Source organism: Streptomyces sp. NPDC048565 (assembly GCF_040650935.1).
In the GTDB taxonomy this organism is placed as follows: domain Bacteria; phylum Actinomycetota; class Actinomycetes; order Streptomycetales; family Streptomycetaceae; genus Streptomyces.
Genome location: NZ_JBEZIH010000002.1, coordinates 56,434 through 114,104, shown reverse-complemented (window position 1 = coordinate 114,104; position 57,671 = coordinate 56,434). Strand labels below are relative to the sequence as shown.

The window sequence follows — 57,671 nt, the reverse complement described above, 5'->3', positions numbered from 1 at the left end:
CCAGCAGGGGCCCGAGGAGCAGCACGGGGTAGAGCTTGGCTGCGGTCGCGAGGCCGATGAGAAGGCCGAAGGCGAGATTCCTGCCGCGCGACCACATGAGCATCGCCGCGGCTGTCAGGGCGACGGCGAGCAGGTCCCAGTTGATCGTCGCCGTGAGCGCGGCGGCAGGCGCGAGCGCGACCAGCAGCCCGTCCCAGGGACGCCGCCGGTGCGTACGGGCGACGCACACCACGAGGATCACGGCGCAGACCATCAGCATGCCCGCGTTGACCATCCAGTACATCTGCTCGCGCTGCTGCGCGGGGTCCGAGGACGGGGTCAGCGTCAGCCAGGACGCGACCTGCATGAAGAGGCCGGTCAGGACGGGGTACTCGAGGTACGACATGTCGCCGCTCAGCCGGTCGACGTACGGCACGAGGCCGTCGGCGAAGCCGCGCCCGATGTAGAGATGCGGGATATCGGAGTAGCACGCGTGCGCGTACTGCGAACTGGTGCCGCGGAACCACGCCCAGTCGTAGCAGGGGATCTTCTGCACCATGCCGAGTGCGAACATCCCGATGGCCACGAGCGCGATGACACGCACCGGCGTGAGCGGTCCCGTTCCGAACCGCGCCCAGCGGCCCACCGGCCCGCCGATCAGCTCGCTGCCCGCCGCGGCGATCTCGTCCTGCCGTGTGGGCGGTACGACGGACGGCTCCTTGTGCACGTTCGTGTCTTCTGCGCTTGGCATGCCGCACATCCTGCCGTACGGCGCTGTGTGCGGGCGTGGACCAGGGCCGGGACACACGGGAGGGCCGTCGGACACCTGCCAGGTGCCGACGGCCCTCCTGAAGCGCGCTGCCGCCGCTCCTGCTGCTGTCAGCCGCCGCCCCAGATTCCGCCGCGGCCGTTCTCCTCGCCCTCGGTCGTCCCGTCGGTCGTCCCGTCGGTCGTCCCGCTGTCCGTCCCGCCGTCCGCTCCCGCGTCCGCACCGCCGTCGGAGGACCCGTCCGTGGTTCCTTCGTCGTCGTTGCCGCTGGTGGTCCCGCCGTCCTGGTTGTTCTTGCACTCCCAGTCGATCGGCGAGCACGTCTCCTCCGGAGGGGGCGACGTGGTCGTCTCACTGGGGGACGGCTTCTCGGGCTCCTTGCTGGACTCCGAAGGCGAAGGCGACGGGCTGCTCGGCGACGGGCTCGGGCTGGACGCGCCACCGCCGTAGAGCGTGTCGCCGATCGGTTCCGGCTTCGGGAAGTTGACGACCTTCGTGCCCTTCACCGCGTCGGTCATGTAGTCGTGCCAGATCTGCGCGGGGAACGAGGCACCGTGGATGGATGTGTTACCACCCGTCCCGTACATCTCCAGGAACTCGCGGTCCTTCGTCTTCTCGTCGTCATCCATCCGGAACATGCTGACGGCCGTCGAGACCTGCGGGGTGTAGCCGACGAACCACGCCGACTTGTTACCGTCCGTGGTACCCGTCTTACCGGCCACATCACGTCCCGGGATCTGCGCGGGACTACCGGTCCCGTTGTCGACGACGTTCTTCAGCACATCGGTGACGTTGTCCGCGACAGCGCTGGGGAACGCGGTCTTGCTCACCGTGTCGTGCCGGTAGATGACCTCGCCCTTGTGCTTGACCTCGGAGACCGAGAAAGGCTCCTGCTGCTTGCCGCTGGTGGCGAAGGTGGAGTACGCGCCGGCCATCCTGATGGCACTCGGCGATGACGTCCCGATGGAGAACGAGGGGACGGTCGAGTTCGCCATGTAGTCGTCGTCGCGCAGCCCCGCTGCGACGGCGGCCTCCTTCACCTTGTCGGTGCCGACGTCCATGCCGAGCTGGACGTACGGGGAGTTCGCGGACTCCTGCATAGCGTACCGGAGGGTGACGTCTCCGTAGTTGTGGTCTCCGTCGTTGGGCTGGAGCCACTCCTTGCCTTCCTCGTTCTGCCAGACCGTGCCGTCGTACTTGTTGATCTTCAGCTCGTTGTCACCGTTGTAGATGCTCTTCGGTGAGACGGGCGTGCGCTCCGAATCACTCTGCTCCGCCGGGCCTTCGGGGTCTCGCTTCCCGTACTCCATGGCTGCGGCCAGCACGAACGGCTTGAACGTCGAACCGACCTGTGCACCGGTCGCGTCGGCGTTGTTGGTGTAGTGCTTCGTCGCGTCCTGCCCGCCGTACGTGGCGAGGATGGCGCCCGTCTTGGTGTCCACCGATGCGCCGCCGAACTGGACGTGCGTGTCCTTGTCGGGACGCGCCTTGATGTCGATCTCGGCCTTGTACACCTTGTTGACGGACTTCTCGAGCTGGTTGACCTTCTTCCTGTCGAAGGTCGTGTGGATCTCGTAGCCGCCCCGGGCCAGTTCCTTCTCGGTGATGCCGCTCTTGTTGTTCGCGAGGAAGTTCTTCGTGGCGAGGTCGACCAGGTATCCGGTCTGGCCCCCCAGCTCGGTGCCCTTCTTCGGCTGGTCCGGCATGGGGAACTCTTTGAACGTCGCGCGCTTGGCCGCGCTCAGCCGGCCGTCCTTGACCTCCTCGTCGAGGATCCAGCCCCAGCGCTTCGTCGCCCGGGCCTTGTTCGCCTCCGGCGTGGCCGTGGAGATGACGTCCTGGGCACCCGCGGGGTCGTAGAAGCTCGCACCCTTGAGCAGCGTCGCCAGGAAGGCGCACTCGCTCTCGTCCAGCTCATCGGCGTCCTTGCCGTAGTACGCACGTGCCGCGGCCTGAAGGCCCGACGCGCCCCGGCCGTAGTAGGAGACGTTGAGGTACCCCGCCATGACGTCTTCCTTCGACACCTGCTCACCGACCTTGAGCGTGATGAAGAGTTCCTTGACCTTCCGGGTCACGGTCTGGTCCTGGGTCAGCATGGAGTTCTTCACGTACTGCTGGGTGATCGTCGATCCGCCCTGGGTGTCACCACCCTTCGCCATGTTGTAGAAGGCGCGGGCGATACCCATCGGGTCGATGCCCTGGTCACTCTCGAACGACTTGTTCTCGGCCGAGATGACGGCGTTCCGCATCGCTTTGGGGATCTGGGCGTAATCGAGCTCCTGACGGTTGGCCCCACCGCCCGTGGCGACCATCTGTGTGTCGTCGGCCCAGTAGTAGACGTTGTTCTGTGCGGTGGCGTCGATGTTGGGTTTCGGAGGCACCACCAGCGCGTACGCGATGCTGGCCGCACCCATCATCAGACCCAGGAAGCCCAGACACAGACCGGAGACCAGCTTCCACGACGGAACCCAGCGGCGGAACCCGTACTTGCCGGCCCGTGGGTAGTCGATGAAGCGCTTCTTGGCCGAGACCTCGCGGCCCCGGCCACGGCCTTCACCGGCTCCTCTTCGCCTGCCTCCACCGCCACCGCGCTGCGCGGATCGACGGGCCTCGGCGCGGCCGCCGTACGAGGCGTCCTCGTCGTGCGCACCGGAAGGTGATGCTGTTGTGGCTCTGCGTGATGCGTCGGAACGGCGGCCGGCAGGCTGTTGGGCGTCTCGTCTGGCGGCTGCGCGACCCCCACCTTGCGGTTGCGACGCTTTGCGACGGTGCTCGCTCATCGAACGACTACTCCTCGGGCAGGCGAGAGCGCCTGGAAGCGGCAGTTGAGATCCGGTCCCCCCGAATTACGGACAAGCCCTGCGGAAGGCTCATCCGCAGTACATCCGACAGTCCGCGATAACTGACGCACGGCGGCGTCTCACGGTTCCCGGTGGTCTGCATGCCGCACAGACTACGCACGGTCAAAAACCTCCGGAGACCGAACTTCACCCCAAATTACGCAAGTCACTCCCTATGAATCCGGGATGTGACGCCGCTCACGGACCTCCCCCTTGTCGAACATCGCGAGTCGATCTATCGTGCTGATGTATCGAGTCGATACATCAGCACGGCATAAGGTGGGTCCAGCGACCCGCGGAAGCACCGGACGGAGGAGGAGGCGAAGGTGAGCAGACGCTCCGGCATCCTCGAATTCGCCGTACTCGGTCTGCTCCGCGAGTCCCCCATGCACGGATATGAGCTGCGCAAGCGGCTCAACACGTCGCTGGGGATCTTCCGCGCCTTCAGCTACGGCACGCTCTACCCCTGCCTCAAGACGCTGGTCGCCAGCGGCTGGTTGATCGAGGAGCCGGGGAGCGCTCCGGCCCTGCCGCCCGCCACGGGCCGTGGGGTCGCCCCCGCGTCGTCCCTGTCCGGGCGCCGAGCCAAGATCGTCTACCGGCTGACGGCAGAAGGTAAGGAGCACTTCGAGGAGCTGCTCTCGCACACCGGTCCGGACTCCTGGGAGGACGAGCACTTCGCTGCTCGTTTCGCCTTCTTCGGGCAGACGGAACGCGAAGTGCGGATGCGCGTGCTCGAAGGACGCCGCAGCAGGCTTGAGGAGCGCCTCGAGAAGATGCGCTCCTCTCTCGCCCGCACCCGCGAGCGGCTCGACGACTACACGCTCGAGCTGCAGCGACACGGCATGGAGTCCGTGGAGCGCGAGGTGCGCTGGCTGAACGAGCTCATCGAGAGCGAGCGGTCGGGACGGGATCAGCGACGATCCTCGCCCGAGGGCCCCACTCAGCACGACACATCAGGAGAGACGGGCGGCCTGCCCCGGCACCGGGACGACACCCGGCCGGATCCGTCCGACGACACCAAGTGATATCCCCGGGGACCCGCAAGGCGTGGTCGGGGAACACCGAGAACACACAGGGAGCAATCGGCATGGGTTCGGTTCGCGTAGCCATCGTTGGCGTGGGCAACTGCGCCGCCTCGCTGGTGCAGGGCGTCGAGTACTACAAGGACGCCGATCCGGCCGGCAAGGTGCCCGGCCTGATGCACGTCCAGTTCGGCGAGTACCACGTGAGTGACGTCGAGTTCGTCGCCGCGTTCGACGTCGACGCGAAGAAGGTCGGCCTCGACCTCGCGGACGCCATCGGCGCCAGCGAGAACAACACCATCAAGATCGCCGACGTGCAGAACACCGGTGTGACCGTCCAGCGCGGCCACACCCACGACGGTCTGGGCAAGTACTACCGCGAGACGATCGAGGAGTCGGCGGACGCCCCCGTCGACATCGTCCAGATCCTCAAGGACAAGCAGGTCGACGTCCTCGTCTGCTACCTGCCCGTCGGCTCCGAAGTGGCTGCGAAGTTCTACGCGCAGTGCGCCATCGACGCCAAGGTCGCTTTCGTCAACGCTCTCCCGGTGTTCATCGCCGGCACCAAGGAGTGGGCCGACAAGTTCACCGAGGCCGGTGTCCCGATCGTCGGCGACGACATCAAGTCCCAGGTGGGCGCCACCATTACGCACCGCGTGATGGCGAAGCTCTTCGAGGACCGGGGTGTCATCCTGGACCGCACGATGCAGCTGAACGTCGGCGGCAACATGGACTTCAAGAACATGCTCGAGCGTGAGCGCCTGGAGTCCAAGAAGATCTCGAAGACGCAGGCCGTCACCTCGCAGATCCGTGACCGCGAACTCGGTGCGGACAACGTCCACATCGGCCCCTCGGACTACGTGGCCTGGCTGGACGACCGCAAGTGGGCGTACGTGCGCCTCGAGGGCCGTGCCTTCGGTGACGTCCCGCTGAACCTGGAGTACAAGCTCGAGGTCTGGGACTCCCCGAACTCCGCCGGTGTCATCATCGACGCCGTGCGTGCCGCGAAGATCGCCAAGGACCGTGGCATCGGTGGCCCGATCCTCTCGGCCTCCTCGTACTTCATGAAGTCCCCGCCGGTCCAGTACTTCGACGACGAGGCCCGCGAGAACGTCGAGAAGTTCATCAACGGCGACGTCGAGCGCTGACCCGCGGGTCACTGCTTCACCGTTGCTTCTCCATGTCGGGGGGTCCCCGGGCAATCCGCCCGGAGACCCCCCACATGTGTGACCCTTGCACTCATGCCAGTCGTGCGTGATCTGGGCGCCCTCCTGCGCCTTCGGAACTTCCGTCGCCTGCTCGCCGTACGACTTCTCTCCCAGTCGGCCGACGGCGTCTACCAGGTCGCGCTCGCCACCTACGTCGTCTTCTCGCCGGAGAACCAGGCGACGCCAGGAGCCATCGCCTCCGCCATGGCTGTGCTGCTGCTCCCGTACTCGTTGATCGGCCCCTTCGCAGGAGTCCTGCTCGACCGCTGGCCCCGCCGCCAGGTCTTCCTCTACGGCAACCTGTTGCGCGCCGCGCTGGCCTGCTGCACGGCCCTGCTGCTCCTGAGCTCCGTTCCGGACTGGCTCTTCTACGTCTCGGCCCTCTGCGTCACCGCCGTGAACCGTTTCGTGCTGGCCGGGCTGTCCGCCGCACTGCCTCGCGTCGTCGAGACGGATCAGCTCGTCCTCGCCAACTCCCTCTCCCCGACGGCCGGAACGCTTGCCGCCACCGCCGGCGGAGGCCTCGCCCTGGCCATCCGGCTACTGACGGACGGATCCGACGCCACCGTGGTCCTGCTGGGCGCGGTGCTCTACCTGCTGTCGGCCCTCGTTGCCATCACCCTGCCTCGCACACTTCTCGGCCCGGATCCGAATCTGCACCATGTGCCGTTGCGGGAGGCCTTCACCACGACCGCCCGCGGCCTGGTCGCGGGGTTGCGCCATCTGGCCGAGCGGAGGGACGCGGCACACGCGCTCGCGGCCATAACGGTGCTCCGCTTCTGCTACGGAGCGCTCACGGTGACGGTGCTGATGCTGTGCCGCTACGCCTGGGCGGACGGCGAGTCCGACGGTCTGGCGCTCCTCGGCCTCGCGCTCGGCGCCTCGGCCGCGGGGTACTTCGTCGCGGCCGTCATGACTCCGTGGGCAGTCGGGCGCTACGGGCGCTACGGCTGGCTGGCCGGCTGCGCGGGAGCAGCCGCCGTCCTGGAGCCCGCCCTGGGGCTCCCGTTCACCCCTGGCCCCATGCTGGTGGCGGCCTTCGTTCTGGGGCTCGTGACCCAGGGGGCGAAGATCGCGACGGACACGGAGGTGCAGACATCCGTGGACGACGCCTATCGCGGCCGGGTCTTCTCGCTCTATGACGTGCTGTTCAACGTCGCCTTCGTCGCCGCAGCCGGCATGTCCGCTCTCGCGCTGCCTCCTGACGGCCGGTCCGTCGTCGTGGTCGTCACCGTGGCGGCGCTCTACGCCATCGTCTCGCTGGCCATGCTTCGGCGGCGGCGCGTGAGCATCGCGCTCCAGCGCGCCCGCGTCAACGACTGAGGGGCGTTGTTTCACGTGAAACAACGCCCCTCACGGTGAAACAGCACCGCCCACCCACAGCGCACTGCTGTGTTTCACGTGAAACGTGAAACACAGCCTCAGCTCTGTGTGGCCCACCAGTCCTTGAGAGCGGCGACCGCGACATCGCGCGCCATCGGACCGTTCTCCAGCCGCAGCTCCAGCAGGAACGCGTACGCCTTGCCGATCACCGGCCCGGGGCCCACATCCAGGATCTGCATGATCTCGTTGCCGTCCAGGTCGGGCCGGATCGCTTCCAGCTCCTCCTGCTCCTGCAGTTGCGCGATGCGCTCCTCGAGCCCGTCGTACGTACGCGACAGGGCATTCGCCTTGCGCTTGTTCCGCGTCGTGCAGTCGGAGCGCGTCAGCTTGTGCAGCCGGTCCAGCAGCGGCCCGGCGTCCCGCACATACCTGCGCACCGCGGAATCGGTCCATTCCCCGTCCCCGTAGCCGTGGAAGCGCAGATGCAACTCCACCAGCCGTGAGACGTCCTTGACCATGTCGTTGGAGTACTTGAGCTCGGTCATCCGCTTCTTGGTCATCTTGGCTCCCACCACTTCGTGATGGTGGAACGAGACCCGGCCGTCCTTCTCGAAGCGCCGCGTCCTCGGCTTCCCGATGTCATGCAGCAGGGCAGCGAGGCGCAGCACGAGGTCCGGGCCGCCCTCCTCCAGATCGATGGCCTGCTCCAGGACCGTCAGGGAGTGCTCATAGACGTCCTTGTGCCGGTGATGCTCGTCACTTTCCAGACGCAGGGCCGGGAGCTCGGGCAGCACATGGTCGGCCAGACCCGTGTCCACGAGGAGCCCCAGCCCCTTGCGGGGGTGCCCGGAGAGCAGCAGCTTGTTGAGTTCCTCACGGACCCGCTCGGCCGAGACGATCTCGATACGTCCCGCCATATCCGTCATGGCCTTGACGACATCGGGAGCGACCTCGAAGTCCAGCTGCGCCGAGAAGCGTGCGGCGCGCAGCATGCGCAGCGGATCGTCGGAGAAGGAGGCCTCGGGCGTCCCGGGTGTCCGCAATACACGCTGAGCCAGGTCGTCGAGGCCGCCGTGCGGGTCGATGAACTCCTTCTGCGGCAGAGCGACCGCCATGGCGTTGACCGTGAAGTCACGGCGCACGAGGTCGTCCTCGATCGAGTCGCCGTAGGAGACCTCAGGCTTGCGCGAGGTCCTGTCGTACGCCTCCGAGCGGTAGGTCGTCACCTCGATCTGGTAGCCGTCCTTCTGCGAGCCGACGGTGCCGAACGCGATTCCGACCTCCCAGACCGAGTCGGCCCAGGGGCGCACGATCTTGAGTACGTCCTCCGGGCGGGCATCGGTCGTGAAGTCCAGGTCGTTTCCGAGCCTGCCGAGCAACGCATCGCGGACCGACCCGCCTACCAGGGCAAGGCCGAATCCGGCCTCCTGGAATCGGAGGGCCAGGTCATCGGCGACGGGGGACACCCGCAGCAGTTCACTGACTGCGCGGTGCTGCACCTGACTCAGTGCACGGGGGCTGTCTTCGTTGGCGTTCGGCACAACAGAAAAGGGTACGTGCACCGACCGGCCCGGGCGTCATCGTTTATCGCGGCCCTGCGAGACTCTCTCGATCATGTAAGTCCGGTGCCTGGCACTCAGGCCTCGGGCGCATCGTTACCATGCGGGGACGCAGAGACCGGCGAGGCCGGCACCAGCCGACGACGATGAGGGACGGGTACGCGTGGCCGAGGCGGCAGACTTTCAGGGGATGAATCCCTCCCCTGCCCGCCGGTGGCTCCGGCGTACGGCCTCCTTGATCGTCGGGGCACCGCTGATCGCCGGCCTTCTGGCCGGCCCAGCGGCGCCTTCCGCTCACGCCGAGGGGGCCACGAAGGCACCGACCGGATCGAGCACCGTCGATGTGTCCCTGGACACGCTCGCCCCCAGCGCACCGGTGGAGGGCGACACCCTCACCATCTCCGGCACGCTGACCAACAGGGGCAAGAAGACGGTCACGGACGGGGAGGTCGACCTGCGCGTCGGGCCGACGCTGTCCGGCAGGGGTGCGGTCGACGAGGCCGCCGAACGCACCGGGTACCTGCCCGGCAGTGACCCGGCCAAGGTCGGCGGCTCGTACACGCTGAAGGTCCCCAAGCTCGCCTCCGGCGTCAGTCAGGACTTCACCCTCGCCGTTCCGGTGGACAAGCTGGACCTGGGCGCCGAGGGCGTCTACCAGCTCGGGGTGTCCCTCACGGGCCGGACCACCGACTACGCCAACGGCCAGGTGCTCGGTATCCAGCGGACCTTCCTGCCGTGGCAGCCGGAGGACACCGAGAGCAGGACCAAGCTCACCTTCCTCTGGCCGCTGATCGCCTCGGCGCATGTCACCGCCGAGACCGGCTCCGACGAGCAGCAGACCCCCGTGTTCGCCGATGACGACCTGGCTCAGGAGCTCGCCCCCGGCGGTCGGCTGGAACAGCTGGTCTCCTTGGGCCGACAGCTCCCCGTCACCTGGGTGATCGACCCGGATCTGCTGGCCTCCGTCGATGCGATGGCCAAGAACTACCAGGTCAAGGTCGGCGACACCACGGTCGCCGGCACGAACCAGGCCATCGCCAAGAAGTGGCTCACGGCTCTGCAAGGGGCCGTGAAGGACGGCACGGTGGTGGCTCTGCCCTTCGCGGACCCCGACCTCGCGTCCATCGCCCACCGCGGGAAGAACGTCTCGGGTGCCCTCAGCCACCTCCAGACTGCGACCGAGGTCGCGGGCACGACGGTGGAGACCGTTCTTCATGTGAAGCCGGACACCGACTTCGCCTGGCCGGTCGACGGTGCGATCGACCCCTCGGTCGTCGACGTCGCCACCTCGGCCGGGGCTCACAAGGTGATCGCCCGCAGCGACAGCCTCGATGAGACCGGCGGGCTGCCCTACACACCGACTTCGGCGCGGCCGATCGGTGGCGGCACCACCGCCCTCGTCGCCGACTACCGACTCTCCACCGCGTTCACCGGCGACATGTCCAAGGCGGGCGCCTCCACCCTCGCCGTCCAGAAGTTCCTGGCCCAGACGCTGGCAGTGACGGAGCAGGCTCCCGACAAGGAGCGCAGCATCGTCGTCGCCCCGCAGCGGACTCCCACCGCCGCCCAGGCACAGAGCATGGCGCGCGCCCTGCAGGCCCTCACCGCCGAGCACTGGACCCAGGCCGCCGATCTGCCCGCGGCAGCCGATGAGAAGCCCGACGAACAAGCCACCACCAAAGTGCCCTCGGCCTCCCAGTACCCGAAGAAGCTACGACGCCAGGAGCTGCCCACCCAGGCGTTCCAGGACATCAGGACGACACAGGACTCGCTCAACAGCTTCCAGGTCATCCTCACGCAGCCCGACCGGGTGGTGACCCCCTTCGGGAACGCCGTCAACCGCGCCGTGTCGACGTCGTGGCGCGGCAGGCCTCTGGAGGCACAGCGCTACCGTGACGAAGTCCGCACCTATCTGCAGGGCCTCACCACCGAGGTCCAGCTGATCACCAAGTCGGATGTCACCCTGTCCGGGCGCAGCGCGACGATCCCCGTGACCGTGCAGAACAAGCTGGTCCAGGGGGTCGATCACCTCGTACTGCGTCTGACGTCGGGCAACTCCACCCGACTCAAGCTCAACGACGGCGGAGCAGTCGCCGAACAGCCCGTCGAGATCGCGGGCGGCCACAGCCAGTCCGTGAAATTCGACGCCTCGGCCAACGCCAACGGGCAGGCACAGGTCACAGCGCGGCTCTTCACCGCGGACGGTGTGCCCTACGGCGAACCGATGACCTTCACGGTGAAGGTCTCGGAAGTCACTCCGACAGTGCTCCTGGTGATCGCCGGCGGGCTGCTGCTCCTGGTCCTGGCGGGCATCAGGATGTACACCCACCGCAAGCGCACCGTCGCGGGCGGCGCGGTGGAGAACAACGGCGGTGAACCCGAGCAGCCGAGTGACCCGACGCCGGACACCGGTCCGGAAAGCGGCAACCCATCGGGCCCGGGTGAGAAAGTGGACCGTTGAGCGATGTCTGTCGGGGCCTGTCGGCCGGGGACAATGAGGTGGGGTTTCGATGAACGCGCCGTACGACGGTGACCGCGGGCAGGGCGCGGGCGGAGCTGGGTCTTCCAGCGGTCCGCCCGTGCCACCGGGCGCCGGCGAGAACGGGGAGGCCCCCGACCCCTACCTGCAGCACGCGTACGACCACGACCCGTACCGTGCCCAGGACCTCGCCGCGCAGGATCCGGTGGCCGAGGCGCTCTACGACCGCGCCTCACATCCGCCACCGCCCCCGGGCACCTATCAGGAGCCAGGGGCCCTCTACCAGCAGCCTCCGGCCGCCCAGTACGCCCCCGACCCCCGCATCTGGGCCCAGACGCCGCCTCCCGAGCCCGCAGGCCCTTCCCGGCACCTTCCGTACGGGGACAATGCCGCGACCACCCAGTACGTCGGGGTGGACGACCTGGTCACCCAGGCCGCCGACGACCGTGAGGAGCAGGACGCCTTCGCGCACCTCTTCCGCGACCAGGAGGGGTCGGGCCGGCCTCCCGGCCCCCCCGCCGAGCCCGATGCGGCTCCGGCACCCGTGCCTCCGAAGTCCGGCGGCCGGGGCGCGGGAATACTGAAGTCCAGTGCGCTGATGGCCGCCGGCACCCTGGTGTCCCGGCTCACCGGCTTCGTCCGCAGCCTCGTGATCACTGCGGCGCTGGGTGCGGCGCTGCTCGGCGACAGCTTCACCATCGCTTACACCCTGCCGACGATGATCTACATCCTGACCGTGGGCGGCGGACTCAACTCGGTCTTCGTCCCTCAGCTCGTGCGGTCCATGAAGGACGACGAGGACGGGGGCGAGGCGTACGCCAACCGGCTCCTGACGCTGGTCATGGTCGCCCTCGGCGCCATCGTCGCGATCGCTGTGTTCGCGGCGCCGCAACTGGTGCACCTCATGTCGCGCACGATCGCGAACGATCCGGCGGCGGACACCGTGGCCGTCACCTTCGCCCGCTACTGCCTGCCGACCATCTTCTTCATGGGCGTCCATGTGGTGATGGGGCAGATCCTCAACGCCCGCGGGAAGTTCGGCGCGATGATGTGGACCCCGGTCCTCAACAACATCGTCATGATCTTCACCTTCGGCCTGTTCATCTGGGTCTACGGCACCTCGGCCGAATCCCGGATGGGCGTGGAGACGATCCCGCCGGAGGGCGTGCGGCTCCTGGGCATCGGCACGCTGCTCGGCCTGGTGGTCCAGGCGCTGGCCATGATCCCGTACCTCCGCGAGGCCGGCTTCCGCTTCCGCCCGCGCTTCGACTGGCGGGGCCATGGGCTCGGTAAGACGATCAAGCTCGCCAAGTGGACGGTTCTGTTCGTCCTGGCCAACCAGGCAGGCGTCCTGGTCGTCACCCAGCTGGCGACATCGGCGGGCAAGCTGGCGGGCAAGGACGGCTCGGGCTTCCTCGCCTACTCCAACGCCCAGCTGATCTGGGGCATGCCGCAGGCCATCATCACCGTGTCGGTCATGGCGGCCCTGCTGCCCCGTATCTCCCGCGCCGCCCATGACAACGACCCCGGGGCCGTCCGCGACGACATCTCGCAGGGTCTGCGCAACTCGGCGGTGGCCATCGTGCCGGTCGCCTTCATCTTCCTGGCGCTCGGCCTGCCGATGTGCACCCTGCTCTACGCGTCGAGCGGCACCGAGGCCGCACGGTCGATGGGCTTCATCCTGATGGCGTTCGGCCTCGGCCTCATTCCGTACTCCGTGCAGTACGTCGTGCTCCGCGGCTTCTACGCGTACGAGGACACCCGCACCCCGTTCTACAACACGGTCATCGTCGCAGCGGTCAACGCTGCGGCCGCCGCCCTCTGCTACGTGATTCTTCCGGCCCAGTGGGCAGTCGTAGGAATGGCGGCCGCCTACGGACTGGCCTACGCGGTGGGCGTCGGTATCGCCTGGCGCCGTCTGAGCAACCGGCTCGGAGGCGACCTCGACGGCGCCCGTGTGGTGCGCACCTACGCCCGTCTCTGCCTGGCCGCGATCCCCGCGGCCGTGGTCGGCGGCGGGCTGGGCTTCGTTCTCCTCAAGGCCCTCGGCGACGGTGCCGGCGGGTCCGTGGTGGCACTGGTCTGTGGCAGCGTCGCCCTGCTGGGTGTCTTCTTCGTCGCTGCGAAGAAGATGCGTATCGAAGAGCTCAACGGCATGGTCGGCATGGTCCGTGGTCGCCTCGGACGCTGATACACGACCCGAGCCGCACAACCATCGCTGGACACCGCGTGTCGTGCATAGCGCCGGAGTGTGGGCACAATTGGCGTGACTGTGCAGAGCTGGCTGGCATCGCGCAACGGATGGGGAGGCAGGAACGACGGTGGCGGAACGTAGCACGGCTGCTGTCGACGTGGCCGACAACAGCGGCGACGAGCCGCTGACCGCCAAGGCGGACGCGGCCACGACCGACGGGACGGCAGAAACCCAGGACGCAGAGGCGGAGGGCGCGGGCCCTCAGGACGCGGAGAGCGAACGTGACGGCTCGGACGCCGTACCGGCGTCGCCCGACCTGCACAGCGGCCACAAGCTGGCCGGACGCTACCGCCTCGAGGAGTGCGTCACCCGACTGGACGGATTCAGCAGCTGGCGGGCTGTCGACGAGAAGCTGCGGCGCGCGGTAGGTGTTCACCTGCTGACCGCGGATCATCCGCGCGCCCGCTCGGTGCTGGCCGCGGCCCGTTCCTCCGCGCTGCTCGGTGACCCGCGCTTCGTCCAGGTCCTGGACGCCGTGGAGGAGGACGACGTCGTCTACGTCGTCCACGAATGGCTCCCCGACGCCACCGAGCTGACGGCTCTGCTGGCCGCCGGCCCCTTCGAAGCCCACGACGCCTACCAGCTCGTGAGCCAGATCTCCCAGGCCATGGCGGCCGCGCACCGTGAAGGACTGGCACATCTGTGCCTCACTCCCGGTGCCGTACTGCGCAGCTCCACCGGCCAGTACCGGATCCGCGGCCTGGCCGTGAATGCCGCACTGCGCGGCATCACCGCCGATCAGCCGCTCCGGACGGACACCGAGGCCATCGGCGCGCTCCTCTACGCGTCCCTGACCCGCCGCTGGCCCTACGAGAGCGACGCATACGGCCTCTCCGGGCTCCCCAAGGACCTGGGCCTGATCCCACCGGACCAGGTGCGGGCGGGCGTCCACCGGGGTCTGTCCGAACTCGCCATGCGCGCGCTCGCCAACGACGGCGCCACCGCGTCGCGCCAGGAACAGCCCTGCACCACCCCGGACGAGCTGGCGAAGGCTGTCGCGGCCATGCCGCGCATCCTCCCCCCGGAACCCACCTTCACCGCACCGCCCGAGTACCAGCGCACGACCTATCAGCAGGGCACCTACGGGCGCCCCTCGGTGAGGCCCAGCTCCGCCACCCAGCCGGTCATCACCGCTCCTCCGCCCCCGCTCCAGAGCCGTACGGGCAAGGTCCTCAAGTGGGCCGTGTCCGCGCTGCTCATCGCCGCTCTGGGCCTCGGCAGCTGGCAGCTGGCAGAGACCGTGCTCAACCGGGACAGTGACTCCGGGGAACCGGCCCCGACGCAGACCGCCGACGACGGAGGGGACGACAACAACGCCTCCGAGCCCAGCAAGCCCATCACGATCGTGAGAGCCAAGGACTATGACCCGCTCGGCGCGGACGGCTCCGAGAAGCCCGGCTCGATAAAGAACGTCTACGACGGGGACACCAGCTCCTACTGGAGCACGGACGGCTACTACAGCGCCGACTTCGGGCGGCTCAAGGAAGGCGTCGGAGTCGTTCTCGACCTCGGCAAGGTCCAGCAGGTGGGCAAGGTCAAGGTGTCCTTCCTCGGCGGCGACACCTCCGTCGAGCTGAGGACCACGCAAGCCTCGTCCATTCCCGCGATGCCGGACGGCTTCACCAAGGCCGCCAAGGGATCCGGAACGAAGGTCTCCCTCAAGCCCGACAAGCCGGTGCAGGCGCGGTACGTTCTGGTCTGGCTGACCAAACTGCCCATGAGTGAAGACGGCAACTACAGGGGCAAGGTCTCGGATATCAAGATCACGAGCTGACGGTGGCAGGCAGCTGACGGCACCAGGGGAGGGGGCTCACCGTTGAACGACGCCAGATTCGCCGGCATCAGCGATCACGATCTCCTGGCCCAGCACGTCGCAGGCGAACCTGACGCCTTCGGCGAGCTCGTACGACGGCACCGTGACCGCCTCTGGGCCGTGGCCCTTCGCACGCTGGGCGACCGCGAGGAGGCCGCCGACGCGGTGCAGGACGCGCTCGTCTCCGCCTTCCGCGCCGCCCACACCTTCCGTGGCCAGTCAGCTGTCACCACATGGCTGCACAGGATCACCGTCAATGCCTGCCTGGACCGTGCCCGTAAGACGGCCTCCCGGAAGACCGCTCCGGTCAATGACACCGAGCGGCTCGACCAGCTCATGGAGCCTCACGAATCGGCCGAGGCCCCCGCCGAACGGCAGGACCTGCACCGAGAGCTACTGGCCGCGCTGGCCACTCTGCCGGCTGAGCAGCGCGCCGCCCTCGTCCTCGTGGACATGCAGGCGTACCCCGTCGCGGAAGCTGCCCGCATCCTCGACGTGCCGACCGGCACCGTGAAGAGCCGCTGTGCCCGAGGCCGGGCCAGACTGCTCCCCCTGCTGGCCCATCTGCGTATCAACAGAGAGGACGGCAAGGACGTCCCCATGGAAAGGAACCGGAGGCAGGGGCCATCCGTCCCACCTGCGTCAGGGCCAAGAGACGCAGGCGACAGCGACCCTGCCGGCGTGAAGGGTGGAGGTGGGCTCGCATGACATACACAGCCGACGCGGCTCAGCACCCGGACGTCGCGGAGATCTCCGACCTGGCGGAGGGCCTCCTACCACCGTCTCGCGAGGCGGAACTCCGCCACCACATCGACGCGTGCGAAGAGTGCGCAGACGTCCACTCCTCGCTGGAAGAGATCCGCTCCCTGCTGGGGGCTGCACTGCCCCTCCAGGAGCGCATGCCCGACGACATTGCTGACCGGGTCGACGCCGCACTCGCATCGGAAGCTGCGGCCTCCTCCCCGGCACCCGCCGGAGCCCTCGTTGTTTCACGTGAAACAACGACCGAGAGCATGGTCACCTCCGGGCCACCGGCGGGTCATCCTCGTGGCGCCACCGGCCCCGGCCGGAGCCGGACCCGCCGCCGACGCCGCACAGTCATCTTCGGCACGGCCTTCGGTGCTGCGGCTGTCGGCATGAGCGTCTTCCTGCTCCAGGTCTCCCAGGATTCGGCCGTCGGGAAGGCCGACCATGGAGTCAGCGCCGCGGAACAGAGCCCGGGGGACTTCTCGCAGGGCACTCTGGAGGGCCGCGTCCATACGCTGCTCAGCGCGACGCGTGATTCCGAGGCTCAGGAATCCGACCCGGGCAAGCCGTCTCTGGGCACCAAGTCGTCGCCGGGGGACACATCCCCCGATGCTTCGCCACCCCGTAGTCCCCTGCTCGCGCCGATCGTGGATGTTCCGCCCTGCGTGCAGCAGGGCACGGGCCGGGACGCGCCTGCGCTGGCCATCGAAGAAGGAAGCTACGAAGGGACGGCCGCCTTCCTTGTCGTGCTGCCCCATGCAACCGACTCGACGCGCGTCCAGGCCTATGTCGTCGACTCAGCCTGCGTGAATTCCACCCCCACGACCAAGGGGCAGCTACTGCTCACGCACTCCTACGCACGCCCCTGAGCGCCCTGCCGGGAGCCGGGCCGGTATTCAGGGAATGCATGGCCCGTAGGATCCGTTGGGTGGGGTGAGAGTCGTGGAACCGACCCCAGTAGGCAGTAGGCAGTCTGTAGAGACGAGGAAGAACCCGTGAGCGACGTCCGTAATGTGATCATCATCGGCTCCGGGCCGGCTGGTTACACCGCCGCCCTGTACACCGCTCGCGCATCGCTGAAGCCTCTGGTGTTCGAGGGCGCTGTCACCGCCGGCGGCGCACTGATGAACACCACCGACGTGGAGAACTTCCCGGGCTTCCAGGACGGAATCATGGGCCCTGAGCTCATGGACAACATGCGCGCCCAGGCTGAGCGGTTCGGCGCCGAGCTCCTCCCCGACGATGTCATCTCCGTCGACCTCTCGGGAGACGTCAAGACCGTCACGGACACCGCAGGCACAGTGCACCGCGCCAAGGCCATCATCGTCACCACGGGATCCCAGCACCGCAAGCTCGGCCTGCCCAACGAGGACGCGCTCTCCGGACGCGGTGTCTCCTGGTGTGCGACCTGCGACGGCTTCTTCTTCAAGGACCAGGACATCGCCGTGGTCGGTGGCGGCGACACCGCCATGGAGGAGGCGACCTTCCTCTCCCGGTTCGCCAAGTCCGTCACGATCGTGCACCGCCGCGACTCCCTGCGAGCCTCCAAGGCCATGCAGGAGCGCGCGTTCGCCGACCCGAAGATCAAGTTTGCGTGGGACAGCGAGGTCGCCACGGTCCATGGGGACCAGAAGCTCTCCAGCCTCACCCTGCGCAACACCAAGACCGGCGAGACCTCCGAGCTTCCGGTGACGGGCCTGTTCATCGCTGTCGGCCACGACCCTCGCACGGAGCTCTTCAAGGGCCAGCTCGACCTGGACGACGAGGGCTACCTCAAGGTCGAGGCCCCCTCGACGCGCACCAACCTGGAGGGTGTCTTCGGCGCCGGCGACGTCGTCGACCACACCTACCGCCAGGCCATCACAGCCGCCGGTACCGGCTGCTCCGCAGCTCTCGACGCAGAGCGCTTCCTGGCCGCGCTCTCCGACCAGCAGCTCGCCGAGCCGGAGAAGACCCCGGCAGTCTGATCGTCTCCCCCGAACCCACACCCCCGCGAAGCTAAGGAGGTCGCCGTGGCCGGCGCCCTGAAGAACGTAACCGACGACTCCTTCGATGAGGACGTCCTGAAGAACGACAAGCCCGTGCTGGTGGACTTCTGGGCCGCCTGGTGCGGCCCGTGCCGCCAGATCGCGCCTTCGCTGGAGGCCATCGCGGCTGAGCACGGCGACCAGATCGAGATCGTCAAGCTCAACATCGACGAGAACCCGGCCACCGCGGCAAAGTACGGCGTGATGTCCATCCCCACGCTGAACGTGTACCAGGGTGGCGAGGTCGCCAAGACCATCGTCGGTGCCAAGCCGAAGGCCGCGATTCTCCGCGACCTCGAGGGCTTCATCGCCGAGAAGTAGTACCCGCTGTTTCACGTGAAACGGGCTCACCCCGCAGGGTGAGCCCGTTTTGCATGTTCCTCAGCCGTCCATCACGGGAGTCCGCGGGAGTCAGAGGGGCCGTAGCACCGGTTCCTTCTGTACGGCACCCAGCAGCCTGTCCAATGCCAGCTCGACGTCTTCCTTCCAGGAGAGCGTCGTACGCAGCTCAAGCCTCAGCCGCGGATGCACAGGGTGAGGGCGTACCGTCTTGAAGCCGACCGCGAGCAGGTGATCTGCGGGCAACACACAGGCGGGCTCCTTCCAGCGCGCATCACCGAAGACCTCGATCGCCTTGAAGCCTCGCCGCAGCAAGTCCTTGGCAACGGTCTGCACGATCACGCGCCCCAGCCCTTGTCCCTGGAAACCCGGCACGATCAACGCGGTCATCAGCTGGACGGCATCAGGGGACACGGGGCTGGTGGGAAACGCCGTGGAACGGGGGACGTAAGCAGGCGGTGCATAGAGAACGAAGCCGACCGCGACATCGTCCACATAGACGACCCGCCCGCAGGAGCCCCACTCCAGCAGCACAGCGGAGATCCAGGCTTCCTTCTCGTGTTCAGGTCTGCCCGCCTTTACCGCAGCTTCTCCACTGACCGGATCAAGCTCCCAGAAGACACATGAGCGGCAGCGCCTGGGGAGATCCGGAAGGTTGTCCAGTGTGAGCGGTACGAGTCGTCGCCCCATGTAGGCGGTTCCCCACTTCCTTCGCCCCCCGCATCACGTGCGGCTGCAAGCGCACTCCGTTCTCGGAACAGACTGCCGACGAACCCCCCGACAGCGCCAAGCCCCAAACCGACTGTCACCAGGTGGCTGCGATTCACTGATCGCACGGCCCCCGCCTCCTCTGAGGTGGATCACGGTGGTGGATACGCCCTACCAGAACGCATCGTAACCACCCAGAGGTGATGGGGACACCGAGAGACGGCAAAGGGCGGGCCGGGTTCCGGGAAGTTCCCGGACCCGGCCCGCCCTCAGGGCCGCGTGCGGATCAGGCCTCGTCCGCCTCGGCCTGCTCTTCCTCGATGCTCTGCTCCAGCACGCGTCCCTCGCCGGGAGCGAGGCTGCCAAGAATGCGGTCCAGATCCTCCATCGAGGCGAACTCGACGACGATCTTCCCCTTCTTCTGCCCGAGATCGACCTTCACCCGGGTCTCGAACCGGTCCGAGAGACGAGAAGCCAGATCCGTCAGCGCCGGTGCGACCCGGCCGCCGGCCCTGGGACCCCTTGGCTTCGCGGAACTCGTAGGCTCGGATCCGAGGAGGTTCACGATCTCCTCCACCGCACGCACCGACAGCCCTTCGGCCACGATGCGGTGCGCCAGCCGGTCCTGCTCCTCCGAGTCGTCCACCGACAGCAGGGCCCTCGCATGCCCTGCTGAGAGAACCCCTGCGGCGACCCTGCGCTGCACCGGCGGGGAGAGCCGCAGCAGACGGAGCGTGTTCGACACCTGCGGACGTGACCGGCCGATCCGGTCCGCCAGCTGGTCATGCGTGCACTTGAAGTCCTTCAGCAGCTGGTCGTACGCCGCCGCCTCTTCCAAAGGGTTCAGCTGAGCCCGGTGCAGGTTCTCCAGGAGTGCGTCCAGAAGCAGCTTCTCGTCGTCCGTCGCGCGGACGATGGCCGGGATGCGTTCCAGCCCGGCTTCGCCACAGGCCCGCCAACGCCGCTCGCCCATGATGAGCTCGTAGCGGTCCTCGTCGACCTTGCGCACGACGACGGGCTGGAGAAGGCCGACCTCCTTGATGGAGGTGACCAGCTCGGCCAAAGCGTCCTCGTCGAAGACCTCACGCGGCTGCCTGGGGTTGGGTGTGATCGAAGGAAGGGGAAGCTCGGCGAAGTAGGCCCCGGCGGAGTCGCTCTGCCCGGTGGCGGGCTCCGGCTCGCCGACCGGAGAACTCGGCTCCGGGACGAGAGGTCCGGAGGGGAGTGCGGCCAGTTTCGCGGCGGCCACTCCGCGCTCGGCGGTCATCACGGGGGACGAGCCCCCCGCATTCGTACCGGCCCCGGGGCTCGCGCCCGACTTCTCCTGAGGAGCTGCGGGGATCAGTGCACCGAGCCCACGCCCCAGCCCTCTACGACGCTCGCTCACTGCATGCCCTCCGAATGGCTCTGCTGACTGTTCTGGACGCCCGTGTGGGCGGGTTCGCCCGTGGGTGCGTGCTGGGCCTCGTAATGCACCCCGACGCCTCTCAACGCGATCTCACGAGCCGCCTCGAGGTACGACAGGGACCCGCTGGAGCCCGGATCGTACGTCAGCACGGTCTGCCCGTAGCTGGGCGCCTCCGAGATACGCACGGAACGCGGGATGCTGGTCCGCAGCACCTCCTTGCCGAAGTGGCTGCGCACCTCCTCCGCGACCTGCGAGGCAAGCCTGGTCCTGCCGTCGTACATGGTGAGCAGGATCGTCGATACATGGAGATCGGGGTTCAGATGCCCCCGCACCAGATCGACGTTACGCAGCAGCTGCCCGAGACCCTCCAGTGCGTAGTACTCACACTGGATCGGGATGAGCACCTCGGCTCCTGCCACGAGCGCGTTGACCGTCAGCAGGCCGAGCGAGGGCGGGCAGTCGATGAGGATGTAGTCCAGCGGCTGGTCATAGGCCTGGATCGCCCGCTGGAGCCGGCTCTCCCGCGCCACCAGCGATACCAGCTCGATCTCCGCGCCCGCGAGATCAATGGTCGCCGGTGCACAGAAGAGCCCTTCGACGTCCGGGACCGGCTGGACCACTTCGGAGAGCGGCATGCTCTCCACCAGTACGTCGTAGATGGAGGGGACTTCCGCGTGATGGTCGATTCCCAGAGCCGTGGAGGCATTCCCCTGCGGATCGAGGTCCACCACCAGGACGCGTGCACCATGCAGCGCGAGCGAAGCAGCAAGATTGACCGTCGAGGTCGTCTTACCCACACCGCCCTTCTGGTTGGCCACGACCATGACGCGTGTCCGGTCCGGCCGTGGCAGCCCCTCGCCGGCGCGGCCGAGGGCCTCGACCGCCAGCTGAGCCGCACGACCAATAGGTGTGTCGTCCATCGGCGGTGGTGTTTCACGTGAAACACCGTCCCCCAGGGACTCGGTACGGGGACCGGGGACCGGATCGGTCATCGGTCCCGCGATGTCGGCGTCGGACCGCAAGGATTCACTCTCCTCGACTTCAGGCTCGCAATGAACAGAGCCTGCCATGCTTTCGGGGTCGTGAACCAGCGAGGCCGACTCTTCTGTGGATGAATCCGGTTTTGTGGACAACTCGGGGGCCCGTACGGGCTTACGGTCGCGCGGTGCGGCAGCCGCACGACCGCGACCGATGATTCCCTGCAGGAGAGAGCGACGTTTCACGTGAAACACGATGCCTCCGCAGTACAGCGGCGGGCTCCCGACACTCCGCAGGCGGCGCATATCGCTGCTTGCATGGAGCATCATGGCAAAAGAGCTTTAACTGCACTAACAGGGATATAGGGAACTCGCCGAGCTAGCGCTCATCGACGTCGCCGCGTTCGACTCACCCGTGCGGCCTTGGCCCGCTTTGCGGCGAACCTCACACCGCCCGGACTTTCCCCGACCACCACACGCACCACCGTGGCCGCCGGATCGACCAGCCCCTCACCGACATGCAGCACCTCGGTCTCCACCACTCCGAGCTTGCTCAGCGCGGCCCGAGCACCTTGGATCTCCTCCGCGGCCGTGCCTCCCTTGAGCGCCAGCATCTCCCCATACGGGCGGAGGAGGGGCACACCCCATCCGGCGAGCCGGTCGAGCGGGGCAACCGCCCTGGCGGTCACCACATGAACGGGCTGGAGCGTTCCGAGCACCTCTTCGGCCCGACCGCGGACCACCGTCACATGGTCCAGCCCCAGAAGCTCGACAACCTCCTGAAGGAAGTTCGTACGCCGCAGGAGCGGTTCCAGGAGCGTGATCTTCAGGTCGGGGCGTACCAGGGCCAGCGGGATCCCCGGGAGTCCCGCCCCCGAACCCACATCGCACACCGTGACGCCCTGGGGAACCACCTCGGAGAGCACCGCACAGTTCAGCAGGTGGCGCTCCCAGAGACGCGGCACCTCACGCGGACCGATCAGCCCTCGCTTGACGCCCGCGTCCGCGAGCAGCTCCGCGTACCTGACAGCCTCTGGGAAGAACTCACCGAATACCGCCTGCGCCTCCTGGGGCGCCTGAGGGAGCTCTGCTTCCTCCGTCACGGGGACCGTCCTTCCGTACCGCACTAGCACGCTGACTATCAGGCTGACAAAGATCGGCCCCGCCTGTGAACAGGCGGGGCCGACAGTACAAGGGTCCGGTCAGGCCGGGAGGACGACGACGAAGCGCTGAGGCTCCTCGCCCTCGGACGCGCTGCGCAGACCCGCTGCCGCGACCGCGTCGTGCACGACCTTGCGCTCGAACGGCGTCATCGGCTCCAGCTTCACGGGCTCGCCGGAGCTCTTGACCTCATCCGCGGCCTTGCCGCCCAGCGCGGCGAGAACCTCACGCTTCTTGGCGCGGAAGCCGGCGATGTCCAGCATCAGGCGGCTGCGGTCACCGGTCTCACGGTGAACAGCCAGGCGCGTCAGCTCCTGGAGCGCCTCAAGCACCTCACCATCGCGGCCCACGAGCTTCTGCAGGTCACGAGCCGATTCGCTGAGGATCGAGACCGCGGCCCGGTCCGCCTCCACATCCATGTCGATGTCGCCGTCGAGGTCGGCGATGTCGAGCAGGCCTTCGAGGTAGTCAGCCGCGATCTCACCCTCCTGTTCGAGGCGGGTCAGAGTGTCGCTGCCCTCAGCGGCCGTGGTGGTGGTGCCTTCCGTCACGGATGGACTCCTTCTTACTTCTTGGACGGGTGCTTGGGCCGCTGCTGGCCGCCCTTGCGCTGTCCTGACTTGGCTTGGCGTGAGGAGCCGGACGCGGCGGACTTGCCCGCCGGCTTCGGCTTGTCGTCCTGCTTCGGCTTGTCGTCCGGGGATGCGTCCTGCTTGTCCAGAGAGGTCTTGGACTCCGACGTCTTGGACTCCGAGCCGGAGTCGGTGGCGTCGGAGCTCTTCGCCGTGCCCGACGGGGCCGCGGTGTGACGCTTCGCCTTGGTCTGACGCTTGGGCTGCTGCCGCTTGGCCGCAGCACCACCCTCGGCCTCGAGAACGGCGGCCTCGCTCTTCTCCACCGAGCCGTCCTCCTGGGCGGCGAGACCCAGCTTGCCCAGACCGGTGATGAACTTGCGCTCGATGTCGTTACGGTCGGGCCCCTTGGCGACGAGCCGCTTGACGGTGTTGCGCCGCGTCCTGCCACGCACCTCGCCATGAGCGGTCACGCTCTTCAGCAGGCGGTTCAGGTACTGGTCCTGCGCCTTGCTGCCCGGGGTGGGGTTCTGGTTGATCACATACATCTGCTGACCCATGGTCCAGACGTTCGTGGTCAGCCAGTAGACGAGAACACCGACGGGGAAGTTGATGCCCATGACGGCGAAGATCAGCGGGAAGACGTACATGAGCATCTTCTGCTGCTGCATGTACGGGGTCTTGACCGTCAGGTCGACGTTCTTCGTCATCAGCTGGCGCTGCGTGAAGAACTGCGACGCGGACATCATCACGATCATGATCGCGGTCACGACACGGACGTCGGTCAGGGAGGCGCCGAGCGCCTGCACCTTGTCCTCGCTGTCCATGAACTTCGCGGCCAGCGGGGCGCCGAAGATGTGTGCCTGCCGGGCACTGTCCAGCAGCGGCTGGTCGATGACACCGATCGTCTTGCCCGAGGCGATGGCCGAGAGCACGTGGTACAGGGCGAAGAAGAACGGGGACTGCGCCAGGATGGGAAGGCACGAGGAAAGCGGGTTGGTACCCGTCTCCTTGTACAGCTTCATCATCTCTTCGGACTGACGCTGCTTGTCGCTCTTGTAGCGCTCCTGGATCGCCTTCATCTTCGGCTGCAGGACCTGCATGTTCCGGGTCGACTTGATCTGCTTGACGAAAAGCGGGATCAGGCAGATCCGGATCAGGACCACCAGGGACACGATGGACAGGCCCCAGGCCAGCCCCGTGTCATCGCCGAAGAGCGCTCCGTACAGCTTGTGGAACTGGACGATGACCCACGAAACAGGTGTGGTGATAAAGCTGAACAGACTGGCAATCGTGTCCACTAATCAGGCTCCTTGAGCTTTGGGCGAGGTCTCTGTGGCCGGGCTCAGAGGTTCGGAGACCGACCCCCCGGTAGGCACATCGGCGGCGGAGTCCCCGCCCTTGCCGCCACGCACCCAGCTGCGCAGCATTTCGTGCCAACGCGGACGTTTGCGTGGCGGTACGTAGTCCACGCCGCCGGGTGACCACGGATTGCACCGCAGGATGCGCCATGCGGTCAGCGCTGTTCCCTTGATCGCACCGTGCCGGTCGATCGCCGTATATCCATAGTGGGAACACGACGGGTAGTAACGGCAGACGGGCCCGAGAAGCGGGCTGATCGTCCACTGGTACAGCTTGATGAGAGCCAGCAGCGGGTACTTCATCGCGCGCCCCCTCCCAGTAGCCGCTGAAGGGCGGCGTCCAGGTCTCGGGCCAGCTGTGCATGGTCGGCGTCGCCCGATCCGGGCAATGCTCGTACGACAACAAGGCTACCGGGGGGCAGCTGAGCAAGCCGATCGCGGACCAGATGGCGAAGCTTCCGCTTCACCGCGGTGCGAACGACTGCTCCACCCACTGCTTTGCTGACAACGAAACCCGCACGCGGCGGGGGAGCACTCTCCCCTGTCACGTGCGGGTCCGTAGCACCGCTGCGTAGATGTACGACGAGTAGCGGGCGTCCGGCCCGACGTCCCCGGCGTACAGCGACCGCGAAGTCCTCGCGCCGCCTCAGCCGATTCTCGGTAGGCAGCACGTCATGACCTGGCCGCGATCAGGCGGACAGGTTGGCGCGACCCTTGCCGCGACGGTTCGCGAGAATCGCGCGGCCGGCACGGGTACGCATACGCAGTCGGAAGCCATGGGTCTTGGCGCGACGACGATTGTTCGGCTGGAAGGTGCGCTTGCTCACTCGGGGGCTCCAGAAATGATTCGTGTGTTGGCGGGACATCGCCTGGCTGTCACCGTGCGCCCACGAGGAACTCGCGTAAACGCCCTAGTGCACCGCTTCACAATCACAGATCGTGATGTTTGCCCATCGGAGGCAGGCGGCAGCAGCCATCGACAACTCGACCTGGTCACGGTACGCGCGGCTACGCCATCCGGTCAAACCAGCTTCGCACGACCCCCTGCTGTACACAGCCTGTGGACAACAACTTGAACCGCGCGGGTCGGCCTGACTACCGTGGCTGAACCCCGTTTCCTTTCCTTCCTGCCTGCCGGGCCTCACCCGTCCCGACCCATCCCGTCCCGAGAAGTACACATTCGTGGGACATGCGAGAGAGCGTGCCTTGTGGCTGACGTACCTGCCGATCTTGCCGCAGTGTGGCCGCGAGTGCTGGAACAACTCCTCGGGGAGGGCCAGCAGGGCATCGAGCCGAAGGACAAGCAGTGGATCGAGCGCTGCCAGCCCCTGGCACTCGTCGCCGACACCGCGCTCCTGGCCGTGCCCAACGAGTGGGGCAAGCGCGTCCTGGAGGGCCGGCTCGCGCCGCTGATCAGCGAGACGCTCACCCGTGAGTGCGGACGGCCGATCCGGATCGCGATCACCGTCGACGATTCCGCGGGTGAGCCCCCGGCTCCGCCCGCGCCCCCGATGCACCAGCCCCACCAGGGACAGCAGTCCCACCGCTACCAGGGGCCGCAGCACGACGAGCCCCCGCGTAACGACGGGTACGACAACTACGGCCCCCGGCCGTCCGACGACGGCATGCCGACGGCCCGCCCCGCCTACCCGGACTACCAGCAGCACCGCCCCGAGCCCGGAGCCTGGCCCCGCACCCAGGAGGACCTCTCCTGGCAGCCCAGGCACGGCGGCTACCAGGACCGCGATCCGTACGCGAGCCCCCGCCCGCAGCAGCCGCAGCACGACTACCGTCCGCAGCCGCCCGAGCACCAGGGTTACGAGCAGCAGCGCGACAGCCGCGACCGCCACGACCCGCAGGATCAGCAGCCCCAGCACCGCCAGAACGGTCCGGGGACCGGCAGGACGAGCGGCGGCCCCATGGGCACGCATTCCGCGCCGCCGCCCGGGACCGGGGAGCCGCACGCCCGGCTGAATCCGAAGTACCTCTTCGACACCTTCGTCATCGGTGCGTCCAACCGCTTCGCACACGCTGCGGCGGTCGCCGTCGCCGAGGCCCCCGCGAAGGCGTACAACCCCCTCTTCATCTATGGGGAGTCGGGGCTCGGCAAGACCCACCTGCTGCACGCCATCGGGCATTACGCGCGAAGCCTCTACCCGGGCACCCGGGTGCGGTACGTGAGCTCGGAGGAGTTCACCAACGAGTTCATCAACTCGATCCGCGACGGCAAGGGCGACACCTTCCGCAAGCGCTACCGCGACGTGGACATCCTCCTGGTCGACGACATCCAGTTCCTGGCGAGCAAGGAGTCGACGCAGGAGGAGTTCTTCCACACCTTCAACACGCTCCACAACGCCAACAAGCAGATCGTGCTTTCCTCCGACCGGCCGCCCAAGCAGCTGGTGACCCTCGAGGACCGGCTGCGCAACCGGTTCGAGTGGGGCCTCACCACGGATGTGCAGCCTCCGGAGCTGGAGACGCGTATCGCGATCCTCCGTAAGAAGGCCGTGCAGGAGCAGCTCAACGCCCCGCCCGAGGTACTCGAGTTCATCGCCTCCCGGATCTCGCGCAACATCCGCGAGCTGGAGGGCGCTCTCATCCGTGTGACCGCCTTCGCGAGCCTGAACCGGCAGCCGGTCGATCTCGGCCTGACCGAGATCGTGCTCAAGGATCTGATCCCGGGCGGCGAGGACTCGGCTCCCGAGATCACCGCGCCGGCCATCATGGCGGCGACCGCTGACTACTTCGGGCTGACGGTGGAGGATCTCTGCGGATCCTCGCGCAGCCGCGTCCTGGTGACGGCGCGCCAGATCGCCATGTACCTCTGCCGCGAGCTGACCGATCTCTCCCTGCCCAAGATCGGCGCTCAGTTCGGCGGTCGCGACCACACCACGGTGATGCACGCCGACCGGAAGATCCGGGCCCTGATGGCGGAGCGCCGCTCCATCTACAACCAGGTCACCGAGCTCACCAACCGCATCAAGAACGGCTGACCCACCGGCAGGCAGCCACCTTCGCCCGCCGTTCGGTGCAGCGCCCGAGGGCGCCTCCTGAGGACGTACGTCGTCCTCGGGAGGCGCCCTTTCGTCGTCCTGATCCGGCGGGCTCCCTGCGGAGTGTTCGAATACTGGCCCTGAACAGGCCCTTCTCCACAGAAAAACGGGAAATCTGGCGTCCACAGCCTGGGGACTGCGAAGTTGTCCAGATTGCGTCCACAGGGCCGGCTGCCGATACTCCATCAGGCCAGGTCACATGCCTGGGGATTTGTGGTCAACGATGATCCACAGCCTGTGGACAGATTTTTCGTCCACAGGGCCTCGATGACGTTGTCCACCGGCAGCCCACAGGCTCGGCCCTGTTGTCCCCAGCTTCTCCACAGCCCTGTCCACTGTTCGGCAACGCGACACCCGCTTTCACTGTCGAGAGTGAAAGGCGTCACACCAGGTCCCTTGGTTGGGCTGTGGGGAACGTGGGTAAAGCTGGGGACAGGCCTGGGGAGAAGTCACCCCGCCCTGTGCATCGGGTGTGCAGAACTTTCGCGTGTCCACAGAAACGCAGAGTTGTCCACCGGTGCCACCCACAGGGTCGGTGGACAAAAAACAGCTTCTGACCTGCGAAAACGACGTTATCCACGGTTTCCACAGGGCCTACTACTACTACCACTCAGAGTTAGCCAGGAATCAGCTTCGAAGTGGGGCCTGTGCACAACTCGAGCGGCGAGCTCGGCGAACCTCTTGGCGCGACTTGACCCCGAGCAGCAACGAGTGTCGGCGCCGTACGTCAGACTGGACCCCGGTGGTCTCCCCAGCCCCTCGGCGGGGAGCCCCGGTCAGACGACGAAGGCCAGCAGGGCGAGCGAGCAACAGCAGGAGGCGGTTCCGGTGAAGATCCGGGTGGAGCGCGATGTACTCGCGGAGGCGGTGGCCTGGGTGGCCCGCAGCCTCCCGGCCCGTCCGCCGGCGCCCGTTCTTGCGGGCCTTCTGCTGAAGGCTGAGGACGGGGCCCTCAGTTTCTCCAGCTTCGACTACGAGGTCTCGGCCAAGGTCTCGGTGGACGCGGAGATCGAGGAGGACGGCACGGTGCTCGTCTCCGGCCGGCTGCTCGCCGACATCTGCCGCGCCCTGCCGAACCGGCCGGTGGAGATCTCCACAGACGGTGTACGGGCCACCGTGGTCTGCGGCTCCTCGCGGTTCACACTCCACACACTGCCTGTGGAGGAGTACCCGGCACTGCCGCAGATGCCGACCGCCACGGGCACCGTCCCCGGCGAGGTCTTCGCCTCCGCGGCGGCCCAGGTCGCCATCGCGGCCGGGCGTGACGACACGCTGCCCGTCCTGACCGGCGTCCGGATCGAGATCGAGGGCGACACCGTCACCCTCGCGTCGACCGACCGCTACCGCTTCGCGGTCCGCGAGTTCCTGTGGAAGCCGGAGAACCCCGAGGCCTCGGCGGTGGCCCTGGTGCCCGCCAAGACGCTCCTGGACACCGCCAAGGCGCTGACCAGCGGTGACACGGTGACGCTCGCGCTGTCCGGCTCGGGCGCCGGCGAAGGGCTCATCGGATTCGAGGGTGCGGGCCGCCGTACGACCACGCGACTCCTGGAGGGCGACCTCCCGAAGTACCGGACGCTCTTCCCCACCGAGTTCAACTCGGTCGCGGTCATCGAGACCGCCCCGTTCGTCGAGGCCGTCAAGCGTGTGGCTCTCGTGGCCGAGCGCAACACCCCGGTGCGGCTGAGCTTCGAGCAGGGTGTGCTCATCCTCGAAGCCGGTTCCAGTGACGACGCACAGGCTGTGGAGCGTGTCGACGCCGTGCTGGAGGGCGAGGACATCTCGATCGCCTTCAACCCGACCTTCCTGCTGGACGGGCTCAGCGCGATCGACTCCCCGGTCGCGCAGCTCTCCTTCACGACGTCGACCAAGCCCGCCCTCCTCAGTGGCCGGCCGGCCGTCGACGCCGAGGCGGACGACGCGTACAAGTACCTGATCATGCCGGTCCGGCTCTCCGGCTGACCCGGCGGTCGTTCCCTGTCACGGCAGTTCTCGGCGGGCAGCTCAGTGCAGAGCGGGCCCTCCGCGCTGCACCCCGCCGTGCCGTCCCGGCCGGGCGTAGGCTCGGTCCCGGGTACGAATCGGCACAACGCAAAAGGAATCTCTGATGGAGCTCGGTCTCGTCGGCCTCGGCAAAATGGGCGGCAACATGCGCGAGCGCATCCGCCGCGCAGGCCACACGGTCATCGGTTATGACCGCAACCCGGACGTCGCCGATGTCCACAGTCTCGAAGAGCTTGTGGGCAAGCTCAAGGGTCCGCGCGTCGTATGGGTGATGGTCCCGGCCGGTGCCGCGACCCAGTCCACCGTCGACGAGCTGGCCGAGCTGCTCTCCCCCGGTGACGTGGTCGTCGACGGCGGGAACTCCCGCTGGACGGACGACGAGAAGCACGCGGTCGAGCTGGGCATCAAGGGCATCGGCTTCGTCGACTGTGGTGTCTCCGGCGGCGTCTGGGGCCTGGAGAACGGCTACGCCCTGATGTACGGCGGCGAGACCTCGAACGTCGAGAAGGTCCAGCCGGTCTTCGACGCCCTCAAGCCCGAGGGTGACTTCGGTTCCGTCCACGCGGGCAAGGTCGGCGCCGGCCACTTCGCCAAGATGGTCCACAACGGCATCGAGTACGCCATGATGCAGGCCTACGCCGAGGGCTGGGAGCTCCTGGAGAAGGTCGACTCCGTCACCGATGTGCGCGAGGTCTTCCGCTCCTGGCAGGAGGGCACGGTCATCCGTTCCTGGCTGCTCGACCTGGCGGTCAACGCCCTGGACGACGACGAGCACCTCGACCAGCTCCGTGGCTTCGCCGCGGACTCCGGTGAGGGCCGGTGGACGGTCGAGGCCGCCATCGACAACGCGGTGCCGTTGCCCGCGATCACCGCGTCCCTGTTCGCGCGCTTCGCCTCGCGCCAGGACGACTCGCCGCAGATGAAGATGATCGCCGCGCTGCGCAACCAGTTCGGCGGCCACGCGGTCGAGAACAAGAAGTAAGGCGAGAAGCAGGACAAGAAGCAGCGCGAAACAGAACACGCAGTCGGAAGGGTCGGCGACCATGCACGTCACGCATCTCTCGCTGGCCGACTTCCGCTCGTACGCCCGGGTCGAGGTTCCTCTCGACCCGGGCGTCACGGCGTTCGTGGGGCCCAACGGGCAGGGCAAGACCAATCTGGTGGAGGCCGTCGGCTATCTCGCGACCCTCGGCAGCCATCGGGTGTCCTCCGACGCCCCCCTGGTGCGCATGGGCGCGGAGCGCGCCGTCGTACGGGCCGCGGTCACCCAGGGCGAGCGCTCGCAGCTGATCGAGCTCGAGCTCAATCCGGGCCGCGCCAACCGGGCCCGTATCAACAGGTCGTCCCAGGTCAGGCCGCGCGATGTCCTGGGGATAGTGCGGACGGTGCTCTTCGCCCCCGAGGACCTGGCCCTGGTGAAGGGCGACCCGGGCGAGCGCCGGCGCTTCCTGGACGAGCTGGTCACGGCGCGGTCCCCCCGCATGGCCGGGGTCCGCTCCGACTACGACCGGGTGCTGAAGCAGCGCAACACCTTGCTGAAGTCCGCCGCCATGGCCCGCAGACACGGCGGCCGGTCGATGGACCTGTCCACGCTCGACGTGTGGGACCAGCACCTGGGCCGGGTGGGGGCGGAGCTGCTGGCGCAGCGTCTTGACCTGGTCGCGACCCTGTCGCCGTTGGCGGACAAGGCGTACGCGGACGTGGCCCCCGGCGGCGGACCCGTCACGCTCGAGTACCGCAGCTCGGCCGGTGCCGATGTGGGACCCGCGCGCACCCGCGAGGAGCTGTACGAGCAGGTGATGGCGGCCCTGGTAGCGGCGCGCAAGCAGGAGATCGAGCGCGGGGTGACCCTGGTCGGTCCGCACCGCGACGACCTGGTGCTCGGCCTGCGGGGGATGCCGGCCAAGGGGTACGCGAGCCACGGCGAGTCCTGGTCGTACGCCCTGGCGCTGCGGCTCGCCTCGTACGAGCTGCTCCGCACCGAGGGCAACGAGCCGGTGCTGGTGCTCGACGACGTGTTCGCAGAGCTGGACGCGCGCCGTCGCGAGCGGCTGGCGGAGCTGGTGGCCCCCGGTGAGCAGGTACTCGTGACGGCGGCCGTGGACGACGACGTCCCCGGGGTGCTGGCGGGAGCCAGGTACGCGGTGTCCGCGGGGGCGGTGGAGCGGCTGTGAGCGGCCCGGACGCGCAGGGGCCCACGGGGCCCCCGGAGCAGGGGCAGGCACCGGGCCCGGCCAAGCAGCCGGAGGTGTCCGGCGTGGATCTGGCGCGGGTGGCCCTCCGCGCGGCGAAGGAGCAGGCCCGCGCCAGGGGCGCCGCGGCGCAGCAGAAGAACCAGGCGAGACGGGGCGGCGGTCTGCGGTCCGGCGCCCGGTCCGACGGCCGTGATCCGCTGGCCCTGGGCTCGGCGATCAACCGGCTGATCACCGAGCGGGGCTGGGAGACCCCGGCGGCGGTCGGCGGGGTGATGGGCCGCTGGCCCCAGATCGTCGGTGACGATCTGGCCAACCACTGTGTGCCGGTGCGGTACGACGAGGATCCGGCCGAGCGGGTTCTCACGGTGCAGTGCGACTCGACGGCGTGGGCGACGCAGCTGCGGCTGCTGGCGCCGCAGCTGGTGGCCCGGCTGAACACGGACCTCGGCCATGGCACCGTGCGGATGATCAAAGTGCTCGGTCCTGGCGGTCCGCAGCGCAGATTCGGCCCTCTGAGGACTCCTGGGAGCAAGGGGCCGGGCGACACCTACGGCTGAGCAGGGCTTTTCCTCGTCCGCATCCCGCATGGACCGACATGTGGCGGAGACGGCCCGGGCAGTGGTTCGCCCGCGTCTGTCCCGGTTCGTCGAAGCCTCGGCCCTTCCGGTCTGTACGGCTATGGGGGGATTTGGATCGCGCGAGGAGTGCGATGCGTCCCTCACCGTAGCGGGAGGTTGACAGCCCGAAGCGCGCAATGACGTCGTGAGCCTCCCAGGGCCCCTTCCTGAATATGGGGAGTCGTGAGCCGCTCATCCAGGGCGGCACATGCGTACTCAGGCACCGGCAAACCCCCATTCATGTCGGCGCTACCGGTAGACTGGTGCACAATCCCGCTCCTCCGCGGGAGTCGTCGATACAAGCCGAACGACGCAGCCGCTCCCGCCAGCCGGAGAACGGCCTGTGCTGTGCCAGAAAGGGCGCTTCGTGGCCGATTCCGGCAACCCCAACGAGAACATCCCGTCCACAGCCGGTGAGCACGGCGAGGGCACCGCCTCGTACGACGCCAGCGCGATCACCGTGCTCGAAGGCCTGGACGCGGTCCGCAAGCGACCCGGTATGTACATCGGGTCGACCGGTGAGCGCGGTCTCCACCACCTCGTGCAAGAGGTTGTCGACAACTCGGTCGACGAGGCGATGGCCGGGCACGCGGATACCATCGACGTCACGATCCTCGCCGACGGCGGGGTGCGCGTGGTCGACAACGGCCGCGGTATCCCGGTCGGCATCGTGCCCTCCGAAGGCAAGCCGGCCGTCGAGGTCGTCCTCACGGTGCTGCACGCCGGCGGCAAGTTCGGGGGCGGCGGTTACGCCGTCTCCGGCGGTCTGCACGGCGTGGGCGTGTCCGTCGTCAACGCCCTGTCCACGCGGGTCGCCGTGGAGGTCAGGACCGACGGCTACCGCTGGACCCAGGACTACAAGCTCGGTGTCCCGACCGCCCCGCTGGCCCGTCACGAGGCCACCGAGGAGACGGGGACCACCGTCACCTTCTGGGCCGACGGAGACGTCTTCGAGACCACCGACTACTCCTTCGAGACCCTCTCGCGCCGCTTCCAGGAGATGGCGTTCCTCAACAAGGGCCTCACCCTCAAGCTCACCGACGAGCGTGAGGCGGCGAAGGCGACGGCCGGCGCGGACAGCGCCGAGGCGTCCGAAGTCCCCGAGGAGGAGCCGACCCGGACGGTCACGTACCACTACGAGGACGGCATCGTCGACTTCGTGAAGTACCTGAACTCCCGTAAGGGAGACCTCATTCACCAGTCGGTGATCGACATCGAGGCCGAGGACAAGGAGCGACTCCTCTCGGCCGAGATCGCCATGCAGTGGAACACGCAGTACACCGAGGGCGTCTACTCCTTCGCCAACGCGATCCACACGCATGAGGGCGGTACGCACGAGGAGGGCTTCCGCGCCGCGCTGACCTCCCTGGTCAACCGTTACGCGCGCGACAAGAAGCTGCTGCGCGAGAAGGACGACAACCTCACCGGTGAGGACGTCCGCGAGGGTCTGACGGCGATCATCTCGGTGAAGCTGGGCGAGCCCCAGTTCGAGGGGCAGACGAAGACCAAGCTGGGCAACACCGAGGCGAAGACCTTCGTCCAGAAGGTCGTCCACGAGCAGCTGACGGACTGGTTCGACCGCAACCCCAACGAAGCGGCCGACATCATCCGTAAGGGCATCGCGGCGTCCACGGCCCGTGTCGCGGCCCGTAAGGCCCGCGACCTGACCCGTCGCAAGGGGCTGCTGGAGAGCGCCTCGCTGCCCGGCAAGCTGAGTGACTGCCAGTCCAACGACCCGACGAAGTGCGAGATCTTCATCGTCGAGGGTGACTCCGCAGGCGGCTCGGCCAAGTCCGGCCGTAACCCGATGTACCAGGCCATCCTGCCGATCCGGGGCAAGATCCTGAACGTCGAGAAGGCCAGGATCGACAAGATCCTCCAGAACACCGAGGTGCAGGCCCTGATCTCGGCCTTCGGTACCGGGGTCCACGAGGACTTCGACATCGAGAAGCTCCGCTATCACAAGATCATCCTGATGGCGGACGCCGACGTCGACGGCCAGCACATCAACACCCTGCTGCTGACCTTCCTGTTCAGGTTCATGCGGCCGCTGGTGGAGTCCGGGCACGTGTATCTCTCGCGCCCGCCGCTCTACAAGATCAAGTGGGGTCGTGACGACTTCGAGTACGCGTACTCGGACCGCGAGCGCGACGCCCTGGTGGCGCTCGGCAAGCAGAACGGCAAGCGGATCAAGGAAGACTCGATCCAGCGCTTCAAGGGTCTCGGTGAGATGAACGCCGAGGAGCTGCGCGTCACCACGATGGACGTCGACCACCGTGTACTGGGCCAGGTCACGCTGGACGACGCGGCGCAGGCCGACGACCTGTTCTCCGTGCTGATGGGCGAGGACGTCGAGGCGCGGCGCTCGTTCATCCAGCGCAACGCCAAGGACGTCCGCTTCCTCGACATCTGAGTCGGCCGAACAAGGAGGAGGGTCCGGCGATCAGGAGACGGACCCTCCAAGCCGCAGCGCGAAAGGACTTTGACCAGCAATGGCCGACGAGAACACCCCTGTGATGCCCGATGAGGAGCCCGCCGTCCCGGGCGTCGGCATGCGTGTCGAGCCCGTGGGGCTCGAGACGGAGATGCAGCGCTCCTACCTCGACTACGCGATGTCCGTCATCGTGTCGCGTGCGCTGCCCGACGTGCGGGACGGTCTCAAGCCCGTGCACCGCCGGGTGCTGTACGCGATGTACGACGGCGGTTACCGGCCCGAGAAGGGCTTCTACAAGTGCGCCCGTGTCGTCGGTGACGTCATGGGTACGTACCACCCGCACGGCGACTCCTCGATCTACGACGCGCTCGTGCGGCTGGCACAGCACTGGTCGATGCGCATGCCGCTGGTGGACTCCAACGGCAACTTCGGTTCCCCGGGCAACGACCCGGCCGCGGCCATGCGGTACACCGAGTGCAAGATGATGCCGCTGTCCATGGAGATGGTCCGGGACATCGACGAGGAGACCGTCGACTTCCAGGACAACTACGACGGCCGCAACCAGGAGCCGACGGTTCTGCCGGCGCGCTTCCCGAACCTCCTGGTGAACGGTTCCGCGGGCATCGCGGTCGGTATGGCGACCAACATCCCGCCGCACAACCTGCGTGAGGTCGCCGCCGGCGCCCAGTGGTACCTGGAGCACCCGGAGGCCTCGCACGAGGAGCTCCTGGACGCGCTCATCGAGCGGATCAAGGGCCCGGACTTCCCGACCGGCGCGCTGGTCGTGGGCCGCAAGGGCATCGAGGAGGCGTACCGCACCGGGCGCGGCTCGATCACCATGCGGGCGGTCGTCGCGGTCGAGGAGATCCAGAACAGGCAGTGCCTGGTCGTCACGGAGCTTCCGTACCAGACCAACCCGGACAACCTCGCGCAGAAGATCGCCGACCTGGTCAAGGACGGCAAGGTCGGTGGCATCGCCGACGTCCGCGACGAGACGTCCTCGCGTACGGGGCAGCGGCTGGTCGTCGTGCTCAAGCGTGACGCGGTCGCCAAGGTCGTGCTGAACAACCTCTACAAGCACACCGACCTGCAGTCGAACTTCGGCGCGAACATGCTGGCGCTCGTCGACGGGGTGCCGCGCACGCTGTCGATCGACGCGTTCATCCGGCACTGGGTGACGCACCAGATCGAGGTCATCGTCCGGCGGACGAAGTTCCGGCTGCGCAAGGCCGAGGAGCGGGCGCACATCCTGCGAGGCCTCCTCAAGGCCCTGGACGCCATCGACGAGGTCATCGCCCTCATCCGGCGCAGCAACACGGTGGAGATCGCGCGTGAGGGCCTGATGGGCCTGCTGGAGATCGACGAGCTCCAGGCGAACGCGATCCTGGAGATGCAGCTGCGCCGCCTGGCCGCGCTGGAGCACCAGAAGATCACCGCCGAGCACGACGAGCTCCAGGCGAAGATCAACGAGTACAACCAGATCCTCGCCTCGCCCGCGAAGCAGCGTCAGATCGTCAGCGAGGAGCTGGCGGCGATCGTCGACAAGTTCGGCGACGACCGGCGCTCCAAGCTGGTGCCCTTCGACGGCGACATGTCGATCGAGGACCTCATCGCCGAGGAAGACATCGTCGTCACCATCTCGCGCGGCGGTTACGTCAAGCGCACGAAGACGGACGACTACCGCTCGCAGAAGCGCGGCGGCAAGGGCGTGCGGGGCACCAAGCTCAGGGAAGACGACATCGTCGACCACTTCTTCGTGTCGACGACGCACCACTGGCTGCTGTTCTTCACGAACAAGGGCCGTGTCTACCGGGCCAAGGCGTACGAGCTGCCGGATGCCGGCCGGGACGCGCGTGGCCAGCACGTCGCGAACCTGCTGGCGTTCCAGCCGGACGAGCAGATCGCGCGGATCCTGGCGGTCCGCGACTACGAGGCCGCGCCCTACCTGGTCCTGGCGACCAAGGGAGGTCTGGTGAAGAAGACCTCGCTCAAGGACTACGACTCGCCGCGCTCCGGTGGCGTCATCGCGATCAACCTCCGGGAGACGGAGAGCGGCGAGGACGACGAACTGATCGGTGCGGAGCTGGTGTCGGCCGAGGACGACCTGCTGCTCATCAGCAGGAAGGCACAGTCGATCAGGTTCACCGCGACCGACGACGCGCTCAGGCCGATGGGCCGCGCCACCTCGGGCGTGAAGGGCATGAGTTTCCGCGAGGGCGACGAACTGCTCTCGATGAATGTTGTCCGGCCCGGTACGTTCGTGTTCACTGCCACCGACGGCGGGTACGCGAAGCGGACCGCTGTCGACGACTACCGCGTCCAGGGTCGCGGCGGCCTGGGTATCAAGGCCGCCAAGATCGTCGAGGACCGTGGTTCGCTCGTCGGTGCACTGGTGGTGGAGGAAGCGGACGAGATCCTCGCCATCACGCTCGGCGGTGGTGTGATTCGTACGCGAGTCAATGAAGTCAGGGAGACGGGCCGTGACACCATGGGCGTCCAACTGATCAATCTGGGCAAGCGTGATGCCGTCGTCGGTATCGCGCGCAACGCCGAGGCCGGTCGCGAGGCCGAAGAGGTCGACGGGACCGATGAGGCCGAAGGCGCCACGGTCGAGGCCGATGCCGCGAGCGTGGTCGAGGGCACAGTCGAGGGCACGGCGCCTTCGGCCGGGGAGCACGAGGAGTAGAGCGTGAGTGGAGCCACGGGCGCCGGGTCGGCCGCTTCCGGAGCAGGCGCGAACGGCGTCCGTGGCCCTGCCACGGACTCCCAAGGGGGCACTGTGACGGACACTCGGGGACCTCAGCCGCAGTACGAGGGGTACGCGACCGGGCCACTGCCCGGTGAGCGGGAGCCCGCCCAGGGCCAGGCTGGGCCCTATCACCCGCCGCAGGCGTACCAGTCCTCTGTGGGCGGTACGCAGGGCGGCGGAGGCACACAAGGTGGTGCAACGCAGGGCGGTGCACAGGGCGTGGGCGGGTCGCAGGCGACCCGGCTGCCCCGGACAGGTGCGCGGACCACTCCGCGCACCCGTAAGGCGCGTCTGAGGGTGGCGAAGGCCGATCCGTGGTCGGTGATGAAGGTCAGCTTCCTGCTGTCCATCGCACTCGGCATCTGCACGGTGGTGGCGTCCGCGGTCCTGTGGATGGTCATGGACGCGATGGGCGTCTTCGAGACGGTGGGCGGCACGATCAGCGAGGCCACCGGTTCGAACGAGAGCAACGGCTTCGACCTCCAGTCGTTCCTGTCGCTGCCGCGCGTCCTCATCTTCACCTCGGTCATCGCGGTGATCGACGTGGTGCTGGCCACCGCGCTGGCGACGCTGGGCGCGTTCATCTACAACCTCTCGGCGGGCTTCGTGGGCGGCGTGGAGCTCACGCTCGCCGAGGACGAGTAGGACGCCGGGTATCGATTTTGGGACTGGCCCCGACGTGCGCTAATCTTCAGAAGTCAGCGCAGCAGCGCGGCGGGGCTATAGCTCAGTTGGTTAGAGCGCATCCCTGATAAGGATGAGGCCACAGGTTCAAATCCTGTTAGCCCCACCAGCACGAAAGGCCCCTCACCGGAGACGGTGGGGGGCCTTCGTCGTGTGCCGGGGGAGCCGGGCGGCCGGTGGGCAGGAGACGGGGTGACGGGCCGACCTGCCGTGGCCGCGGTGCCGACGGGCCTGCGATGTCTGCCGTGCCTGCCGTACTGGCCCCCCGGAGCAGGGTGCGCGCGTACGGGCACATGGAAAAGGCCCCCGCCGGTGTGAACCGGACCAGGGGCCTGGGGGCGTCAGCGGCGCCCTCAGGGTGGGAGGAGGGCCGAGCCCCCGGCGGGTGTGGCGCTGTGCGCGGAGTGGGCGCTGTGCGTCGCGTGCACGGCGTCCGTGGTGTCGGTGGACAGCTGGCGGGCGGCCGGCGACGAGCCGTGCGCCTCGGCGCGGATGCGCTGCTTCATCGTGGGTGGCAGCGCCCTGTCACGCGGAAGGGTCCATCGCACCGACGGCGTGGTCGGGGTTGCCGGGTTCGCACCCGTGTGCTCGTGGCTCGTGACCGTCGGCTCCGCGGCCGTGGCCTGGGCGGTGGCGAGGCCCAGCGACGCGAGAAGTGCGAAGAAGGCGGTGATGAAGGCGGTCCAGATGCTCTTGACCCTGAAGGTGCTCATGGCCCCTCGCTTTCAGGTGGTCCGGTTTGCTTACCTTTCCGATGATGTGGATCGGGGCCCTGGAAACCGGGACCGACGCCCCCTGTACGTCGATCTTCCGATGAACACCACTCTTATGGTTCAACCGGCTCGGAAAAGCCGTCGTGCGGGTGCCGAGGGGGTCTCGACAGGGGTCCGGAGCGGCCGGTGGCCGGGTGCCGGGGAGGTCACCGATCGGTATCGGCCGGTGTGTATAGTCGGGCGCCAGAAGTCCCTTACGTCAAGGAAAGACGAGGTCGCGCGGTGAAGAAGCTTCTCCTGGTCGCACTGGCCGCCATCGGCGGGCTCCTCGTGTACCGCCAGATCCAGGCGGATCGCGCCGAGCAGGATCTGTGGACGGAGGCGACCGACTCCGTGCCCGCAGGTTCAGGTGTGTGAGACGGAACAGTCTGCTACAAGCCCCGGTCGCCGAGCGGCCGGGGCTTTCTGCTGTCCGGGGCCCGCTGTTGCGGGACCGTGACGGCCGCACCCTTGAGTTCACCTCAGCAAATCGTTAGCTTGCATGAGCAAAGCAATCGTGAGGTACGGGTGGCCGAGGGGGAATCCGTGAGTACACGGATGAGGGCGGGGACGCACCGCCGCAGGACAGGAGTGGCCGTCATGGCCGGTGGGGCGCTGTTCGCCCTGGTGGCGGGGGTGCTGCCCGCCGCGGCGACCGCGCCGGCCGCCGGGGGCGCCGAAGGGCAGGACGGTGCGGAGGGCGGCGGCAGTCTCGTCATGGTGCTCGATTCGTCGGGCTCCATGGCGGATGACGACGGCACGGGCCGGACCAGGATGGAGAGCGCCCGTGCGGCCGTGGGGACCGTGGTCGACGCGCTGCCTGACGGGCATCCGGCCGGCCTGCGGGTGTACGGCGCCGACCGGCCCCAGGGCTGCACGGACACCCGGCTCGTACGTCCGGTGGGCGCGCTGGACCGTGCGGCCATGAAGAAGGCCGTGGCGGGGGTGCGGCCCCGGGGTGACACCCCGATCGGGCTGTCCCTCCAGAAGGCCGCGGAGGACCTTCCCGAGGCCTCGGGCGGTGCCATCGGGACGCGCACGATCCTGCTGATCTCCGACGGTGAGGACAACTGCGGTACGCCGGAGCCCTGCGAGGTGGCCGAGCAGCTCGGCAGGGAGGGCGTCGGGCTGCGGATCGACACCGTGGGCTTCCAGGTCGAGGGTGCGGCCAGGGAGCAGCTGGAGTGCATCGCCGAGGCGGGTAACGGGCGTTACTACGACGCCCCGGACGCGGACGCGCTCGCCCGCCAACTCCAGCGGTCCGCACAGCTCTCGGCCGGTGGGTACCGCCTGAAGGGTGACCGGATCGAGGGCGGGGCCACCACGGCGAAGGCCCCCTCGATGGCTCCCGGCCAGTATCTGGACACCATCGGGCCCGGCGAGAAGCGCTACTACGCGGTGGATCTCGACGCGGCCTCCACGGCGGACTTCGCGGCCACCGCGGTGCCCCAGCCCGGTGCGGCCGTCGACAGCCTCGACGCCCTGAGTACCGGTCTGGTGTACGACGGCGGTGGCACCTGCGATTCGGACACCGGGCGCTTCCTCCAGCAGGAGGGTGCGACCCCGCTGACCTCGGCAGTGGCCCGGATCCCCTCGGAGGACGGGGACCGCAGGTGCGACGAGGCGGGCCACTACCGGCTCGTGGTCGAGCGGGAGAGCAAGAAGGTTTCCGACAGCGCCCGTTGGCCCCTGGAGCTGGTGTACGGCGTGGAGAAGCCGCTGGCCGACGGAGTCACCCCGGCGCAGTCCAGGACGGAGTACGGCAAGGGCGACGAGCACGCCGCGCTGCCGACAGGGGATCCGCGTGATGTGCGGGGTGGCACCGGCTTCAACGACGCCACGTCGCTCGGCCGGGGCGTGTGGCGCGACCGGATCCTGCCGTCGCAGACCCTCTGGTACAAGGTGCCCGCGGGATGGGGCCAACAGGTCCGCTACGACGTCGAGTTCGCCAACGAGCCCACGGTGGACGGCTCGGCCGCCTCTTCGTACGGCGGGACACAGCTGTTCACGCCGGCGCGCTTCCCGGTCGACGGGGGCAGCGGGTTCAGCTCGATGACGCTGTACAGCGGGAAGCCCGCGGCGCTGCGGATGGGGTCCGTCCCGGTCGCCTGGACCAACCGCTACGAGTCCCGGTCGGCGGTCCGGCCGGTGCATGCCGACGGCGGCTTCTACATCGCGGTGACGCTCGGGGCGAAGGCGGCAGAGATCGCCGAGAACCCGCGCATCGGTGTGGTGCTGCGGGTGGCGGTCGTCGGGGACGAGCTGGCAGGTCCGCAGCACGGGGCGCCTGCCCTGGCGGAGAAGGCCGGCGGTGCCAAGTCGGGCAATGGCGGCAATACGGCTGGGGCCGCAGACAGCGGTGGTGCGGGCGGGGCAGGATGGACCGGCATCGCGGCCGTGTGCGGAGCGGGCGCCCTGGTCGTACTGGCCGTCGGGTTCCTGCTCGTACGCGGCCGGCGCAGGACAGGCAGGCAGACGACGGGGGGACGTGCGTGAACAGGCAGCGCAACAGGGGCCGGGTGACGCTCGCGGTGATCGCGGCGGTGTGCGCGGCGGCGGCGCTGCCGGGGCAGGCGCACGCGGCCGACGGCCCTGCGGCGTACACCTTCGACCCCGCGGCGACCACGGTCCAGGGCACGGAGACCAACGCCGACGCGGCGGAGCTGAAGCCCGGGTCGGTCTACCGAAGCTCCATCAAGGACGGCCAGAAGCTCTACTACCGCCTGGAGCTGGACGACAGGACCGATGCGTACGTCTCCGCGGTGGCCGTCCCCAAGACCGGCGGCAAGGTGGCCTACGGCGACGGCATCACGATCAGCATCAGGGATCTCGACGACACCGAGTGCGGCTCCGAAAACGCGCACTTCGAGTCGGCGGAGTTCCCCCGCCCCATCGCCGCGTACGCCGACCGGACCGTGGAGAAGGACAGCACCACCTGTGCGGCGAGCGGGACGTACAACGTCCTGATCGAGCGGGAGAGCGAGGCGACGTCGTCCCCCGAGGCCTGGGACCTGGAGCTGCGCTTCGAGAACGAGCCGGCGCCGAAGGACGGTGCGTCCCTGCCGACCGAGGCACCGGAGAACTGGCCATCCGCCTCGCCGGCCCCGCCCTCCGGCAAGCAGAAGCGGTCGGGTGGCACCAGTTTCTACGACGCCACCAGCCTGGAGTCCGGCGAGTGGGTGGACGCCATCGAGCCGGGGCAGACCCTCTTCTACCGGGTGCCCGTCGACTGGGGCCAGCAGATCTTCACCACGGCCGCGCTGAGCAACAGCGGCAAGTCGACGGACTACCTCGGCAACGCCCTGGCACTGGCCCTGGACAACCCGATGGGCGGTCATGTCGCCGACGCGACCCTGTCGTACTCGGGGGCGCCCAACTCCGTGGCCTTGGATCCGCTGCCCCCGGTGGCGTACGAGAACCGGTACGACTCGGGTACGGACGTCAGCGCCATGCGCTTCGCAGGCTGGTACTACCTCTCGGTGACCCTCTCGCCCGAGGTCGCCGAGGACTACGGGAACGACCCCATCGGGCTGACGCTCAAGGTGAAGGTCGTGGGCGACAGCAAGGCGTCGCCCTACCAGGGGGACGCCGGGATCTTCGGGGTCACCGACGACGACAGGGACATGGCCAGGAGCGGACAGAGCGCGCCGGAGGCCGGTAAGAGCGACACGATGAGGACGGTCGCCGCTGCGGGCATCGGCGCGGGGTCCGTCCTGGTGCTGGGGCTCGGGGCATGGATGCTGCTGGCCAGGCGCCGGGCCGTACCGGCGGCGCCGGGCGGGCAGTCGCCGTACGGCGGTCCGCCACAGGCCTGGTAGGGCGGGCTCCTCAGGCCTGGGTGAGTGCCCAGATCCCCACAGCGAAGCAGATCAGCGCCACCACGAGCACCGGGACCGTCACCTTCGGGGACGGTCCCGGCCGCTTGACGGGCAACGGCGCGGGCGCGGGTGTCCCGGCGTTCGAAGCCATCGGGCCCTGGGCCGTGTAGGCGCGGGTGGGCGGCGTCCCGTACGGCACAGCGGATGTGGCGGCCTGGGAGAGGTCCTGCGCGCCCTCGGCGGCGTAGGGGGACGCCGAGTGCGCCGGAACCGGGGCGGACGGTGTGTGCGGCTGCGCCGGGTGCGGAATCGGCGCGGAGTGCTGCGGGGGCGGGGCGAGGTGGAAGCTGCCCGTCTCCGACATCGACGGCGGTGGCCCGTACGGCTGTTGGCCGGGGCTCTGCGGCGCGTACGGCTGCTGCGAGGGCTGGGGGGCCTGTGGGGCGGGCGGTGTGCCTCCGGCGGCCCCTGCGGACGCCTGAGGGCTGCTGCCGGGTGTCTCGGGGCCTGCGGGGGGTCCTTCGGGGCCTTGGGGGCCTTGCGGTCCGAAGCCCGCGGGCAGCGGGCCGATCTGGTCGAACACCTCGACCCGGTCGTCGTCAGGACCGGCGTCCGGCAGCATCTCGACCGCTGCCGTCAGCGCCTTGCGCGCACCCGTGGCCGTACGGAAACGGGCGTGCGGGTCCGGTTGCAGCAGCCCCGCCAGAACCTGCCACAAGGGCTCCGGCACACCGTTCGGTGCGCCCGGGGTGCCGTGCGCGGCGAAGTACTCGATCAGCGCCTGGGAGTCGGGCTTCTGACCCTGCAGCAGATAGAGCGCGACGAGACCGACGGCGAACAGGTCCGCCGGGAAGTCGGGCTCCGCTCCCATCATCTGCTCGGGTGCGAAGTAACCGGGCGTTCCCACCACGTAGTTGGTCTCCGTGAGCCGGGGCTCGCCCTTGCGCATCGAGATGCCGAAGTCGGAGAGGCGCAGATGCGGCCGGCCCGTACCGGTCGCCTCCATCAGGATGTTGGCCGGCTTGATGTCGCGGTGGACGACCCCCTCGGCGTGCACCGTGGACAGCCCGGACAGCAGCTGATCGAGCAGGAGGCAGACGAATCGCGGGGGGAGCGGGCCGTAGTCGCCGATGACATGGGCCAGCGACCCCCCGCTGACCAGGTCCATCGTGAAGAGGACCTTGTCGTCGTCGGCGGCCCAGCTGGCCGGGGCGAGCACATGCGGATGCTCGATCCGCAGGGCCTGCTCACGGACGAAGCGCAGCAGCGTGTGCGCGTCGCTCTGCTGCAGGACCTTGGCCGCCACGTACCGTCGGCGGCGGTGGTCCCAGGCTCGCCAGACGGCGCCGACCCCACCCCGTCCGATCGGATCGACCAGCTCGTACCGACCAGCGAAGACCTCACCCATTGCGCTGCGCCCGCTCCCGTTCCCGTTTCGGTTCGTGCCCCGGCTGTCGGGATACTGCCACGGCTCCGCCCTCCCGGGGACGGCCCCCGGGTGCTGGAGTCGGTGCTAGCTCTGATGGCCCTCGTAGTGCGCGACCGCGTCCGCGGTGCGTCCCGCTCCGTACACCCGGAGGAACTCTGCCAGCTCGGGGTGGGCCGGGGCGAGGGAGTCCGCCGCATCGATGATGTCGCCGGCCGCCGAGACCGACCGCAGCAGCGACTGGATCTCGCGGACCACACGGCGCACGGTGGGGGCCCCACCCGTGGAGGAGGTCTGGCCGGTGTGGGTCAGGACCGATCCGCCCTGTGACTTCTTGATCTCTTCCATCCGGTCGGCAGCCTCTCCCGCGCTGACGCTGCCGTCCGCGACCTGACTCGCGAGCTCCTGAAGGGCCTGGACCCGCTGCACGACCGCGGGGTTGCCGATCTTGGCCCGCTGTCCGCTCATCAGCTGGGACAGCATGGGGGCTGACAGCCCGAGCACCGCTGCGAGGCGTGCCTGGTTGAGGCCGAGGTCATCTATCAGCCGACGGAAGAGCGCGCCCAACGGCTCTCCGTACCAGCTGCGCTGGAGCTCCCGGGCTCTGGCCGTCGCCTCTTGCTGCGCTGCATCCATTGCGTCTCCCCTTCGCTGCGGCTTCGCTGCTGCGAACCTCGTCCTGCATCTTACGGAGAGCCGCTGCGAGCCGGGAGCCCCAATCATTTTGCAGGATTCGGGGGGTCACCCGGTACTCTGTTCTGCGACGGACGTCGCGGCAGGGATGTGTCTTGCGGTGTCCTGTTTTCGGGGCCTTAGCTCAGTTGGTAGAGCGCTGCCTTTGCAAGGCAGATGTCAGGAGTTCGAATCTCCTAGGCTCCACATCAGTAGAGGTCCCCTGACCTGCGGAAACGCGGTTAGGGGACCTTTTTTTGCCGGTTCCGTGCTGACATGTCAGCGCGGTGGTGCTGACGAACGCCTCGACGCCGAGACCGAACTTCTCGCGGGCGTCTCCCGGGACGGGGCGAACGGAGCACGGCTGATGTCGCTGGTCACGAGCATGCCGGCTGCTTCAGCGGTGTCGGACTCGAAGCCGCGTCCCTGACCCGCTACCTGTCGGTGTGCGGGGTTGTCGCGGGTAGTTCCACAGTGATGTGGAGCCCGCCGGCGGAGCGAGGGGTGAGGGTGAGTGTTCCGTCGTGTGCCTGGGTGATCGTTTTGGCGATGGCCAGGCCGAGGCCGACGCCTGCGTGGTAGCTGTGGATGCGCTCGGTGCCGCGCTGGAAGGCTTCGGTGAGGGTCGAGACCAGTTGGGGGGAGAGCTGCTCGCCCGTATTTTCGACAGTGAGCACCACAGTGTCGGGGCGGACGCTGGTGCGGACCCATACGCTTCCGTGCTCGGGCAGGTTGTGGACGATCGCGTTCTGCACGAGGTTCGTGGTCAGCTGGAGCAGGAGCGCCGGTGATCCGAGCACGGGGGCGATGTCGCCGCTGGTCTCGAGGACGACACCGCGCATTTCCGCGAGGGGGAGAAGCGTCTCGGTGGTTTCTTCCGCCATGAGGGACAGGTCGACGCGTTCTCGGGTGAAGGACCGCCTGTCGGCGCGGCTGAGCAGGAGCAGTGCCTCGGTGAGATCGATGGCCCGGGTGTTGATGATGTTGAGGCGGTGGACGAGTTCGCCGGTGTCGTGGTGCGGATCGGCGCGGGCGACGTCGATGAGTGTCTTCGAGATCGCCAGCGGGGTACGCAGCTCGTGCGAGGCGTTGGCGGCGAATCTCTGCTGTTCCGCGACGTGTGCTTCGAGCTGGGCGAGCATCGTGTCGAAGGCGTCGGCGAGTTCGCGGAACTCGTCCTTGCGGCCCGGCAGACGGATCCGGTGGGACAGTGATCCGGCCGCGGCCGTGCGGGTGGCGTGCGTGATGCGGTCCAGGGGGGCCAGCATGCGTCCGGCGAGGAACCATCCTCCCAGGAGGCCGAATACCAGAAGGAAGACCATTACCGCGGCTGCCGTCGGGGCGAAGGCGCGCACGAATTGGATGACCGGATTTTCTCGTACCGCCCCCGCTTCGTTGGTTCGCAACCACCCCGATCCCAGGAGGAACACTCCTACGGCGACGAGCAGCAAGGCCCCCGCGAGCGTGAGGAGTCCGGCGTAGCTGAGGGTGAATTTGAGGCGGATGCTCAGGCCGGGCCGCCTATCCGTGGTCACCACCCCCGTGCCCGCTGACGGGTGCTGTGTCGATGCGGTAGCCGACGCCCGGCACGGTGGCGATGAGCCAGGGTTCGCCGAGGCGTTTGCGCAGGGCGGAGACCGTGATGCGTACGGCGTTGGTGAACGGGTCGGCGTTCTCGTCCCATGCGCGCTCCAGGAGCTCTTCGGCGCTGACGACACCGCCCTCGGCGGCGACGAGGACTTCAAGGACCGCGAACTGTTTGCGGGTGAGCGCGATGTAGCGGTCGTCGCGGTAGACCTCGCGACGGAACGGATCGAGGCGCAGGCCCGCGATCTCTCGCACCGGCGGCCGGTTGTGGGCGCGCCTGCGATCGAGGGCCCTGAGCCTGAGCACGAGCTCCAGGAGTTCGAAGGGTTTCGTGAGGTAGTCGTCGGCGCCGAGTTCGAACCCGGATGCCTTGTCGTCGAGACGGTCGGCTGCGGTGAGCATGAGGACGGGCATGCCGCTGCCGGAGGCGACGATGCGTTTGACGATCTCGTCGCCGGAAGGGCCGGGGATGTCGCGGTCGAGCACGGCGATGTCGTACGCGTTGATACTCAGCAGCTCCAGAGCGGTGTCGCCGTCACCTGCGATGTCGGCCGCGATCGCTTCCAGCCGCAGGCCATCGCGGATGGCTTCTGCCAAATAGGGCTCGTCCTCGACGATCAAGACACGCATGTGCTCAAGGCTACGAGCCGGCACATGTCGTCGGCGTATCGAAAATCCCATACGTGCCGACAACACCCCACCACCTTGACTGAAGGCATGTCCTACAGCGAACCAGCACGAACAGCGGGCGTGAGCCCGACCGTCGGACCGATCAGTGCCGCCGAGCACTTGGCGTTCGTGCGGGCACAGCGTTCGGTCAGCTTCCTGCAGACTCCGGCATGGGCCCGCGTCAAGACCGAGTGGCGCGGCGAGTCCCTCGGCTGGTTCGACGGCCGGCGGTTGGTGGGTGCCGGGCTTGTCCTGCACCGCCCGGTGCCGCGGCTCAAGCGCTTCACGCTGGCCTACCTGCCGGAGGGCCCGGTCATCGACTGGACCGGCGACATCGGCGCGTGGCTCGACCCGCTGGCGGCCTACCTCAAGGAACACGGCGCGTTCGCGATCCGGATCGGCCCGCCGGTGTGCACCGACACCTGGAGCGCCGCCCAGGTGAAGGAGGGCATCTCCGACCCGGGCACCAAGCGGCTCACCGGCCTGCCCGGCCAGTATGCCGACCCGGTCGGCGCCGGCGTGACCAGCCGGCTCAGGGACGCCGGCTGGCTGTCGCAGAGCCCCGAGGACGGTTTCGGGGTCGGGCATCCGCAGTTCAAGTACGAGATCCCGTTGGCCGGCAGGACCGAGGACGACCTGCTCAGGGGCATGAACCAGCTCTGGCGCCGCAACATCAGGAAGGCCGCCAAGGAGGGCGTCGAGGTCACGGTCGGCGAGGACCTGAAGGCGTTCCACGACCTCTACGTCCACACCGCCGGGCGTGACCGCTTCACACCCCGGCCGCTGCGCTACTTCGAGACCATGTTCGCCGCGCTGAGCGCCGAGGATCCGGAGCGGATCAGGCTCTACCTGGCCCGCCACCAGGGGGACCTGGTGGCCGCCACCGTCCTGGTCCGCGTCGGCGCACACGCGGTGTACGCCTACGGCGCCTCCTCCTCCGAGAAGCGCGAGGTGCGCGGCTCCAACGCCTGCCAGTGGACGATGGTCCGCGACTCGCTGGCGGCCGGCTGCGACGTCTATGACCTGCGCGGCATCACCCCCACCCTCGATGCCGACGACCCGCACGTCGGGCTGATCCAGTTCAAGGCCGGCACCGGCGGTCGGGTGGTGCGGTACGTCGGCGAGTGGGACCTGCCACTGCGGCCGATGGTCTACCGGGCCTTCGACCGCTACATGAAGCGGCGCGGGCGATAGGTCCGGATCCCGTTCCGGCCGGGGTGAAGGTGCGGCCGGGCACGCAGCCGACGGGCCGGTTTCGGGGTACCGCGAGACCGCCACGACGACAGGGTGAAGAACATGAAGATCCGACCGGCACGGCGCGCCGACGCCCCGGCCGTCAACGAGCTGCTGGACCAGCTGGGCCATCCGCCCGCCGGCCAGGCAGTGACGGCGAACCGGATCCAGACCTGGGCCGAGGACGCGTCCAGCGCGGCATACGTGGCCGAGACCGGCGACGACCTGATCGGGGTCATCGCCGTCCACGTATGCCCGTTCTTCGAACGTGAGGGCACCTGGGGCCGGATCGTGGCCCTGGTGGTCACCGATCGAGCCCGTGGCCGTGGCGTCGGCTCCCGGCTCGTCGTGGCCGCGGAGGCCTTCGCCGCCACGCGCGGATGCCTCCGCATGGAGGTCACCAGTGCGGATCGTCGGCAGGCCGCACACGAGTTCTACCGGAACCGCGGATACGTCACCCAGGCAGGGCGGTCGTCCCGGTTCCTGCGAGACCTGCCCCGCACTGACGGCACCCGGGATCAACTCCTGCCGGAACGTTGACCCATGACCCGCCTCGCCAAGGGCGTCGGCCGGTCCGGCGCGCCGAACGGCTGAGGGCGGAGCCCGGCCACGTCGTCGGGCGTCCACCTGGGCCTTCGGCGCCATGCGGTCTTCGGGCGGCGGCCCCCGAAAGGCACGGCGACGAGGATCCTCCCGCTCACCTTGGCGAACCACGCGAGCGCGGTTACGCGAGCATGGCGGCGACCTCGTCCAGGCGCGCCCCACGGGAGGCCTTGACGAGCACCACGTCGCCGACGGTCAGATGACCGCGCAGCCAGTCGACAGCCGCGTCGTTGTCGGCCAGCACCACCGCCCGCTCTCCCGCGCCGTCGGCGATCGGCCGGGCCCCCTCGCCGACTGCGACCACCACGTCGGCCCGGAAGGCTGCGTACTCCCCGATGCCGCGGTGCTCGGCCTCGCTGCCTACGCCGAGTTCAAGCATCTCGCCGAGTACGGCTATGCGGCGCCCGCCCTCGATCGCCGCCAGCGCGTCCAGGGCCGCGCGGGTCGAGTCGGGGTTGGCGTTGTAGGTGTCGTCGAGCAGCGTCGCGCCACCGGCGAGGACGCGCCGCTCCATGCGCCACTGCGACAGGGAGGAGGTGGCCGGCGCCGCCGCGGCCAGGTCGAGGGGCACGCCGGCCGCCAGTCCCGCGGCAGCGGCGGCCGATGCGTTGAGCGCCTGGTGGGCGCCCACGTGCGGCAGTGCGACGGGTGCGCAGGCGTTGGCTGTCCGCAGTGTGCACGACGGCCGGCCGAGCCGGTCGAGGTTCAGACCGAGCACCCGTACGTCGGCGTGCTCCGCCCGGCCGAAGGTCAGCACGGGACCGTCGGTGAGCGCACGCATCGCGACCACCCGGGGATCATCGGCGTTGAGGACGGCGGTGCCACCGGGCGCCAGCCCCTGCACCAGCTCGCCCTTGGTCCTGGCGATGGCCGCGCGCGACCCGAACTCGCCGAGGTGGGCCTGCCCCACGTTGAGGACGACGCCGATGTCGGGTGCGACCAGGCCGGTGAGCTCGGCGATGTCGCCGATGTGGCGGGCGCCCATCTCCAGGACGAGGAACCGGGTGTCCGCGTCGGCGCGCAGCATGGTGAGCGGCACACCGAGCTCGTTGTTGAGCGAGCCGATCGTGGCGATCGTCGGCGCGGCGCTCGACAGCACGGCCTCCAGCATGTCCTTGGTGCCGGTCTTGCCCTGGGAACCGGTCAGCCCGACCACGGTGAGACTGTCGCGCAACCGTGCCACGACGTGTGCGGCGAGCGCCTGCAGCGCGGCCCGGGCGTCCTCGACGACGACGGTGGGCAGCGGTGTGGGCCGGGAGCCGAGCACACCCACCGCGCCGGCCCGCCCGGCCTGGACGGCGTACTCGTGGCCGTCGACGTGCTCACCGGCGAAGGCGACGAAGAGGCCGCCCGGCTCGGCCTGCCGGCTGTCGAGCACGGCCGGCGCGGTCACCTTCACGGCCGCGTTGCCCTCGACCGTCCCACCGACGACCGCGGCGATCTCGCCGAGGCTGAGGGGGATCACGCTGATTCCTTGTGTGTCATGTATCCAGTCAATGCGCCACGGTATATTGCCGGCATATCGAAAACCTCATACGTCCCGGCAACACGACGACGCTTTGACTGTACGTATGACCTACAGCGAACCGTCCCGCATCACCATCTATGGGTGCGGCCCGGATGAGGCCGTCTTGTTTCGGGAGCTGGCGCCTCGCTTCGGTGTGACGCCGGCCATCACAGACGCACCGGTATCCGAAGCGAATGCCGACCTGGCGTCCGGAAGCCGATCCGTCAGCGTCGGTCATAAGACCCCCGTCACCAATTCTGCTCTCCTTGTACTGGGCCGAGCCGGCGTGACGTACATATCCACGCGGAGCATCGGGTGCAACCACATCGATGTGGAATACGCGGAGAGCATCGGCATCACCGTGGGGAACGTCAGCTACTCGCCGGACAGTGTGGCCGACTTCGCGCTGATGCTGATGTTGATGGCCGTGCGCGACGCGAAATCCATCATCAGGCGTGCGGATGAGCACGATTACCGGCTGAACGCAGTACGCGGCAGGGAACTGCGCGATCTGACCGTCGGCGTGATCGGCACAGGTCGCATCGGCGCCGCGGTCGTGGACAGGCTGCGGGGATTCGGCTGCCGGACACTCGCCCACGACAAGCGGCCGAAGACCCCTGCCGAATACGTCACTCTCGACGAGTTGCTGCGGCAGAGCGACATGGTCACGCTCCACACACCGCTCACCCCGGATACGTATCACCTGCTGAATCGGCAGCGTATCGAGCAGATGAAACAGGGTGCACTGATCGTCAATACCGGACGTGGGGCGCTCGTCGACACCGAAGCCCTGGTTTCGGCACTGGAAAGCGGCAGGCTCGGCGGCGCTGCATTGGATGTCGTCGAGGGCGAGGAAGGAATCTTCTACGCCGACTGGCGCACCAGGCCCATGGGAAGCAAGTCGCTGCTGCGGTTGCAAGAGCTCCCGAATGTGCTCATCAGCCCGCACACCGCCTACTACACGGACCATGCCCTGCGCGACACGGTCGAGAACTCCCTTGCCAACTGTCTGAAATTCGAAAGCGAGAATCAGCATGGATAAGCTGAAGGTCGGCATCATTTTCGGCGGACGCTCCGAAGAGCACCCCATTTCCATCAAGTCCGCACAAGAGGTCGCCCGTAACCTCGACACCGAGAAGTACGAACCGTTCTACGTCGGTATCACGAAGGACGGCGCCTGGAAGCTCTGTGACGGCCCCCACGCGGAGTGGGAGAACGGCGACTGCCGTCCGGCCGCACTGTCACCGGACAGCACCGTGCACGGACTGCTCGTCCAACGACAGGGGCAGGAGCGGTACGAGACGATCCCTCTCGACGTCGTGCTGCCCGTGCTGCACGGCAAGCGCGGCGAGGACGGGGCGATGCAGGGGCTGCTCGAGCTCTCCGGTATCCCCTACGTGGGCTGCGACATACAGAGTTCCGCTCTGTGCATGGACAAATCCCTCGCCTACATCGTTGCCGGAAGCGCGGGAATCGCGACGCCGAATTTCTGGACCGTCACGGCGGATCAGGCGATCGACCCCGAGCAGCTCACCTGTCCGGTGTTCGTGAAGCCGGCGCGTTCGGGCTCGTCCTTCGGCGTCACCAAGGTGTCCCGGGCGGAGGAACTGCGGAGCGCGGTGGAGACCGCACGGCGGTACGACGCGAAGGTGCTGATCGAGGAGGCCGTCGTCGGCAGCGAGATCGGATGCGCCATCCTGGGCGACGAACTCGACCTGATGGCGGGCGAGGTGGACCGGATCGCGCTCTCCCACGGTTTCTTCCGGATCCACCAGGAGGACGCACCGGAGACCGGTTCCGACAACTCGACGGCGATCGTTCCCGCCGACATTCCGGCGGCATCGCGCCGGCTTGTCCAGGAGACGGCCATGGCCGTGTATCGCGCCCTGGGGTGCGGCGGTCTCGCGCGGGTGGACATGTTCCTCAAGGAGGACGGAACAGTGGTCCTCAACGAGGTGAACACCTTTCCCGGCATGACCTCGTACAGCCGCTACCCGCGCATGATGGCGGCCGCTGGAGTGCCGCTCGGTGAAGTCCTGGACCGGCTCCTGTCGTTGGCCCTGACGGGGAAGAGCCGGTGAAGGGGGAAAAGGCGGCGAAGGGCGACTTCGTCTTCATCGACGAACTCTCATCCGGACTTCCCGGACTTCCCGGACTTCCCGGACTCCCCGGACTTCCCGGACTCCCCGGACTCCCCGGACTCCCCGGACTCCCCGGAATGCGCTGGGATGCCAAGTACGCCACATGGGACAACTTCACCGGCAGCCCCGTGGACGGGTACCTGGCCAACCGGATCGTCGGCACGAGGGCGCTGTGCGAAGCCCTTGAGCGCGTGTGCGAGAAGGCCGAGACCCAGGGCTTCGGCTTGCTTCTCTGGGACGGTTACCGCCCGCAGCGCGCCGTCGACTGCTTCGTGCGCTGGTCACAGCAGCCGGAGGACGGCCGCACAAAGGCCCGGCACTATCCGAACATCGGCCGGGCCGAGATGTTCGAGCAGGGCTACGTCGCCGCCAGGTCGGGGCACAGCCGGGGCAGCACCGTCGATCTCACGCTCTACGACCGCGCTTCTCAGGAGATCGTCGCCATGGGCGGTGGCCATGACCTGATGGATTCCCTCTCGCACCATGGAGCACAAGGGATCACCGAAGCCGAAGCGAGAAACCGTCGGCACCTCCGTACCCTCATGGAAGCCTGCGGTTTCGCCGCGTACGACTGCGAGTGGTGGCATTACACCCTGGCCGACGAACCGTATCCGGACACCTATTTCGATTTCCCCGTCACCTCCCCCTCACGTGAGTGACCCCCGTTGTGTGCGGTTTCACGTGAAACGGAGAGGGGCGCCGGAGACCATGTGGTCCTCCGGCGCCCCTCTCCGCTGTCGTTCCGGAGTGGGCGGTGCTCAGCCGCGGTCGTCGCCGTCGCCCTTCGCGGTGTCCGAACCGGCTCCGCCTTCGTCCTTGGCCTGCTTGGCGCGGACCTCCGGGTCGAGCACGGTCGAGCCGCTGCCGTCGACCGAGGTCAGAGGGGCACGGTCGTCGGCCACCTCGGTGGGAGCGGGGGGCTCGACCAGCCAGTCCGGGTTGGCCTGCTTGTCCCACCACTTCCAGGCGGCGAAGGCTCCGCCGGCCAGGGCGCCCAGCACGAGGAAGTACTTGGCCGCCCGGCCTGCCTTGGCCCGCCGCTCGTGCTTGCGCACCAGCTTCTGGATCTCCTGGGCCGTCACCTGGCCGCGGAGAGCCGCAAGCGCGGCCGTGCTGCGTGCGGTGGCCTCCTCGGCCACAGGCCGGCTCGCCGCCACCGCGTACTCGACGCGCGGCACGGTGTAGTCCGCAGCGGTGCGGGCGGCGTTGCGCGTGCGAGTGGCGGCCCTCTGTGCGGCCTCGTCGACCTTGGGGGGCACATGGGTGAGCGCCTGCTCGATACGTGGTGCGAGATACGCGCCGTACTGGACGCGGGCCTGCGCGGCTGCCTTCGACACCTTGGGCGCGAGCCGTGCGCGAGCCTCGGTCGCGTAGTGCGTGGCCTGTTCCTTGGCCGTGTCGGCGTAAGGCGCCACCACTTCCGCGGCGTGCTGCGCGCTGTCCTTCGCCGAGTAGGTTGCGGCGCGCACGCTGTCGATGCGGGTCACGGGATCCTCCTCATTGGTGGCGGGTAGGTACTCCGCCTATCCACCCAATTCGAAATCATGCCCGCCGGCGACTGGAGCGCCATGCGGGACGGGCATCCGGGTCATGAACATCATTCTCGGGCAATGCGGTGCAAGGGGAGCGTGTTGCCGACGATGCCACGGTTCGCGCAGGCGCGCTCCGTGTCGTCGGGCAGTTGGGCGCATAAATCCCGCAGTACGTGTGGGAAAGGTGCAGGAAAGCGGGCAACGAGGTGAGTGCCGCCCATCCCGCGCTGTGACCGTGCGGAGGACCCGGTGCCGCGTGCGAGGATCGGTGGTCATCAGCGAAGACTCAGGGAAGGCAGATCGTGGCCGAGGAGCTTTACGCCACTTTGAAGACGAATCTGGGCGACATCGAGATCCGGCTTCTGCCGAACCACGCGCCCAGGACCGTCAAGAATTTCGTCGAGCTCGCCACGGGTGAGCGTGAGTGGACCAACCCGGAGACCGGGCGGAAGTCCCACGACAAGCTGTACGACGGCACTGTCTTCCACCGCGTCATCAACGGTTTCATGATCCAGGGCGGCGACCCGCTGGGCAACGGCACGGGCGGCCCCGGATACGAGTTCGGCGACGAGTTCCACCCGGACCTGGCGTTCGACAAGCCGTACCTCCTGGCGATGGCCAACGCAGGACCCGGCACCAACGGATCGCAGTTCTTCGTGACCGTGTCGCCCACCGCCTGGCTGACCGGAAAGCACACGATCTTCGGTGAGGTCACCGATGAGGCGGGCAGGAAGGTCGTGGACGCCATTGCCGCGGCGCCGGCCAACCCGCGCACCGACCGGCCGCTCCAGGACGTGGTGATCGAGTCGGTCGTCATCGAGACCCGCTGACCGGAGGGTGTGGGGCCCCCGCCGGGGCCGCTGACCTGACAGGCCGCCCACCGTGCGGGAACCAACCGCCTTGCTCATCCGTACTGCTACATAACGGGCGAGCGGGGCGGTCGTATGTGTGCCCCCTGTACGGACGAGGACCGAAGGGGCCGTGACCGATGGACCAGCAGCCGCCGGAAGACCAGGACAGGTCCGTGGCCGCGGGCGGTCCACCGACGTGTTACCGGCACCCGGGCAGGGAGACGGGGATCCGCTGCACGCGGTGCGAGAGGCCGATCTGTACGGACTGCATGATCGAGGCCTCGGTGGGTTTCCACTGCCCGGAGTGCGTCCGTGAAGGTACCGGTACGGGTCACCACCCCGCGGCGAGCCGGCCCCGGACCCTGGCGGGCGGAAGCGTGGCCGCCGACCCCAGGCTGATCACCAAGATCCTCCTCGGTATCAATCTCGCGGTCTTCGTCGCGGTCCTGATCTCCAAGCAGTCCGGATATCCGCTGGTCGATGATCTGCTGCTGTTCGGCCGCGCCTACTCGGGCGATCCGTCGGCCGGCATCGAAGGTGTGGCGGAGGGGCAGTGGTACCGCCTGGTGACGTCGATGTTCCTGCACCAGGAGGTGTGGCACATCGCCTTCAACATGCTGGGACTGTGGTGGCTCGGCGGACCGCTGGAGGCCGCGCTCGGCCGTGCCCGCTATCTCACGCTCTACCTGCTCTCCGGACTGGCGGGCAGCGCTCTCACCTACTGGATCGCGGACCCCGCGCAGGGCTCGCTCGGCGCCTCGGGTGCCATCTTCGGCCTGCTGGGTGCCACGGCCGTGCTGATGCGCCGGATGAACTACGACATGCGGCCGGTGATCGCCCTTCTCGTGGTGAACCTGATCTTCACGTTCAATCCGTGGGGAGCGATCGCCTGGCAGGCGCATGTCGGCGGGCTTGTCGCCGGGGCGCTGATCGCGATCGCCATGGTCCACGCCCCGCGTGAGCGCCGGGATCTTGTGCAGTACGGCGCCTGCGCACTGGTCTTCATGGTGGTCGTGATCGCCGTCCTCCTCAGGACGGCCGCGCTCACCTGAGCGGAATTGGTTGCTCCAGGGGTGCGGTTGTCCACAGAGCGTGCCGGATCTTGTGCATGACGTGGGGAACAGGTGTGCCCCTTGTCGCTGAACCGGGTTCTACCAGCCAGGACAAGGGGCACACCCTCCCGCGATGCGTAAGTGTGTAGTCACACCGGCGTCAACTTCGAGAGAGGTTATCCACAGATCGTCTGACCTTTTCCCCCACCTGTGGATAACTCTGTGGGTAACTTCAGGGCAGAGCTACTTCCACTGCGTGGAGACGCCGAAGCCACCGGCGATGAAGCCGAAGCCCACCACGATGTTCCAGTTGCCGAGAGCGTCGATCGGCAGATCGCCCTCGGTGACGTAGAAGATCACGATCCAGGCCAGACCGACCAGGAAGAGCGCCAGCATCACCGGCGCCACCCAACTGCGGTTGGTCAGCTTTATGCTCGTCGACTGCTTCGTCGGCGGGGGCGTGAAATCTGCCTTCTTGCGGATACGTGACTTCGGCACGAGGGACTCTCCTGTCGATGCGCTGCGTGACCGCGCAGGGATCTGTGGCTGGCGCCGGGGCGCGAGGGGGAATGCTGCCTCCCCGGGGCGTCCGTTAGCGTAGTGCTTCCGTGGCGCCTAAGGAGATAAGGGTACGTTGAGCAATTCTGCCGACTCTCCCCGAGGTCCGGCCCGGCGTATGTCCCGGTGGCCGGTCCAAGGCCTCACCGCTGCCGTTTTCGCCCTGGCCGGGCTCATCTTCGTGACCAGCGCCAATACGGCCAAGGGGACCGACATCCGGACAGACTCCTCTTTGCTGAAACTCTCCGACCTCATTCAGCAGCGCAGCGAGAAGAACGCGGAGCTGGACGAGTCGACCGCTTCCGTACGCGAGGACATCGACACCCTCGCCCGGCGTGACGACGGGAGCACCAGCGCCGAGGACGCCCGGCTCGACGCGCTGGAGAAGGCCGCGGGTACCACGGAGGTCACGGGTGAGGCGCTCTCCGTCACGCTGGACGACGCCCCCGCCGACGCCACAGCCAACCCCGGATACCCCGATCCGCAGCCCAACGACCTGGTCATCCACCAGCAGGACCTCCAGGCCGTCGTCAACGCCCTCTGGGAGGGCGGAGCCCGTGGGATCCAGGTGATGGACCAGCGGCTGATCTCCACCAGCGCGGTGCGCTGCGTCGGCAACACACTGATTCTGCAGGGGCGGGTCTACTCGCCTCCGTACAAGGTCACCGCCGTCGGTGACCGGGGGAAGCTGAAGCAGGCGCTCGACGGCTCCACCGCGATCCAGAACTACCAGCTGTACGTGAAGGCGTACGGGCTGGGATGGAAGGTCGAGGAGCACGACAAGCTGAAGCTTCCCGGCTATTCGGGCACCGTGGATCTCCATGACGCGCAGCCTGTGGGCTGACAGCGGCTTTCCACAGCTGACCCACGCCTGAGCCCCGGCCGTTTAGTCTGGTGCCGTACCGAATGGAGGCAACAGCATGTACGGCTGGATCTGGCGGCATCTGCCGGGCAACGCATGGGTGCGGGGCTTCATCTCGCTCGTGCT

50 protein-coding genes and 2 tRNA genes (2 of these 52 only partly in view) are annotated in these 57,671 nt (G+C 68.2%); 32 read left to right on the top strand and 20 right to left on the bottom strand.

Features of this window, described 5'->3' with window-relative positions; translation table 11 throughout:
- Together AB0C75_RS02645 and AB0C75_RS02640 are read right to left on the bottom strand one after the other, a co-directional pair.
- On the bottom strand, window positions 1-730 hold the beginning of the coding sequence (locus tag AB0C75_RS02645) for a glycosyltransferase 87 family protein (RefSeq protein ID WP_362886345.1). It extends 776 nt beyond the left edge of the window; the window shows 730 of its 1,506 coding nt (coding positions 1-730); it begins with the start codon at window positions 728-730; its stop codon lies beyond the left edge, outside the window.
- A gap of 128 nt (window positions 731-858) precedes the next feature.
- On the bottom strand, window positions 859-3,528 hold the full coding sequence (locus AB0C75_RS02640) for a transglycosylase domain-containing protein (RefSeq protein WP_362886343.1): 2,670 nt from the start codon (window positions 3,526-3,528) through the stop codon (window positions 859-861).
- A 386-nt stretch (window positions 3,529-3,914) separates the two neighbouring features.
- Between AB0C75_RS02640 and AB0C75_RS02635 the strand changes: the two genes are divergently transcribed.
- From AB0C75_RS02635 to AB0C75_RS02625, 3 genes are all read left to right on the top strand, one after another.
- Entirely contained in the window at window positions 3,915-4,616 is a 702-nt protein-coding gene (locus tag AB0C75_RS02635; protein WP_362886341.1) for a helix-turn-helix transcriptional regulator, read from the top strand.
- Between the two features lie 62 nt (window positions 4,617-4,678).
- Window positions 4,679-5,761: an inositol-3-phosphate synthase gene (locus AB0C75_RS02630; protein ID WP_362886339.1), complete on the top strand. Its 1,083-nt coding sequence runs from the start codon at window positions 4,679-4,681 to the stop codon at window positions 5,759-5,761.
- A gap of 93 nt (window positions 5,762-5,854) precedes the next feature.
- The gene (locus AB0C75_RS02625) at window positions 5,855-7,144 is read left to right on the top strand and encodes an MFS transporter (RefSeq protein WP_362886337.1); all 1,290 of its coding nucleotides are present in this window, start codon (window positions 5,855-5,857) and stop codon (window positions 7,142-7,144) included.
- Between the two features lie 98 nt (window positions 7,145-7,242).
- On the opposite strand, the gene AB0C75_RS02620 is transcribed toward AB0C75_RS02625, so the two are convergent.
- Window positions 7,243-8,685 carry a CCA tRNA nucleotidyltransferase gene (locus AB0C75_RS02620; protein WP_362886335.1) on the bottom strand — a complete coding sequence of 481 codons (1,443 nt, stop codon included), beginning with the start codon at window positions 8,683-8,685 and terminating at the stop codon, window positions 7,243-7,245.
- 181 nt (window positions 8,686-8,866) lie between these two features.
- Between AB0C75_RS02620 and AB0C75_RS02615 the strand changes: the two genes are divergently transcribed.
- The 7 genes from AB0C75_RS02615 to trxA all read left to right on the top strand — a co-directional run bounded on the left by AB0C75_RS02615 (window position 8,867) and on the right by trxA (window position 18,344).
- The gene (locus AB0C75_RS02615) at window positions 8,867-11,164 is read left to right on the top strand and encodes a DUF6049 family protein (protein WP_362886333.1); all 2,298 of its coding nucleotides are present in this window, start codon (window positions 8,867-8,869) and stop codon (window positions 11,162-11,164) included.
- Between the two features lie 49 nt (window positions 11,165-11,213).
- A complete protein-coding gene (gene murJ, locus AB0C75_RS02610; protein ID WP_362886331.1) occupies window positions 11,214-13,373 on the top strand; it encodes a murein biosynthesis integral membrane protein MurJ in 2,160 nt (719 codons plus the stop codon).
- Window positions 13,374-13,503: 130 nt separating this feature from the next.
- A complete protein-coding gene (locus tag AB0C75_RS02605) occupies window positions 13,504-15,210 on the top strand; it encodes a serine/threonine protein kinase (RefSeq protein WP_362886329.1) in 1,707 nt (568 codons plus the stop codon).
- A 42-nt stretch (window positions 15,211-15,252) separates the two neighbouring features.
- Window positions 15,253-15,957 carry an RNA polymerase sigma factor SigM gene (gene sigM / locus AB0C75_RS02600; RefSeq protein WP_362886328.1) on the top strand — a complete coding sequence of 235 codons (705 nt, stop codon included), beginning with the start codon at window positions 15,253-15,255 and terminating at the stop codon, window positions 15,955-15,957.
- On the top strand, window positions 15,954-16,865 hold the full coding sequence (locus tag AB0C75_RS02595) for a zf-HC2 domain-containing protein (RefSeq protein WP_362886326.1): 912 nt from the start codon (window positions 15,954-15,956) through the stop codon (window positions 16,863-16,865). The genes sigM and AB0C75_RS02595 overlap by 4 nt, the downstream gene beginning before the upstream one ends.
- Window positions 16,866-16,991: 126 nt before the next feature.
- On the top strand, window positions 16,992-17,963 hold the full coding sequence (trxB, locus tag AB0C75_RS02590) for a thioredoxin-disulfide reductase (protein WP_362886324.1): 972 nt from the start codon (window positions 16,992-16,994) through the stop codon (window positions 17,961-17,963).
- 45 nt (window positions 17,964-18,008) lie between these two features.
- Window positions 18,009-18,344 (top strand): thioredoxin, encoded by a 336-nt coding sequence (gene trxA, locus AB0C75_RS02585; protein ID WP_362886322.1) that lies wholly within the window; start codon window positions 18,009-18,011, stop codon window positions 18,342-18,344.
- A 90-nt stretch (window positions 18,345-18,434) separates the two neighbouring features.
- Here trxA and AB0C75_RS02580 read toward each other — a convergent pair whose 3' ends face one another.
- From AB0C75_RS02580 to rpmH, 9 genes are all read right to left on the bottom strand, one after another.
- A complete protein-coding gene (locus AB0C75_RS02580; RefSeq protein ID WP_362886320.1) occupies window positions 18,435-19,052 on the bottom strand; it encodes a GNAT family N-acetyltransferase in 618 nt (205 codons plus the stop codon).
- Between the two features lie 304 nt (window positions 19,053-19,356).
- Window positions 19,357-20,457: a ParB/RepB/Spo0J family partition protein gene (locus AB0C75_RS02575; RefSeq protein WP_362886318.1), complete on the bottom strand. Its 1,101-nt coding sequence runs from the start codon at window positions 20,455-20,457 to the stop codon at window positions 19,357-19,359.
- The gene (locus tag AB0C75_RS02570; RefSeq protein ID WP_362886316.1) at window positions 20,454-21,548 is read right to left on the bottom strand and encodes a ParA family protein; all 1,095 of its coding nucleotides are present in this window, start codon (window positions 21,546-21,548) and stop codon (window positions 20,454-20,456) included. Before AB0C75_RS02570 ends, AB0C75_RS02575 begins: the two co-directional genes overlap by 4 nt.
- Window positions 21,549-21,841: 293 nt before the next feature.
- Window positions 21,842-22,558, bottom strand: coding sequence for a 16S rRNA (guanine(527)-N(7))-methyltransferase RsmG (rsmG, locus tag AB0C75_RS02565; protein WP_362886314.1), 717 nt, complete (start codon window positions 22,556-22,558; stop codon window positions 21,842-21,844).
- Between the two features lie 99 nt (window positions 22,559-22,657).
- Window positions 22,658-23,167, bottom strand: coding sequence for a R3H domain-containing nucleic acid-binding protein (locus tag AB0C75_RS02560; RefSeq protein WP_362886312.1), 510 nt, complete (start codon window positions 23,165-23,167; stop codon window positions 22,658-22,660).
- Window positions 23,168-23,181: 14 nt separating this feature from the next.
- Window positions 23,182-24,489, bottom strand: a complete 1,308-nt coding sequence (gene yidC, locus AB0C75_RS02555; RefSeq protein ID WP_362886310.1) for a membrane protein insertase YidC — start codon at window positions 24,487-24,489, stop codon at window positions 23,182-23,184.
- 3 nt (window positions 24,490-24,492) lie between these two features.
- Window positions 24,493-24,852, bottom strand: a complete 360-nt coding sequence (gene yidD, locus AB0C75_RS02550) for a membrane protein insertion efficiency factor YidD (RefSeq protein WP_362886309.1) — start codon at window positions 24,850-24,852, stop codon at window positions 24,493-24,495.
- Window positions 24,849-25,220, bottom strand: a complete 372-nt coding sequence (gene rnpA, locus AB0C75_RS02545; RefSeq protein ID WP_078850491.1) for a ribonuclease P protein component — start codon at window positions 25,218-25,220, stop codon at window positions 24,849-24,851. The genes yidD and rnpA overlap by 4 nt, the downstream gene beginning before the upstream one ends.
- A gap of 18 nt (window positions 25,221-25,238) precedes the next feature.
- A complete protein-coding gene (gene rpmH, locus AB0C75_RS02540) occupies window positions 25,239-25,376 on the bottom strand; it encodes a 50S ribosomal protein L34 (protein WP_014047156.1) in 138 nt (45 codons plus the stop codon).
- A 381-nt stretch (window positions 25,377-25,757) separates the two neighbouring features.
- Here rpmH and dnaA point away from each other — a divergent pair, with 381 nt between their 5' ends.
- The 9 genes from dnaA to AB0C75_RS02495 all read left to right on the top strand — a co-directional run bounded on the left by dnaA (window position 25,758) and on the right by AB0C75_RS02495 (window position 38,391).
- Window positions 25,758-27,542 (top strand): chromosomal replication initiator protein DnaA, encoded by a 1,785-nt coding sequence (gene dnaA, locus AB0C75_RS02535; RefSeq protein ID WP_362886306.1) that lies wholly within the window; start codon window positions 25,758-25,760, stop codon window positions 27,540-27,542.
- Window positions 27,543-28,430: 888 nt separating this feature from the next.
- Window positions 28,431-29,561 carry a DNA polymerase III subunit beta gene (dnaN, locus tag AB0C75_RS02530; protein ID WP_362886921.1) on the top strand — a complete coding sequence of 377 codons (1,131 nt, stop codon included), beginning with the start codon at window positions 28,431-28,433 and terminating at the stop codon, window positions 29,559-29,561.
- 145 nt (window positions 29,562-29,706) lie between these two features.
- Complete coding sequence (gnd, locus tag AB0C75_RS02525; protein ID WP_362886305.1) at window positions 29,707-30,585, top strand: phosphogluconate dehydrogenase (NAD(+)-dependent, decarboxylating); 879 nt, start codon at window positions 29,707-29,709, stop codon at window positions 30,583-30,585.
- A gap of 61 nt (window positions 30,586-30,646) precedes the next feature.
- Entirely contained in the window at window positions 30,647-31,777 is a 1,131-nt protein-coding gene (recF, locus tag AB0C75_RS02520; RefSeq protein ID WP_362886303.1) for a DNA replication/repair protein RecF, read from the top strand.
- A gap of 74 nt (window positions 31,778-31,851) precedes the next feature.
- Window positions 31,852-32,355, top strand: a complete 504-nt coding sequence (locus AB0C75_RS02515) for a DciA family protein (RefSeq protein WP_362886919.1) — start codon at window positions 31,852-31,854, stop codon at window positions 32,353-32,355.
- 403 nt (window positions 32,356-32,758) lie between these two features.
- Window positions 32,759-34,828 carry a DNA topoisomerase (ATP-hydrolyzing) subunit B gene (gene gyrB, locus AB0C75_RS02510; RefSeq protein WP_362886301.1) on the top strand — a complete coding sequence of 690 codons (2,070 nt, stop codon included), beginning with the start codon at window positions 32,759-32,761 and terminating at the stop codon, window positions 34,826-34,828.
- 79 nt (window positions 34,829-34,907) lie between these two features.
- On the top strand, window positions 34,908-37,535 hold the full coding sequence (gene gyrA, locus AB0C75_RS02505; RefSeq protein WP_362886299.1) for a DNA gyrase subunit A: 2,628 nt from the start codon (window positions 34,908-34,910) through the stop codon (window positions 37,533-37,535).
- Window positions 37,536-37,628: 93 nt separating this feature from the next.
- Entirely contained in the window at window positions 37,629-38,243 is a 615-nt protein-coding gene (locus AB0C75_RS02500; RefSeq protein WP_362886297.1) for a DUF3566 domain-containing protein, read from the top strand.
- A gap of 71 nt (window positions 38,244-38,314) precedes the next feature.
- A tRNA-Ile gene (locus AB0C75_RS02495) sits at window positions 38,315-38,391 on the top strand.
- 244 nt (window positions 38,392-38,635) lie between these two features.
- Here AB0C75_RS02495 and AB0C75_RS02490 read toward each other — a convergent pair.
- Window positions 38,636-38,995: a DUF6344 domain-containing protein gene (locus tag AB0C75_RS02490; RefSeq protein WP_362886295.1), complete on the bottom strand. Its 360-nt coding sequence runs from the start codon at window positions 38,993-38,995 to the stop codon at window positions 38,636-38,638.
- A gap of 282 nt (window positions 38,996-39,277) precedes the next feature.
- Here AB0C75_RS02490 and AB0C75_RS02485 point away from each other — a divergent pair, with 282 nt between their 5' ends.
- The 3 genes from AB0C75_RS02485 (at window position 39,278) to AB0C75_RS02475 (ending at window position 42,852) form a co-directional block, all read left to right on the top strand.
- The gene (locus AB0C75_RS02485; RefSeq protein ID WP_003958712.1) at window positions 39,278-39,412 is read left to right on the top strand and encodes a DLW-39 family protein; all 135 of its coding nucleotides are present in this window, start codon (window positions 39,278-39,280) and stop codon (window positions 39,410-39,412) included.
- A 222-nt stretch (window positions 39,413-39,634) separates the two neighbouring features.
- Window positions 39,635-41,530, top strand: a complete 1,896-nt coding sequence (locus AB0C75_RS02480; RefSeq protein ID WP_362886917.1) for a VWA domain-containing protein — start codon at window positions 39,635-39,637, stop codon at window positions 41,528-41,530.
- A complete protein-coding gene (locus tag AB0C75_RS02475; RefSeq protein ID WP_362886293.1) occupies window positions 41,527-42,852 on the top strand; it encodes a hypothetical protein in 1,326 nt (441 codons plus the stop codon). The genes AB0C75_RS02480 and AB0C75_RS02475 overlap by 4 nt, the downstream gene beginning before the upstream one ends.
- 10 nt (window positions 42,853-42,862) lie before the next feature.
- On the opposite strand, the gene AB0C75_RS02470 is transcribed toward AB0C75_RS02475, so the two are convergent.
- Together AB0C75_RS02470 and AB0C75_RS02465 are read right to left on the bottom strand one after the other, a co-directional pair.
- On the bottom strand, window positions 42,863-44,260 hold the full coding sequence (locus AB0C75_RS02470) for a protein kinase (RefSeq protein WP_362886291.1): 1,398 nt from the start codon (window positions 44,258-44,260) through the stop codon (window positions 42,863-42,865).
- Between the two features lie 105 nt (window positions 44,261-44,365).
- Window positions 44,366-44,914, bottom strand: coding sequence for a DNA-binding protein (locus AB0C75_RS02465; protein WP_362886289.1), 549 nt, complete (start codon window positions 44,912-44,914; stop codon window positions 44,366-44,368).
- 170 nt (window positions 44,915-45,084) lie between these two features.
- Between AB0C75_RS02465 and AB0C75_RS02460 the strand changes: the two genes are divergently transcribed.
- A tRNA-Ala gene (locus AB0C75_RS02460) sits at window positions 45,085-45,157 on the top strand.
- Between the two features lie 227 nt (window positions 45,158-45,384).
- Here AB0C75_RS02460 and AB0C75_RS02455 read toward each other — a convergent pair.
- Window positions 45,385-46,485, bottom strand: a complete 1,101-nt coding sequence (locus AB0C75_RS02455; RefSeq protein ID WP_362886287.1) for a HAMP domain-containing sensor histidine kinase — start codon at window positions 46,483-46,485, stop codon at window positions 45,385-45,387.
- Complete coding sequence (locus tag AB0C75_RS02450) at window positions 46,472-47,167, bottom strand: response regulator transcription factor (protein WP_362886285.1); 696 nt, start codon at window positions 47,165-47,167, stop codon at window positions 46,472-46,474. The genes AB0C75_RS02455 and AB0C75_RS02450 overlap by 14 nt, the downstream gene beginning before the upstream one ends.
- 87 nt (window positions 47,168-47,254) lie before the next feature.
- Between AB0C75_RS02450 and AB0C75_RS02445 the strand changes: the two genes are divergently transcribed.
- Both AB0C75_RS02445 and AB0C75_RS02440 read left to right on the top strand, forming a co-directional pair.
- Window positions 47,255-48,400 carry a peptidoglycan bridge formation glycyltransferase FemA/FemB family protein gene (locus AB0C75_RS02445; RefSeq protein ID WP_362886284.1) on the top strand — a complete coding sequence of 382 codons (1,146 nt, stop codon included), beginning with the start codon at window positions 47,255-47,257 and terminating at the stop codon, window positions 48,398-48,400.
- 102 nt (window positions 48,401-48,502) lie between these two features.
- Window positions 48,503-48,979, top strand: coding sequence for a GNAT family N-acetyltransferase (locus AB0C75_RS02440; protein ID WP_362886282.1), 477 nt, complete (start codon window positions 48,503-48,505; stop codon window positions 48,977-48,979).
- 184 nt (window positions 48,980-49,163) lie between these two features.
- Here AB0C75_RS02440 and murF read toward each other — a convergent pair whose 3' ends face one another.
- Window positions 49,164-50,507, bottom strand: coding sequence for a UDP-N-acetylmuramoyl-tripeptide--D-alanyl-D-alanine ligase (gene murF, locus AB0C75_RS02435; protein ID WP_362886280.1), 1,344 nt, complete (start codon window positions 50,505-50,507; stop codon window positions 49,164-49,166).
- A 106-nt stretch (window positions 50,508-50,613) separates the two neighbouring features.
- Between murF and AB0C75_RS02430 the strand changes: the two genes are divergently transcribed.
- From AB0C75_RS02430 to vanX, 3 genes are all read left to right on the top strand, one after another.
- Window positions 50,614-51,591 carry a D-isomer specific 2-hydroxyacid dehydrogenase family protein gene (locus AB0C75_RS02430; RefSeq protein WP_362886278.1) on the top strand — a complete coding sequence of 326 codons (978 nt, stop codon included), beginning with the start codon at window positions 50,614-50,616 and terminating at the stop codon, window positions 51,589-51,591.
- A complete protein-coding gene (gene vanA, locus AB0C75_RS02425; protein WP_362886277.1) occupies window positions 51,584-52,630 on the top strand; it encodes a D-alanine--(R)-lactate ligase in 1,047 nt (348 codons plus the stop codon). The genes AB0C75_RS02430 and vanA overlap by 8 nt, the downstream gene beginning before the upstream one ends.
- A gap of 137 nt (window positions 52,631-52,767) precedes the next feature.
- Window positions 52,768-53,349: a D-Ala-D-Ala dipeptidase VanX gene (gene vanX, locus AB0C75_RS02420; RefSeq protein WP_362886915.1), complete on the top strand. Its 582-nt coding sequence runs from the start codon at window positions 52,768-52,770 to the stop codon at window positions 53,347-53,349.
- A gap of 99 nt (window positions 53,350-53,448) precedes the next feature.
- Here vanX and AB0C75_RS02415 read toward each other — a convergent pair whose 3' ends face one another.
- Window positions 53,449-54,177, bottom strand: a complete 729-nt coding sequence (locus tag AB0C75_RS02415) for a DUF5324 family protein (RefSeq protein ID WP_362886275.1) — start codon at window positions 54,175-54,177, stop codon at window positions 53,449-53,451.
- A 347-nt stretch (window positions 54,178-54,524) separates the two neighbouring features.
- Here AB0C75_RS02415 and AB0C75_RS02410 point away from each other — a divergent pair, with 347 nt between their 5' ends.
- Window positions 54,525-55,052: a peptidylprolyl isomerase gene (locus AB0C75_RS02410; protein WP_362886273.1), complete on the top strand. Its 528-nt coding sequence runs from the start codon at window positions 54,525-54,527 to the stop codon at window positions 55,050-55,052.
- Between the two features lie 158 nt (window positions 55,053-55,210).
- Window positions 55,211-56,125 (top strand): rhomboid family intramembrane serine protease, encoded by a 915-nt coding sequence (locus AB0C75_RS02405; protein WP_362886271.1) that lies wholly within the window; start codon window positions 55,211-55,213, stop codon window positions 56,123-56,125.
- Window positions 56,126-56,368: 243 nt separating this feature from the next.
- Here AB0C75_RS02405 and crgA read toward each other — a convergent pair whose 3' ends face one another.
- Window positions 56,369-56,623, bottom strand: a complete 255-nt coding sequence (gene crgA / locus AB0C75_RS02400) for a cell division protein CrgA (RefSeq protein ID WP_362886269.1) — start codon at window positions 56,621-56,623, stop codon at window positions 56,369-56,371.
- 178 nt (window positions 56,624-56,801) lie between these two features.
- Between crgA and AB0C75_RS02395 the strand changes: the two genes are divergently transcribed.
- Together AB0C75_RS02395 and AB0C75_RS02390 are read left to right on the top strand one after the other, a co-directional pair.
- Entirely contained in the window at window positions 56,802-57,527 is a 726-nt protein-coding gene (locus AB0C75_RS02395) for a DUF881 domain-containing protein (protein ID WP_362886267.1), read from the top strand.
- Window positions 57,528-57,603: 76 nt separating this feature from the next.
- A protein-coding gene (locus tag AB0C75_RS02390) for a hypothetical protein (RefSeq protein WP_362886265.1) crosses the window boundary here: on the top strand, window positions 57,604-57,671 show its start. It continues 121 nt past the right edge of the window; 68 of the gene's 189 nt are visible here — the first part of the coding sequence; its start codon is at window positions 57,604-57,606; the stop codon falls past the right edge of the window.

Excerpts from the sequence above, each read along its gene's own strand:
- AB0C75_RS02405 (WP_362886271.1), top strand. The coding sequence starts at position 55,211 with ATGGACCAGCAGCCGCCGGAAGACCAGGACAGGTCCGTGGCCGCGGGC.
- AB0C75_RS02440 (WP_362886282.1), top strand. The coding sequence starts at position 48,503 with ATGAAGATCCGACCGGCACGGCGCGCCGACGCCCCGGCCGTCAACGAG.
- AB0C75_RS02445 (WP_362886284.1), top strand. The coding sequence starts at position 47,255 with ATGTCCTACAGCGAACCAGCACGAACAGCGGGCGTGAGCCCGACCGTC.
- AB0C75_RS02625 (WP_362886337.1), top strand. The coding sequence starts at position 5,855 with ATGCCAGTCGTGCGTGATCTGGGCGCCCTCCTGCGCCTTCGGAACTTC.
- vanX (WP_362886915.1), top strand. The coding sequence starts at position 52,768 with ATGCGCTGGGATGCCAAGTACGCCACATGGGACAACTTCACCGGCAGC.
- AB0C75_RS02595 (WP_362886326.1), top strand. The coding sequence starts at position 15,954 with ATGACATACACAGCCGACGCGGCTCAGCACCCGGACGTCGCGGAGATC.
- AB0C75_RS02580 (WP_362886320.1), bottom strand. The coding sequence starts at position 19,052 with ATGGGGCGACGACTCGTACCGCTCACACTGGACAACCTTCCGGATCTC.
- yidD (WP_362886309.1), bottom strand. The coding sequence starts at position 24,852 with ATGAAGTACCCGCTGCTGGCTCTCATCAAGCTGTACCAGTGGACGATC.
- AB0C75_RS02480 (WP_362886917.1), top strand. The coding sequence starts at position 39,635 with ATGGCCGGTGGGGCGCTGTTCGCCCTGGTGGCGGGGGTGCTGCCCGCC.
- AB0C75_RS02470 (WP_362886291.1), bottom strand. The coding sequence starts at position 44,260 with ATGGGTGAGGTCTTCGCTGGTCGGTACGAGCTGGTCGATCCGATCGGA.
- recF (WP_362886303.1), top strand. The coding sequence starts at position 30,647 with ATGCACGTCACGCATCTCTCGCTGGCCGACTTCCGCTCGTACGCCCGG.
- AB0C75_RS02395 (WP_362886267.1), top strand. The coding sequence starts at position 56,802 with ATGTCCCGGTGGCCGGTCCAAGGCCTCACCGCTGCCGTTTTCGCCCTG.
- AB0C75_RS02465 (WP_362886289.1), bottom strand. The coding sequence starts at position 44,914 with ATGGATGCAGCGCAGCAAGAGGCGACGGCCAGAGCCCGGGAGCTCCAG.
- AB0C75_RS02490 (WP_362886295.1), bottom strand. The coding sequence starts at position 38,995 with ATGAGCACCTTCAGGGTCAAGAGCATCTGGACCGCCTTCATCACCGCC.
- murJ (WP_362886331.1), top strand. The coding sequence starts at position 11,214 with ATGAACGCGCCGTACGACGGTGACCGCGGGCAGGGCGCGGGCGGAGCT.
- gnd (WP_362886305.1), top strand. The coding sequence starts at position 29,707 with ATGGAGCTCGGTCTCGTCGGCCTCGGCAAAATGGGCGGCAACATGCGC.
- AB0C75_RS02430 (WP_362886278.1), top strand. The coding sequence starts at position 50,614 with ATGACCTACAGCGAACCGTCCCGCATCACCATCTATGGGTGCGGCCCG.
- AB0C75_RS02640 (WP_362886343.1), bottom strand. The coding sequence starts at position 3,528 with ATGAGCGAGCACCGTCGCAAAGCGTCGCAACCGCAAGGTGGGGGTCGC.
- AB0C75_RS02570 (WP_362886316.1), bottom strand. The coding sequence starts at position 21,548 with ATGGCAGGCTCTGTTCATTGCGAGCCTGAAGTCGAGGAGAGTGAATCC.
- AB0C75_RS02450 (WP_362886285.1), bottom strand. The coding sequence starts at position 47,167 with ATGCGTGTCTTGATCGTCGAGGACGAGCCCTATTTGGCAGAAGCCATC.
- AB0C75_RS02630 (WP_362886339.1), top strand. The coding sequence starts at position 4,679 with ATGGGTTCGGTTCGCGTAGCCATCGTTGGCGTGGGCAACTGCGCCGCC.
- gyrA (WP_362886299.1), top strand. The coding sequence starts at position 34,908 with ATGGCCGACGAGAACACCCCTGTGATGCCCGATGAGGAGCCCGCCGTC.
- vanA (WP_362886277.1), top strand. The coding sequence starts at position 51,584 with ATGGATAAGCTGAAGGTCGGCATCATTTTCGGCGGACGCTCCGAAGAG.